This is a genomic window from Pseudomonas sp. MF6755 (assembly GCF_016405635.1).
In the GTDB taxonomy this organism is placed as follows: domain Bacteria; phylum Pseudomonadota; class Gammaproteobacteria; order Pseudomonadales; family Pseudomonadaceae; genus Aquipseudomonas; species Aquipseudomonas haemolytica.
The window spans coordinates 161910-204187 of the sequence record NZ_JAEKDA010000016.1 but is presented as its reverse complement, the minus strand read 5'-3'; the positions used below and the strand labels follow the sequence as shown (position 1 = coordinate 204187).

The following is a 42278-nucleotide window of genomic DNA, read 5'->3' as shown; positions in this document are numbered from 1 at the left end:
TTCTTTTCGGTCACTTGATTGACCGCTTGGATTTTGAATTCTTCGGGATAACGTGGGTTGCTCATGGCACCTCCTAATTGGCCTCAGTTTAAGGCAAAGAGGTGTCTACGAAACCCGAGGCGATTCATTGTGTGGAAACGAAATAGATTCTTCGTCCCCTCACGAGTGGTGTTAAGGGGCAGTAGATTGTTCCACAACGCCTCGAGAATTCGCTTATCTTCGCGAAGTTCGAATGCGAGGGACGTGTAGTAGGCCTGGAGTCCAGAGGAAAGCTTGTTCAAGCGCTCAAGGCTGCGCGAAAAAAGGAAAACCGTGAAGTTCACCTCGACAACAACTGCGCCCTTACCCTCGATCTCATGAACCAGTGTGTCAACGCCTTTTTTCTTATAGCCCAGCACAGGAATAAGGTGCGCAGTCGGGCCAAACACTTGATGGTTGATGATTGAGGAAGTGTTTTTGACTTCGTCCACCTTTACCACTTGGTCTGGATAGTGCAGCGTCAGAACCATGTAGTAAGGGTCAGTGATTTGGTTGGAGAGTCCACCCGGGTCACCGATCATATGGTTCATGATTGCAAGACTGGTGCGCTGGGGGAAGAACTTGACGCTCAACGCTTTTGCGTAATGAGACCCCTCATTGAATTTGATTGTTGACGGATCGTCGTAATTGATAGAGTCACCCGGGTAGTAGATCTGGTCCTTGAGTAACTTCGCTTCGTCATAGTGGGAGCGTGGAGCGTCCCATAGTTTGGTGATGATTCGCATGATCACCAGGTACGCGACTGCATCCAGCTGAAATAGATTCAACGATGCAGCCTTGAGTGCTTCTGTGATTCGATCAGCGCTTTCTTTCGTGGTGGCAATATCCGCGTCTTCAGGCCGCTCGTTACGGCATGGGAATTTAACAGTGACGATGACGCGCTGACGATTAAGCATTACGCCGCTGCGCTGCACTAACGGTGTGTCCACGCCACTGCTGATCAAGTTTGCGTGTTGGGTCGTCAGTGCCTGCAATATCGGCGTTGAATTAGGTTTGTTGTTGACGTATGCGTCAATGTACTCGCCTACATCAGGGCTGGCGAGCATGCCGATCTGGATGAAAGTGCCTGGTGGAAAGGCCATGCTCAACGCCGATTGCAATTTGTCCACGGTCGACGAACTTGCGCCCGTCAAGGCGTCGGAGACAAAACAAGCGCCGAGATAGTGTTCAGTACCATCTGAGCAGAAAAAAACCTTGGAGTCCGGGTCGACTGCTCTAACGGTGAGTTTTGCTTGAGGAAGGGTGACTCGGTCACCTTTGATCGTTGCTTTTGAGGCTGCCATAGCACTGTTCGCCTTGGAGTGTGGTTGAGTAGGCTTTGGAAGGCCTGTAGGGCAACCCGCAGGCAGAGCCAACTAAAAAGGCGCACTGGTTGCCAGTGCGCCTTCGGGGGTCTTACAAGGTAGCGGTGAAGATGTTGGTCAGTACGCCCGGGCCAACGCTTGCGGACAGGGCTACAGCAACGCCGGTAACCACGGACATAACCGACTGTTTCACGACGCCGATCGCCAGGCCGGTACCCAGTGCACCCAGAGCAAAAACTTTACCGAGGGAGCCGGTCATCCAGTCGTCAAGTTTGGTCACGATCGTGAAGAAGGTCGAGTCGGAGCCGGCGGTGACGTCCAGAGCCGCAGCCAGGCCCACAGCGGCCACAACCAGCATGGCTCCTTTGTTCATTTTGGCGAATGGCGCGGTCTGGTTGAGTTCGACCTTGTTGCTGGCTTGGACGTTCGCGGTAAAGCCGGTAGCGGTAGCGAGACCGATCGCCGCTACTGCCAATTTGCTTTTGAACTTGGCGAAAGGTGCAGCCACTTTGTTTGCGATTTGAGCAGTGTTTTGTACGTTCATGGTGAAGCTCCAGTTGTATCAGTTCAGGTTGATGTCGGTGGTTGTTGGGATTGCGGCAGTTGGGTCAGGAGCATAATCCGAGGGTTGTTTTTCCTCGGGTTGATGTGCCGGTACAGTGGCGTTCACAGGCGGTACGGCGGCGAGCTCACGGTGAGGCACAACCATTCCTTGTCCTGCGTATTCGGCTTTACCGAATGACCAAGTGCGCGGCTGTACTTCGGTGAACAGGTAGGACGGAAAATGGAGGTCGTCCTTGCTATCGATCCAGGGTGCGATCCAGATGCGCATGACTTGCGCCGGGACTCGTACTGGGCGGGCAAGATCTGCAACTTTGGGCCCTGGCATCCCGTTCGAAGCCTTCAGGCTTTGCTCAGAGCTCGCAGTCTTTCCCAGATCGTTACCGTATTTAACGTTCGGCACTTTTTGCCCGATAGGCATGTCACTTTCGGTCAGTGCCGGCATTTGGTTCGTCGACTTGTAAACAGCCATTGGCGATTTACAGATGATTCCTTGGGGCATACCCGGGCAGGAAAACTCATCGTCGCCGGCAGTGTTAAACCAAGAAGAACAACCGCTGAGCAATGCGATAGGGAGTAGCGCACCGATAATTGCAATTCGTTTCATAGGCATCACCTTGTTCATTTCAGTTCGAACCCTTTAACCAACATGATGGTTACCTTGCGGCCTGCATCAATTTCCACAACCGGAGTCATTTCACGAGCCATTTCCATATAGAACTTGGCAACTTCCTTTGCGGACGTGGAGAACCCTTTAGCTACACCTGTTTGCAAAATGCTCGACGCGTCAGCAGTTTGTGTTGAAACAGTCTGACCAGGATTCAGGTTAAGTTGTGGAACGCTTTGAGGCGTCAAGCCCTGTGCAATACCAGAGAGTCCACCGGCAACAATAGTCTTCGCGATCATTTGCCCTTGTTTGGAAACAAGTCGACCTCGCATACCCGCACGACCATCTTCACCGACGATGTAGCCCTCTAGTTTTGTGTCAATAATCTTGCCGTCTTTTCGTACGCACGAAATGCTTTCGGTTCGAATAATTGCACGCTCACTTGAGAGTGAACCGTAGCCGGATGCAAGTACAAAGCATTCTTTAATGTCAACCTTGTATTTGTTCGGAAGCATCGCGAGTGTTTTGACGCGCATCGTTGTTGGCACTGGATTCTTTTGCGTAGTGGCGCTGGTTGGAGCATCCATACCGTTCAGCAGGACAGCTTCAAAGAAGGAACCACTAGACAGAGCCGGTACCGGCTTTTCCTCACGTTTTGGAGCTTCACGCTTGTTATCGAGGTTTGCCCCTGTAATTCTCAACTTAGGGCCCGCCGGCTTAACTTCTGGCGCAGGTGCGGCAGTACCGGCGCCGGCCGTTGCGTCATAACCAGGTAGCGCATCATTGAGTGCTGGAGCTGAGCCAGAACGTGGGCCGTTCTTTTCCAACTCTTCTAAACGCGCATTAACCCGTTTCAGTTCCTGCAAGGCATCTTGGGTAACAGAGTCATTTTTATTGTTCTGCTTTTCTTCCAATTCGCGGAGCTTATCGGCGTTACGAGCGTCTTTTTCCTGTTGCAGCTGGGAGCTAACGGTTTTCAGCTCTTTACCTTGCGCTTCGATTTTTGCGAGTAACTGTTCAGGCGTGTTGTTGTTACCGACAGGCAACATCAAGTTGGTTTCGTTTAATGGCTCAGGCTTTTTGCGATCACTTTTCTTCCCGCCGCCAACCAAAATGGCACCGACCAACATCAACGCACACAGCAAACCACCAATTGCAATAACTTGGCGCCAACGCGGATTGAGGTCTTGCCACCATGTATTAAGATTGTCTTTCAGAGCCATGGTTAATCCCCAGTTGCCGATTTATCAGAAACGATGAAAACCTCTGTAGTTTTTCCGTTCCTTAAGGTGGCAGTTGGAAAGAACGAAACGGCTCGAACACCTTCGCTATAAAAAGTGCCTTCATCTAAGTCGACATCATTTGGCGTGGTGCCCAAAATCGTATAGCGATAGATGTCGTACTCTGGACCTGAATAACGGGCTTTGGGATATGCGATCACGTTACCGATATTGGCCGCAGCCGAAGGTAGTGCGCCTTCGCTGAAACCCTCTGGGGTTTTACCGAGTGCTACTTCTCGCAGGCAATAACGAATATGGTCAGTGTAAACATTGTTGTCGGGAGCACTTTCAGAATCGGATTTACCACCAGTTTCAGCTTGGGCCTTATCCAACTGTAGAACAATGGTCTGCGGCGGCATTTCTTTTGGTACGAGTGTCAGTGATATCACTGGGTCATTTGGGTTCGCTCCAGTGATGTAGGCCGCAACTGGTTTACCAGTCTTCATAGTTGCGTAAAGGGACTGGCCTATCGTTGAAAAATCAACATCCGCTTCCTGTTGGTCAATCGAGCGTGGTTCAGCGAAAGGCGTAGAAATCCGATTCGGCAAAAGGCTCGAGACATACACAATTTCATTTCGATCAGAGCCAACGCGAACTACCTGAGTGCGGGACTCTTCCTTATTACCTGGCATCAGCCCCAAGCCTGGCAATGGCTGGGCTTCTACAGGTTTGATGCGTTTCTCCGCCGATTTAGGTACCGGCGGCAGGTTGAAATTGGCCGTCCCATCAGCAACAGCAACAGTCGCTTGAAGGGAGACCAGCACAATGAGAGCAATGGCTGTGCGTTTCACTGAAGCGTCTCCTTGGTTGGTTCTGCTGGCTTAGGTGGGTGTGCCTGGATCCACTTTTTGGTTTTAGGATTTGAGCCGGGGTAGGTGTCGAAGGCCTCAATAACCGGTCTGCCGTCTCTGATTTTAATGACGTACTCAACGACGTTGACCTCAGGCTTGACTTGTCCTGTTGCACTCCGTGATTCCATCGTTCCGACGATGAAAACCTTCGAGGTTTCTTTTTCGTAGCTGGTCTTCGACGCGGACCAACTGATTGATCCGGCGTTCGTGTTGAACACAGGGTCGTTGGCGAGCATGAACATTTTTTTGCGAACTTCCGGATAGATCGCTGGATCTACGAAAGCGCTAACGGAGTCGGCAACGAACTTCACGTTTTTCGGTGTGACGTTACCCATCAGTACCGAGGCGTACAGTCCGAATGATTTCAGGTAGTCCTCGTCAGCGGTGTTCCAGCCAATCTTTACTTCCTTGTCCAGAGTCGGCGGAATCAGCCGTGTGGTCTCGTGTTGTCCCAGCTGGTTAATACCCAGTGCGCACACTGCAACGGCCAAAAAGGCATTTGCCGTTGCGTTCAATTTGGCGAACGACGAGAGCCCTTCCATCGTGCCGAGCAGACTTTTTAAATTCATTTTCTAAAACCCTTGAGCCGTAAAAGGATTCATAACGCGTACGCATAAACAGCGAACAAACTTCTTCAAAGAAAGAAGTCTCGCTTCGATGAGTCCTGGTAATGCTTGTTCAGTGGCATGACCCCGGCCCAATAGCAAAGGTGCTGCAAAATGCCATCGAGAGCGCCATTTTTGAAACGCTTGAAGCGCTTAACTGCGTACCAGCCTCCCACCAGCGACGCGATTGTCGCCCAGCCACCGATAGCGATACCTGCGCCTAAGCAGCCAATGAAAATTACCGCTTCGTCGATTTCCCAAAAAAGTAACTGCATCTGGCTATCGACGTAGCGCGGGATGTCGATCTCTTTCAAAGAGCGCCTCCCGCAGCTTTAACAACATCCACTTCCACCCGGCGGTTCATCGAGCTGTCAACGATGGAAACAGGTTCTCGCTTACCACGGCCGAAGACTTTGATGTTCTTTTTGCTGACACCGCGTTTGATCAAATAGCGGGCGACGGTGATAGCACGATTTTCAGAGAGCTTTTGGTTGTAGGCGTCACTCCCAACATCGTCCGCATGACCTACCAGCTTAATGACGCTGCCTTTTCGACGTGCATCCGCAATCGTGTTCTCGAGTGCTGTCCATTCAACCGGGCTGGTCTTGTCGAAACCAAAAAGGACAGTCGATCGCTCGTGGCGTGCTTCTTCGGCCGCTTCTGCGTCAATAGCGTCCAACCGTGCTTCTTCTGCTGGCATGAGGGCGCGAGTGCGCGATGGTTCGTTAACGATCCAGATGGTGGGCGTGCGTTTGACCTGGCTATCGCGGATAGCTTCACCGAGGACATGTGCCTGATGTGCAGGTTCTACCGCTACGCCCACCGATTCCGGAATCACCATTTGGCGCACGTCGACTGCGCCGGCGGTGCTTGCAACAAGGGCGAGCGAAGCAGCCATTAGGGCACGGGTTTTGGTGTTCATAGGAATACTCGTGGGATTATTGTGCGACGTAACACGTAGCGATAATACAGGTAGTAGCCTTTTTGTTGCAATAGGCTGGTTGTGCCGCCTAAAATATAGCGACGTGTTAAGTATTGCAAATTCCATTAGCGGAAATATCCTGATCCCCCCCTACCTTATTGGCTGCTGTGCGTCATACCCCTGCATTAGGTATTCACTCTTTGCAGCGTCGTAGGAGTTAAAAAATGCAACCCACTTCAGAAGCAGTATCCAACGCGGTTCAGGCAGGCAAGGAATGCAAGCCATCGGATGCAGGCGCACCAGCGGCGTCGATCGGTCTGGATGTGTGGAGCCAGGTACAGGAAACGCATCCCGACTTAACCAAGTCGTTCAGCAAGGGTGGCTTTCAGGGCACCGCAGTATCTCCGACCTATCAAGCCATGAGGGCTACCAAGATTTTCGGTCCACATGGACTGGGATGGGGGACAGAACTCATCAGTGAAAGCTACGTCGAAGGCGGCCCATTGGGCTTTGACAACGAGGGGCGCTTGCTCGGTCGTGAAATCATTCACAAGGTCTACCTCGAAGTTTGGTACATCTACGAGGGCAAACGCGGTTCCATCAAGCAGTTCGGCGCGACCACATTCCTTTCTCGGGATGCCTACGGGACCATTTCGAGTGATGAAGACCATGCAAAGAAAAGCATTACCGACGCAACGTCGAAATGCCTTTCGTTACTGGGGTTCAGTGCCGATGTCTACATGGGGAAATTCGATGACCATAAGTACGTAGAAGGTCTAAGAGCCAAAATGGAGACTGCCGGTAGTCCAGCTACCGGGATGACCTCTACTGTAGCCACCACCACGGGTGGAACACAGCAACAAAACGACACCGGATCGGCGACATCGGGTACGGAGTTGTCTTCCCGCTACTTGGGCTACAAAACCAAACTCCAGGAGTATCAGGACAAAGGCCAGAACATAGCTGACGTCGCAGCTGCGCGTGCGCAGATTGAGCAGGACACCCTGCTGACTCAGATGGAAATCAAAACGCTTTTGCAATCGCCTTTGCTGCGTATTGCGGATTCATCGACCGATACAGTTGAATCTGGCGCCGGTGCGACTGAACCGAGCATTTTTTTATAACCCCCACAACCCGGACGCCCTTTGGTGTTCGGGTTTTTTTATGCGCAGCTATAGGTCGTCCTCGATGAGCATGGAAAAGATTTTAAGATCGAAAATTGGAGGATCACTAGACACCCTGGCCCTGAGCTCAATGGGGGCCGGTGGGGTACTGACCTCTCCATATTTTGGATCGGTGCCCTCCAGCTTACCGCTCGCATTGGGGGCCGCTGGGGGGGCCTTTATTGGCAACAGATTATTCCAGTTCTGGAAGGATCAGCTGCTTCTTGATTCAAAAATCAACATCAGGTCGGCTACTGACCTGGTGCGTCCAGATGGAATGCTGGTGGGCTATACGACTGACACTGGTAACCCTGTCCATATTCCAGATGAAGATCTGATGCGACATGGGTTCATCCTTGGCCAGTCCGGGGTCGGCAAGACCGTCTTGGGCAAATTATTGATGTTCCAACAGATCCAGCGCGGTGGAGGATTAACGTTCATCGACGGCAAAATGAACGCTGATGATATTCAGACTATCTATCAGTACTGCTGCTGGGCCGGCCGTGAGCAAGACCTTCTGATCCTCAATCCGGGCAATCCGGATTTGAGCAACACCTACAATCCGATTCTTCGTGGCGATCCGGATGAAGTAGCAGCTCGAATTTTGTCGATCATCCCTTCAACTGAGAACAACCCGGGCGCAGACCACTATAAGCAGTCAGCAAACCAAGGGATCGCGACTTTGGTTGCGGCATTCCAAGCCGCAGGTCTTGCCTACAACTTCATCGATTTCACGATTCTGCTGATGAACCACAAAGCGATCGAGGAACTCGAGACCCGCTTGAAGAAAACCCAGCCTCACAATCCAGCCACAAAAAATCTTTCGCTGTTTCTTGAACAGTACAAGGTCGGCGGCGGCCCGGGTAAGCAGGGCCTTGAAAACATGGTCGACATCAAGCGAATGAAGGAAACATTCGGCGGGCTTGCCGGCAGGATGTACATGTTCGGTACCGGCAAGTTTGGTGAGGTACTCAATACCTACACCCCGGATATCGACCTCTTCGAAGCCATTCGTGCGAAAAAAATCATATACGTTGCCTTGCCGACCATGGGCAAAAACGAAGCGGCATCCAACTTCGGCAAGATGTTCCTCGGTGATTTCCGAACAGCGATTTCCTGGGTGCAGGCATTACCGGAAGAAGAGCGGCCGAATCCACCGCACCTCAACTTCATGGATGAGCTGGGCAGTTATGCCGTTCATTCGTTGGCTCGCCCTTTTGAGCAAGGACGATCCGCACAGATGGCCCTATTCCCCGCCGCCCAGACCTTAGCGAACCTTGATGTTGTGTCACCCGACTTCAAGGAGATGATCATCGGTAACACGTGGACCAAGATCTTTTTCAAGATCGGTACTCAGGCCACGGCCGTAGAGTGCGCTGATCTGATCGGCATGAAAATTGGGATTGCAAAATCACTCAGTGGCACGCAGAACGAAAGCAGCAGCACTCCCCTTCTTAACGTGGCTCCAGAAGGAGGTACTGGCGCCGCCGCCGGCATCTCAGAAGGTGAGCGCGAGCAAGAAGAATACAAAGTCAGTCCCGACGACCTGAAAGCACTCGGCAAGGGTGAGTGCATCATCCAGTACGGCGGCGACCAGATTTTTAACGTCCGTGTTCCGATGATCACCATCGACAAAAAACTCCAAAAAGAGATCGGGCGCATCCGCATAAATCACTTCCGGAAAGCGTCCGTCGAGGGCGCTGATTACTTCAAAAACAGCGATAAATACCTTGGTGGTAGTGGCAAGCCTACCGGTGCCCGCAAAGCTTTAAAGGAGCTAGCAGATGAATGACTTAAACCCAATGGCTGATGTGGCCCGCGGCGGGCACATGCTCGTCCTTGATGAGCGAAGCACAGGCCAGGAGCAACTGATCGACGGAATGCTGGGCAATCAGATCTCAGCTGGTGGCGCGGTGATTGTCCTTGGAGCCTCGATTGAAGAGTCAATACTCACGACTTTGATTAAGGCCTGCCAAGCGGCCGGGCGTGAAGACGACCTATTGGTGGTAAACCCAGGGAAGCCAGCTACCAGCCACACATATAACCCAGTCCTTCACAGTTCTCCTGAAAATATCGCAAGCCAGGTGATGAACTTCATTGCCCTTCAGGATGAATCTACAAATCAAAATGATGTCGGCACAGCCAGGCTGCTGGAGGCGATAATCGCTTGCCTACAGCTCGGCAATATCCCCTACTCCTTCCTCGATCTCGGCATGTTCGTTATGAAGCCTGACGCGATCGCGGCTTTGGCACGTTTCATCGGTGAATCTCACCCCAGATCTGGTGCTTTGCTTCTTCTGGAATCGGCTTTAGAGCCATTCCGAGACGCCGGTGGGAACATCTGCCCTTCCCTACTCAAAGCGCAGTACTCCGGCCTTGCCGGCAGTATGTGCATGCTGGGCACCGGCCGGCTCGGTGAGATCTTCAACAGTTACAAACCGGATCTTGTTCTGCATGAAGCTATCGCTTCCGGGAAAGTTGTTTATCTTGCAGCCCCCTACATCGGCCGGGGCGCTGCGGCCTCAAATCTACGTCGAATCGTGATCGCGAACTTGGCTGACGCTGTTGGGCGCCTTGTTGATAGTCAACAGTTGCCCTATGTGCCAGCTCTTGCAGTATTTACCGACGCAGGTGGATGCAACGACCCTTGCGTTGAGCGCCTGCTCGCGGCAGAAAACGAGCAGTTCTTAAGAATTGTGATCTCGGCCCCATCGCTGGAAGCCATTGGACAGGAATCGATTGACCTTCGAGAGGTTTGCCTTAGCCGAGCGCGGACCTTTGTATTCTTCAAGCCGATCACTGAGGCCACCGCTCAGTTGTACCTAAAGTTTCTGATTCAAGACGGCGGCCTCGGGAAGGGAGCTATGGCTGAGCAAATGTTGGCCTTCAATGCAACTCAGTACATTGCGGTTACAGATGGGTGCAACGTGCACTGGGGTGATGCGAGAGCAGCACACTCGGAAACTAATTGGCGATCGGCAGTGCTACCGCGGCCAGAGCGCTATTTTCACGAACCCCTGACTGGGGCTGATCAATTCACCCAGACCGTGCCAGTTTGAGGGCTCACCAATGAATGATTTAACCATGCAGCACAACGTGACTGAGGACGCTGGCCATGAGTACGGACATGAAGTTCATACTGGCGATAGTAGCGATATTTCTGATCCTGGGGATGTTCGTAACTGGCTTGAGAGCTTTGATAGCGCCAATATTTTCGAAGGTCTTGACGCCTTCGATTTTGGCGACGGCATCAACGATGCTCAAGTGGATTTTCTGGGTAGTGACGAAGCTGTGGTCGAGCCACGTCCTTTTGCTCAAGAACTTGCTATCTCCGCACTCGATAATCTACCGAACCTTGGATCGCAAAGACGATCAGTAAAAGAAGAAACCCTTCGTCGACTTGACGAGGAAGACTTTGAAGCGGGTGTTCCCCGTCTGGCCTTCCGGATCGTCAAGGCAAACGTAGAGGCGCTGTTTGCCAAAAAAATGAAGCCTGAAGACTATGTGAAGGCCGCTCAGTGGGTTTTCGGTCCAACGTTAGGGGACTGGTCATTCGACCGCTGCTGTGAAGTACTTGGGGCGCGTAAGGACGTGATCCGGTTGCGAATTCACTATGAGTTCTGGCGTCGCTGGTACATCTTCCCAGTTGAATTCCCGTTTCTGATTGATCCGGTGCCAGAGGCGGTTGCCGATGAGATTTACATCATGAGCGGTGATGAAGGCTACGATCTTGCTCGAGCCGCGTGGAATCAACCGGGCATCAGGTCGAAAGATCTCTTGCACCAAGCATCAAAGGGAGATGTCACGGAAAAACACCGGGTGGCGCTTGAGCGTCTTGCTGATCGCTACATGCTGTCGCAGCAGAATGACTGCTGGTATCTCACCGGCCGTAACCCGGCTCTTCGAGCGCTCGACATGGCAATTATTCCCAATCGGCCGTCGACCAATCAGGTGTCCTGGTCGAACATGTTCTGACGTCACTTTTGCCAAGCCCCTCAATGGGGCTTTGGCTTAGGCAATCCATTCCTTTTTTTGACAACACCACGCCAGCTTCTAACATTTTCATCATCAACGTGGATGAATCCATCATCTGGATAGACACCAACGCCGCCGCCCTGAAGGTAAAGTGCCAAGTTCTTCAGATACTCCACCGGCACACCCACAACATAAAAGTCACAAGCCCTCCCTCGCAGATGCGCTGAGTCGCGCACGCCGCCGGCGTCCTCGTTTGTTTTTTCGCTGCGATAGCCAGATGTAACGATGATGGGAAGGTGAATCCCATGCATCGAAAACCACCCTTGGATGCCACAAAGTATATCGAGGAGTGTCTGGCTCATCTGGACTGCGGTACCGGTGTGAACGTCTCGCAGAATGCGACAAATGCGCTCATAACCTGACCATTGTAGCCGGCCACTTTCGTGGTAGATCTCGTTGACCTCCTCCCATACCCCCTTACTAACTTCACGCTTCAGCCAAAGGCGTCTTGGCTGATCCCAGAACGTGCTGGTGCTGCTGCTGGCGCATGTGGGTTGTATGCCGGTGGCCATAAGGCCGAGTGAGAGGAGAAGCAGTTGTCTTCGGTTCACGGTGAGCGAGTTCGCGGCTGTAATGCGATCATGATATCAGCAGCATTACAGTATGTGTACGTGTTATGAATCATTGTCGACCCATAAAAAAGCCCGGCAATGAATGCCGGGCTGTGGTGGGGTTTTAGATGAGTCCTCGCATTGCTTTGAGTTGATCGTTTAAGTCACCAATCCTGTTTGGAGGATTGAAGATTCCTACCCTGGCTTCGAATGCTTCTAGAACGGGCTTCAATTTTTCTACTGCGGCATAACCAGGCTTGTCAGGATCCAGCGCCATGAGCACGTTTCTTTCAGCCATCATTTGAAACCAGTTCGGTTCCCAGTTTTCACACCCAGGAAGGCCGAAGATAGTTCGTTTTGAACCCATCTCAACTGCGGAGAGCAAGTCAATCGGACCTTCAATTATCATGTACTCCTCAGTGTGTTCACCTTCCCAAATCCATGGAGATTTACCACCGTAACGCATGGCTTTTTTCTCCCCCTCTCTGGGTTCACGCATAAGCCTGAATTCCGCGGCACAGTGTGACTGCGAGCGAAACCAGAGCGGTCGGAACGCACACGCTGGTGCTTTTTTATCTGGTTTCCAAAGTCCAGCCCTTTCCATCAGTTCCTTGCCGGCCACTTCCGTCAAAAATGCTTTTGCCTGAAAGGGGTCGTTGGGGATCGTGATCAGAATGCCGCGATCGCAAGCTTCCCGAGCTACACGCTCGGATATTCCACGGCCGCCTAGGTACGCCAATGCATCCTTGGAAGGATACGGTAAAGCCTCTGCAACCTTTTGAAGTACCGACGCCAAGGCGCTGTCGTCACGCTCAATAGCTGTTTCGGGTTTTGGTGGGACGTAATGCTTGAGCATATCCACGTCGGCCCTCATTAGCTCAAGGCCGGCTTCCCGGTGCGATATGCGCCAGTAAAAGGCTGCTGCTGCAACAACATCGCCATGCTCCCCACAACTGAAGCACTTCCAGCTATCGTCCTTTACGCAGACTTTAACCGAGTGAACAGATGCTGCTTGGCAGCTCGGTTCGTTTGGACAAACACCGTAACGTATGGCTCCACTCATTGGTTTGGGTTTTGCATCGAGCATGTGCTCGAAGAACCAGTTGAGCGGCACGTTATTGCGGACATACTTGAAGTCAACTTCGTAAACGTTGCCGTTGGCGTCGCGCTTGAAGTGGTCTTGAATACCTGCCATTGCTGGTTCTCCAGATGAAATCTTGATGCTTGGTTATGCTTTACGTTGGCCTGTAATTTCAGCTCGCAAGACCTTCAAGTGCTCATCGCCTTACCACCAATGACCTGGGACGCATCGCCTGACAGGTAAGCGGGTTCGGCCGTGCGCAACTGCTTTGCCGTTGTGCAATCAGTAAAAGAGCGGACATGGTTTTCTCACTTGCAGAACTGAGGTCTGCATCATAATAAATCAGAAGGTATTATGTGCACGTGATGTGAATTATTATTGCGTCACAGCCAGCTTTCTCAAGGTCGACGCCATGTTTTCAAACCTGCACCTCTACCGGATTACAGAGCCATGGTCTCTTTCACCAACGGATCTGGCCAAGAAGCTCCAAAACAAGGTGTTCAAACCCTGCACCGAAAAGATGATCACCTCCAGTGGATGGGTCGATCCCCGGCCGGGCAGTGGGTTGGTTTACGTCAATCAAAAACAGCTTCTCCTAAACGTCTGTTTTGAGGAACGCAAGGTTCCAGAACCCGTCCTGCAACGGCTGACCATTTCAAAGGCCGCCAAAGTGGAAAAGGAAAAGGGTTACAAGCCCAGCCGGGCACAGTTGAAAGATTTGAAAATGGAAGCACTTCTTGAGTTGCTTCCACGTGCATTCGAGCACCAGGTGACGATTCCTGTTTGGGTGAATACGTCCGCCGGGCTGATCGGGATCGACACCGGAACGCCGGCGAAAGCAGACGACGTAATGACCATTCTCCAAGAGGCGATAAACACTCCCGTCTCCCTCATTCGCACCAGCATGGATCCGGGGTCAGCTATGGCCTCGTGGTTGATGAATAACGAGGCGCCTGATGAGTTCACTGTCGATCGTGAGGTGTACCTGCAAGGTCTCGACATCGAGAAATCGAAGGTTCATTACGCTCAGCTGAGCCTCGAGCGTGATGAGGTGCGACAGCACATCATCGAGGGGCGCAGACCCACAAAGCTGGCAATGACCTGGGATGAACGAATTACGTTTTTTTTGACCGACAAATTTCAGGTCAAGAAAATCACGTTCCTGGACAGCGTCAAGGCCGAGATCCCCGACGAGGAAGACGATGAAGCGGCGTACGCAGGAATGTTCCATGTCTACACAGAGCAGCTGACAAAACTCGTTCCCTCATTGCTTGAGGCTTTGGGTGGAGAGGAACTGGGGGACGGATAGATAGGGGCTTCGATTGTAAGAGCATGATGCGCATCACCGGTTACTAGGCATACGCAAGGCTTAGCTCATATCCCGGGAGAATGACCATGAAACTCACCTTTGATACCGCTGTTATCAACCGCAATGTTCAGTCCATTAGCCTGAAGCTGAAGTTGAAGCTCCAGTCGATGAAGAAGCAAGCCAAGTTGATTGGCGAAGTTTTTTTTCTGCTGGGCAAAGCTTGCTATCTGAAAATGTTTCACGCTCAGATCGTGACAGCGACCGTCGTCGATGTTGATGGATTCATGAACGTTTACGAGCTGGAAGGTGTTCCAAGCGTAACCGCTGGCCTGGTCCGTTTGCACTACCGTCAGACCGTGAATGGCTATGTTAAAGCTCGCACAAGCGTGCTGGTCACCGATGCTCAATGGAATCTGCTTAGCCGACGTGCTGCTTTCGGCGCCGGCAGGCAAACACGCATGGCTTAACGATGCACAAAACCCGGACATATGTCCGGGTTTTTTTTTTGCTTTGAATTTTGCTAGCCGAAGAAGTTTAACGCGTTCATTGCAATGAAAGGGGTGACCACCGCCGATTCTACGATTATAGACGTTGCGATGTGCACCGCGAGCCCGCCGGCGCTGAGAATGAATAGGCCCATCGATTGAGTAAAAATCAGGTGTCGAAGGATGACCATTACCAGGACAACTCCTCCAAAAAAGAAGAACTTGCCTAGCAGCCAGGCGGTATTTGTGAGCGTTGCGGAAGGCACCAAGTTCTTCACCTCTACGGATGGCGCCAAGGCGAACTGGTAATAGACCAGCGCTATATCAATGCAGGCGATCACCACAACTGGTAGCAGGAGTATCAGTGCTGAGATCAGCGACCTGCTTTTTTTTGGTAGGTTATTACCTATGGACACGGCCCTATCCATCTCATCTCACCTCGTTCTCATCATCAATTTCCACGATTGGCTCTACGAATTCTTCCAACTCGTGAGCACCACCCCCACTCGCGTAGTAGTGATAATTATCGTCATCGTCATCGCCTTCACCCTCTCCATAAAGATCGCGGTGGGCTTCAGCGACAGCTTCTGTAGATGCCCGGCTGAGTTCACTTAGATCCTGATTTTGAAATCCTGATGCGATAAGCAGGATTTCAGCGTCAAAGCACGTCATGGTTGCGCAAATCGAATGAATTTTGCTGGCGAAACCGTAAGTCCATGCTTCGTATATTTGTGCATTCCAGGTGATTGATTTTGCAACCTCCTCTGCGATTTTTCCGGCATTAACCCATGCTTTGTCCCGGTAGACGTAGCCGTCTCGGGCAATGTCCATCAGTTCGCCTGAGGAGACGCCTTTGAGTTTTGCGCACGTCAACTCGCGCCATGTTCTCAGGTTAAGACCCAGCCCATGGAGCCATTCACGATCTTCTTGGGTTAATAGATCTCGCATTTTGGTCTCTTCCAAAACTTACCCCAATGGGGGTTTTGATGCAGAAATGCCCTACAAGGTAGGGCACGTGAAAGTTATTGCTGAACGGATCCTGGCGCATTTCGTTGTTCGATCTGGGCCAGTTTGTTCTCTGCCATTTTTGAGATCATTGGCTGACCGCGCAGCCGAATGGTGTCCAATGCCAGCATGGCGGAGATATTGCCCGTCACAGAGGTGTACGTCGCATCAGGCGAGCATCCGGTATCGAGAACGGACTCCGCCTCTGCGCTGGCCACCACGAACGTGGGAACTGATTCAACCTTGAATGCTTTGAACAGCTCCGGGTTGACCTCCCAAGGGACACCCGCTTTGTTTACCTCCAATGCGGCACGTTTAGTCTGCATCATGGATCCGTTGACGAAGCCTCGTACTACAAGCACTGCACCTGTTTCTTTAGCCTGGCGCGTGAGTTCGATGAGGATGTCCTTCGGCATCGAGAACGATACAAAGATAATAAAATCGCTTTGGCCAGGCTTCCCCTTCGATTCCTGCTTGGCGTTGTTGTAACGGGCTACAACATCGTCCAGCGACTCCGTTCTGGTGGGGGGCGGAGCGTTGATCACTGGCACATTCGACTTGAAGGTGCCAGCTTTCACTGGGTCAATCTTGCCGCCGAGGGTTGCGGCCCTGGCCGCAGACTGTTCGCCCATCAGCTTTTGAAGATCTGCATCGGACGGCATTGAGAGCGACTGGGCGTAAACGCCCAGGCTTATAACGCTAGTTGCCAAGAGTAACGCCGCCGCAGCAGTCGCGTTTACGGAAAATGCCATAGCCAAAGTCCTTGTAACCGGGAATTGGAAATTCAGTGTTGGATTCGGTCAAAATGGTGGAGCGCCCGATGGGGCCACAGCATTTGCCGGCGATCTTTGCCGTTTCAGGTTTTGGGTACAAACGGGTGAGTTTGTACTGGCGCTTGTCCATGATGATTTGTGGGTAGTAGCCGCACATTGCCCCGCTGCCCATTGCTGCCCACTGAGTCCCGGCGGCGTGCAACTTCGCGAGAATCCGAGTCGTCTGTAACCGGGCGGTCTGTTCCATGCTCAAATGCGCTTCGTTATGGCCGGTCAGTGGGTACATGTGACCATACGAGCCTGCGGCCCAGAAAATGGTCGACAGTGGGAACCCGGCTGCTGCGGCAACCGCGTCAGCTGACATTGCTCCGATCGCAACCATGCTGCCGAACGGGAATGCGTAGGGAGTGAGGATTCCTGCCAGCTCATCGTCGTTATGCGTTGGGTCAGCGAACGAGACCCAGGGCACATCCATCCCACGGCGATCCATGCAGGAATCATCCAAGATCGCGCCCATGACGTACATTGCAGGGTTGATGTAAAAGTTGACCTGCATAAACGAGTCTCGGGTACCCGCTTGGTCGTCGGAAATCTGGCCGAACGCGTCCTTGTTCACGCCAACGTTTACACGCACACCGCCGAGCAAAGGGAAACAGCCAGGGACGGTGGTTACGTCAGTCATCATGTCGAACTCCCAGAAGGAGGTCGGAATACCTACTTTGGGAGGATTGCCGCAATAGCAGAATGGGCTTGATCCCCCGCCGCTATCAAAATCCTCCTGCCCGTCAGAAACCAAGTTGGTTGATCCGAACAATTTGATCGGAAACATGCAGGACCAGCAAACGTCTGTAATGAGGTTCGGAAATTTGCCGGTGCATATCGCGTCAGCGTTGACGTTGGCTGAAGCAAAAAAACCGGTGATCAAGAACCCCATGGCCATCAAAAGTTTTTTCATAGCTTGAGTTCCTCGATCTGGAGCTGGCGCCCTTTCTGAGTTAATACAGCGGGTACACGCTCGATGCCGAACTTCCTGGTCAGGATTCCCTGCTGGTCGAAGTAGACTGGGCGACCCCACTCGCGGTTGAGCTTCAAAAAGGAACCAGCCACGAGAATTACCTTGTCGCGAGGGTGCTCTTCGGTTCGTTGCTTTGCATACGCCAACTGCTTAGGGTCGCGGCCGTCAATGAAAATGATGGCTTTACTGAGCGGGGTGTAATCGAGCGGATTGATTTTGGTGCCAGCTGGTACCAGCACATTTCCGAGATGATCTTTGACTGTGTCAGCGTAGGTGTACGTTGGGTCGTACATACGGATCTGCGGTTCAACCACCGGTTCGATGCCTGGCAAGGGTTTTGGATTTTCCAAACCGGCCAGTTGTGTGTCGCGGTAGTCATTCCAGTATTTCGTGAGCTCCCCTCTTTTCTCCATTTCTCCTAACCGACCTTTGATCATGTCGATTGCATCCTGCTCCTGAATATTCCAGGTGTTGCCATATTGGCCCAACTGTTCAGCGTGCAGGTTGATTGAAGTAAGGAAGAGTGTGGGGACGAAGGCGAATGCACAAAGGCGGCGTAGCTTCATCGCAACTCCAAAGGGACCGCCGTCAGGTGGTCCAAGGTGAGACTTTCTGTGACGAAATGCATCGTGGCCATCGAAATGGCCACGAGACGAAAGGTGTTTTTTATGCCCCGCCGTTCAGGAATGCTTCCAGGCGCTCGACAGTGCCCAGGCCAGGCATTTTGCGCCCGTCTTCGCTGATCATCGTTGGAGTACCGTTAATGCCGAGACTTTCAGCCAGGCTGATGTTCTTCTCGATCGGGTTTGCGCATTTCTGCGCCGCCGGCGTGACACCTTTCATCATGCTGTCCCAGGCAACTGCGCGTTCTGCTTCTGGCAGACACCAGATGGACTCGGCTTTGGCCTTGGCCGCAGGGTGCAAGGATTCGATCGGGAACATGAAGGTGTAGATGGTTACGTTGTCGAGTTGAGGGAAAACTTTGTTTTCGAGGTCGTGGCAGTAAGGGCAGTCGGGGTCTGTAAAGAGGTAGATTTTCCGCGAACCGTCACCTTTCACACGCGTGAACGCGTCGGCGAGGGGAAACTTGGACACATCGATTTTTTCTGCTGCTGCTCGTTTTGGCGCAGTCAGGTCTTGGCGTGTCTGCATGTCATACAGACTACCGAACATCAGGTAACGGCCTTCGGCGTCCGTGTAGGCGATGTTTTTGCCCATGGTGACTTCGAAAATACCGGCCAGCGGAGCTTTGACGACGCTGGTGAAATTCGTGGCCGGGTATTTTTGTCGCAGGCCATTGATCACTGCCAGGCTTTCGAGGTCGACTGGTGCCGCCGGCGCAACTGCGGCGGTAGGCGAAGGTGTGGCGACCTGTGGTGCAGTACTTGGGGCGGCTTGAGTAGCGCTGGCAGTACCGGTGGCAGGTGCCTGGATGTTGGTTTCGTCAGCGATTGCGGCCAGTGAACAACTGGCGAGGGCGATAGCGAGTGCAAGCTTCTTCATCGAATACCTCTGATTGATAAGTGATTACTTCAGGATTATGCGTACGTGTGATGCAATGCTACCAATTCCAACAACACAAGACTATACGCCGCTAGTATTTTTATCTTTTCCAGATTTTTTCGACAAAAAACCCCTGCACCAAAGGTGGCAGGGGTGGGTGTAGCGTTAAGCCTTTGGCGTACGAACGTTGGTGAGGTTCGATGATTCGACGGGGATACCGTAATTTGAAGCGTCAGAGTAGAGGCCACTTTTTGGGTCAATGAAGCTCAGATCATCGACGACCCAGCGTTCGCCTGGACCTTCCAACAGGCAGCATCGAGTGCCGGCGGGAACAGTTACTTTATGCTCTGTGCGGCCAATCTTGAAAACGGCGGCAAACGAATTGATTGTGTCGCCGAGCTTTGTGTACGGCGTTCGGTTGGATTTCATGTCAAAACTCTCCTGAAAATTGGTCTCCAAACACTCTTGCGAAAGCGTCTGGTTGCTCGAAGCGTTGTTGTCAGTAAACGAACAGGTTTCCGGCGGAGCCGTGGCCGTTGTTGAACTGGGTGCCGCGGGGTACCTCAAACCAGCTAAAGCCGCTCCATACCTCCAAACGTCCTTCGGACACCCGGGCTTTGAAATACCGTTCCCCCAGGGCACTAGGGTGAAAGGCATAGATGCCGGCGCCTTTTTCCAGATGCTTGCTGATCTTGTTTCGCATTTCAGAGGGGGTGTAAGGAGTCGCCATATAGGAATTCCGAATGGAAGGACTTTTGTGAGTCGTCAGGGCTGCCCTGACGAAGGCGTTGACTTGCAATCGGATATGAAGATCAGGCAGGTGTATTTTTGAGGCGAAAAAAAGCCCGGGCGGTGCCGGGCTGGTGGATCTTTAAAGTCATGCGGGCTGCTGATAACAACCAGTCACTTTTGCGCTACGGCGTTCCTGGTAGTAGTTGATGCGGTCGTTAAAGGAATGGTGCTTGAGTTCGGTTGAGCTGAAGCCGGAACACGTCCGCACGACCTCAAGGGTGTCACCGGTGGAAAGCTCCCACAAGAAGATCGTTGTTGCATTGGCATGAATGGCGGCCTTCCTTGTGATTTGAGCGTTATTCATCAGACGTGATGCCTCGATAATGGGGTGCATAGTGGCCACCTCACTCACCGAAAACGCTGTTGGTTGCCGCATGTGTAGCTTTCACAAAGGCAGGCGAACCCCCGAAACAAGTGATGCCGACCTTGCCGCTTGGACTGAACTGCCATTGACCGGTGTTGGAGGGGTTCAGTTTGAGTGCGAACTCAATTTGAAGATCCAGCTCACCAAAATGATTTTTGTAGATCGCTTCTGGTGTCATACCTGCGGAGAGATCCGTCCAGTATTCGCCGTTATGAACGCGGGCGGAGCGCCAGCCGCGGTTGTACATCTGTTCGACCAATCGTGTGAAGGCCGTCTTGTGAGGCGTCCTCCAGTCGATGAAGTCCTTTACCTGGTCAATCGGGGCGCCAAAATTGACGTTCTCACACAGATCCCCAATTTCATCGGCCGATAGCGGCAGGACGGCGCCGCTATCGGAGGCGATCTCGATGAACTCACTTAAGCCAGCTCGGTTATTGCTCAGCGCATGCTGATAGTGACGAAGAGCTGCGAGGATCGTTGCTTGTGCGCGGTTTTCGACTAGCAAAACAACCTGAGCTGGAACAATTTTCGGGTTAGTCATGTTGCATCTCCTGAAGGTAAGCAGGTCTTGCGTGGACCTGGTATTCGGAGATGTCATGCACACAAGCATAATTGGCAGGATGCGCACGTAAATCAGTGCCGTGCGCCCCTTTAGGTGGTCAGAAAAGGTTTCCCCCAAAACCCTTCCAAAGTAATTGAGCTACCAGTTTCACGCAGATCAATCCGGTCAATACTTCTACGCTGGTTGCGGCGGCCAGTTCGAGCATTTGTAATTGTTCACTCGGTGGTAATGGGAGCAGAAGCCCGGCAATCACTTTTGCGTAGTTTAGAAATGCTATTGCAAGAACCACCAGTAGTAAGGCTCGAAGTCTTCCGATCCTGATCTTATATCTGGCTGACGTTGGCAAAATCCCGAGGAAAGCACCAACCCAGCAATCGCTGAAAATTGCATGACCCACTGATCCGCTAATCAGGAGGCCAATACCCACGGTAAATCCGCAGTAGAGCACTACGAATGCGAGCATCGCTAAATAGGGTGACCCCCCTTGAGGCTCTGAAAATCTGTCCGAATAGAAAAGCTTCATTGCTGAACCTCTCGAGAAAAAAGCTGGTTGTTGGGAATCGCAGTACGTGTTTTTTTTCGAATTCTGCCGTTTCCAACCAGTTTTGAATACTGAGAGATTTTTTCAGGCGGCGTCGAGAATCTACAAACCTCGTGCGTTACTGGCTCCCATTCCCCGGACAACGGGATGATGCGTTGTGAATTGGTCAGTCAGAAAGTTGAAAAAATTTTATAGGAGCGTGTTGCATGTCCTTAAAATTCTGTGTTTAATAGGTCCCAAGCAGGCGGAAACGCCTCAAACTACCCAATCTCCTGAAAGGCTGGGAAATCAACCGAAAGGTTGAACTTGCGACCACAAGGCCCGCTACGTGTAGTGGGCCTTGTGGTTTCTGGCATTTGAGAAATCTGTTTTGACGTAGTGAATTCTGATATGCGTACCTGTTATGCTTCAATTTCCATGCGGCAGGAGGTTCATCATGACTTTGTCAGTTCGTTTGCACCCCGACCTTCCCGGTAGCCGCCTCTCTTCCCCGCCCTACCCCTGACATTTGTCAAATCCTTTACTGACGTTGCGCGGATCAGGTTGTCACTGCTCTGACTGTCAGTATTTCGTCATTCAATCCCGAAGAACTCACGCATGAAGCTAAGCAAAATTGCTGTTGGGCTATCGACCCTTGTAATGCTGTCCGCCGGCTCCGCACAGGCTCGCGGCCTGATGGATTTCATCAAGTTTCCCAATGCCCAGGAAGAAAAAAGCAGCTACCGATCCGGAACGATCAACCCGAGTGAAGCCCTTGCCCTCTACACCAGTCAGCAGAAGAAGGCCTCGTTCGATGGTTGCGTCGACCTTTTCCCGGCAGGCAGGCCGATCAACGTCGCAAGCGTACCGCCGGCCATGAAGCCAATGGCTCTGTGTTCTGATAGCTTTGCGGTTGTTTACTCGCAGGTGAGTCGAACACCCTTGGTTGTGGTCGAGCGGCTCGATGCTGCGAAGGTTCGAGATGCCAAGGGGGAGGAACGTACTAACCAGTTTTATCCCGATCCGCGTATTCCCAAGATCGGTCGGGCGGAATTGAGCGATTATCGTGGGACTGGCTTTGATCGAGGCCATCAAAGTCCGGCAGGAGATTCCCCGAACTCTCGCTCGATGGCGCAGTCCTTCGCGCTATCGAACATGGTGCCGCAGTCGTCACAAAACAACCGAGGTGCATGGAGCCGCGTTGAATCAGACGTGCGCAAGTTTGCCCAACGTGCCGGGGGCAGCGTCTATGTGTTCACGGGTCCGATTTTCGATCCTGGGCACTCCACCATTGGCGAGAACAAGGTTTGGGTACCGACGCGGTTGTTCAAACTGGTCTATGACGCTTCGTCCAAACGTGCCTGGGCGTACGTGCTTCCAAACGAAGAAACTCGCGTCGAGCGTCCGATGGATTACGCCGCGTTCGTTAAAACCACAGGATTGAACCTGTTGGGCGATCTTCCGGTCACCGGCACGGCCGGACGATCGTAATCAATCGCAGCGGAGCGACGCAATTGTTCCGCTGCGAGTCTGCTTTTCCTTTGTTTGGTGCTCTTCAGCTGTTGCGCCACATTTCCCATGAAGCGAATAACCGTTCAGCCGAAACGATATGAGCGAAGCCCATGCGATCGGCCACGAGCTCCGGCGATTCACCTTGTTCAAACAGTTCCGCGGCGAAAGAGTTACGCAAGGTTTGTGGGCTGGCGCGATGAGCATCGCCGCGTAAGGCTTTAACCCCTGATTCCTCGATCATTGCCTCAGTGATTCGTACCAGCGTGGATGGATGAATACTGGTGATGGTTTTGCCGTTTTTCACGATGGGCTTGATGTCCGAGGGGAATAACAGGTTCCCCTCGGTGGCCATCCGGGCTCTGTGATGTAACCAGGTCTTTAGCGCTTGCACTGCATACTCGAATGGCCTTGTCCTATGCGTAAATTGCGAGTTTTTGTCGCCGAGATTGATCCATTGTTCGTCGGCTAAGTAGATGCAATTAACAGTCAAGGGCACAATCTCCGCCACCTTGAGACCAGCCCCCACACATAATCCGACAATTGCCCTATCGCGAGCCTCACGCCACTGTTCACGCTCTTTCTCAGCGGTGATCGCGGAATTGAGGTGTTTGGCGAGCAGAGTGCGTTCCTCGGGCTTTAGAAAGCTGGTCGGCAGGTTTCCATCCGCTTCCTTCCATTTTGCTCCTTCTTCACGCATCGCCTGTGCGGCCGGATTCATGAAACCGACCTCGGCGGTGTTCTTTATCAGGTCTGCGAGAACCCGCTGAATCAGCTTCCGGTATCGGTCACGTTGTGGCCTATTTGTGGCGAGGTTTTCCAAGAATTCGCTGATGATTACGGAATCCACTTCGCTTAATTTAATGCTCTTTTGCTCAATCCAGTCGACAAAACGACCCCATTGAGCCCGGTAGACCTCGGCGGAAGAAATTCTGATATGGGCACGCGAGGTTCCGCGTCCTGGCTGCTGACTCATCCACTGCTCAAAGGTTGTCTTGGGATCAGAATCCCAAGCGATTGCGTCGGTTTTGAACAGGTCGTCGTGCGTACTCATGGTTGACTCCGCAGGTCCAGGCCTCAGCCAGTTCGTTGAATCTCTGACTGTTAATTGCATGTGGTAGGAAATGTGATTTTAGCGGAGGTCTGGCCGGCCTGCATGCCTGTTTTTCATGGAATACGTCGGTTTATTGCTGGCCTGCCACACATGGCCATGTCGACCTCGGGCCGAGCAAAAGACAAAGCACCCAACAAGAACGGTGACTGCCCGCTACACGTCTCTGTTGCGCATCCCTGTGTTGCACGTTCAACTATTTCAGGGGATTCACCATGACGAACTCAAACAACCGCTCCGGCTTCCTCAACATCGCCGGCGACGCATCTCACGTACTTCTGACCTTGTCGGAAGGTCTTACGGAATGCTGCCCTGTGCAGCTTGATTGCTCGGAGCCTTTGGACGAAGACCAGGTGCTTCAACTTTTCTGGGGACATCAAGGGCGCTGGGCCACCATCATCACGGGCAAAAACATCGACGAAGGCAATTGGGTCGGGGAAGCGTTCCACTGCAAAAACTGCTACGGCGAACCGGTGATGCTCGAGTTCCTCCAGATGAAGGTTCTCTCTCCAAAGAAACATCCGCCGGCGGCAATCGAAGATGCCTTACTTCAGGTACTCGCCAAGGCTGCTGACATCCCACAGCTGAGCGAGGTAAAAGACATTGTTGGGAAACTGTCGGCGGCGGTTGCACAAGGGCCTAATGCGGTGATGGAGTATTTGTTTCCATCCTCCTATAAGGCGCTGACGACACTCCATGCATTGAATCAGCAGTCAGCCGAAGATGAAGGGTATGACTGGGAAACACTCACCCCGGCGTTGGGAGCCATTTCTGAGAGCTTGACTGCCGGCTACGGTGCTCAACTGTCGGATCACGGCCGCGAGGATAACGAAGATCTCGGGTTGATTCCGTGGACAGCGGAAGTCTTAGACTTTCTCAAGGACTACATCAACCGCACGGACAATCTGGAATCTGAAGCTGAATTGGCCTGGCGACTGCTGACAATGTCCGTTCAACTGCACACTCGCACTCAACTCGAAACGTTTCTGGACACACTTCGCGCACGATTGCTCAATAACGACGATGATCTGAGGAACCTGTCGAGCATGTCGCTTGCAGATATTCTCGGGCAGATCACCAAGCCTGTAGCTGCGTAAGCTGCACAGATCCCTATCAACGCAACACCCGCCCTGACTCCGGTCAGGGTTTTTTTTTGGATTGTCCTGCGGCTGAATCTCTTCCTCTGCTATTCCCCGCGTGGGTTCAGTAATATGGCGGGCGATCACTTTGCGCCACTTGAGGAATTGAGATGGCCAAGACCATTAGATGATGCATTTTCTTATCAGGGATTAGGGAGGCAGTCCGCCATGACAGACGTTATCAGCTGTGAACGAGCCATCTGGGAAGCCTTCAACGAGGACCATCGTTTTGAAGCCCTCAGGAGCATTCGCCAACTTCACGCCGAACCGATGAGTGAGCTTCGTAGGGAGTTCAAGGGATTCCGGGAAGGCAGGCATGAGCTGACCCCTAACACTGTGCCGGTGCTGCGCTTCAAGCTACTGCGCATGTTGCAGCTCCAGCATGCGGTTACTTCAGCTTGTGAGGTGATTGACTCTGAGTTTGAAACTGTCAGAGCCCGAATCTTGAAAGATTTCGGAACTGAGTCCGAAGAGTCATACATGGCGCAAGTGAACACCTGGTTGCAGCTGATCGAAAGCGGATCGCCATCTGCATAATGATAAATTGTCCATCGCCCCCGATCGAATTTGGGGGCGCCTGGCGAGTCAGATCCATAGGATGTGCGCAAGCAAAAAAAACCGCTAGCCAAAAGGCCAGCGGTCGTGGTGATTAAAGCGAATGCGACGTCTGAAGGACGAAGCGTTTTTGTGGAACCATGATCGTTTCTTCAACGACGTTTAAGTCGAGCATTGCCATGAACGCCACACGAATGTCGTCGCAGGCACTGTCAAAAGCTTCGACGACACGCACGCGAGCCCTCAACTGCTCCATTGACCAGTTTTCAAAATCGCGTTCTTCGTCGATACCGGCGTTTGAAACACTCAGCTGGCGAGGCGGCGTGGCGTAGTTGACTCGTCCCTTATCTCCAGTGGCTCGACAAACACCACAAGCGTTGTCACCGTCTGTGTGGCCACATGACTGATAGTTGCGTCGAGAGCACGTTCGGCAATACGACTTGTAACCAGTTGATGTCCACTGGCAGCTCAACAGAACTAGGTAACCGCCTGAACGTCCATTGATCCCAATGGTGTATGCCCCGTCCATATCGGCCACAAAGTCTTGTATCAAAATGTCGAGCTCATCCCAAATATCCGTCTGGATGACGTCGTAAGCCTTCATGAGTTGCTCTGGGGTGAGCCCCAGCTTGTGCAGTTTGATGCTATGCGCATAGCTGGAGGACGCATTCCAGCTTCGCATGGTGTCGTAGCGGAAGTGGTCATTGAGAAATCTGACCATCGCCTCTTTATTGCGTCGATCGATTGCTTTTTGAAAAAACGACATGTGGGATCTCCCGTTATCTGTGTAATTGAGAGATGCGGAACACGGGAGATGAAAATAAAAAAACCCGGCGGGTAGCCGGGCTTGGGTGAAGGTTAAGAAATTTGCTTGGGCACTGAGGGTGCCAACAGCTTTTCAACGTACTGACGATCGCTCGCCACCATCCTGCCGGCGATTTCCTGAGTCAGCATGTCGAAGTCATCGCTGACTCGATTCTGGCTTCCTGCATTGCCGTTTGCTTGCTCCTGCCAGCAACACTCGAGAGCTTTGACAAGTGCACGTGCATCAGCGAGACGAATCCGCTGGACGATTGCCATCAAGACTTTGCCTACCTGGTACATCGGAGGGGGTTGATTGCTGGCACTGCCCTGGGTATTGGCTGTCTCTGCCACCGATTCCTCGTTTGCATCGCTGATCAGCCTTCTCAGTTTCGAGACGATCACGCTGTGGATGTCGTTGTAATCATCGCCTTCTGGTGGGCGCTCAGCGTCGTTGAGCCCGTCGTTGTGCGCTACGAGAGCCGCCAGTAAATCTTCAAGGTGGGTTACCGAAACGTAGCCATTGGGTTTGTTCATTTTTGGGACGTCCTGATTGATTGAACTTGCAATCAGGTAATGCTCCACAGGCGCTAACACGGTCCCGGCTGCTCCTCAGCTTTGCATGTGCATGTGGTTCATCTCGATGCGTAACGCAAACCTTTCAGGAGAAGTACCATGAAGTTTCTGGCCGCATTCAATCGCATGACCAATATCGTTGAATCCGAGCAATGCATTCTCACCGGCTACCGCCAAGACTTTTATCAGTTCGATCGCGATCACCTGGCTAACACTGGCACTGTGGGTGGTCGCTACATCTGGGTTCTCCGAGAAAACGGGACGCACCTCGCCTCCATTGGTTTGCACCCGCGTGCGACGGAGTTCGTTGAATGCGCACTCGACTCGTTCGAGCAAGTTCAATGCTATGAAATTACTTTGTTGGCCGATGGCGACGCGGAGATCTCATCCATCACCGTGCCGAAGGCCCGAGAACTGATCAAAACCTGTGCTTTCGAATTTGAAGGCCGGCACATCAAGCAGAAGGGCAGGCTGTTGGCAACCGTCGACATCCATCCGCTTTATAACCAAGGAACGTACGGTGGCAAAGTCTGCTTCACATTCGAGGACGCACCATCATCTGATACCGAACTGAGCTTCAAGCAAATGGCTTTGCACCTTTTCCAAGAACGTGTGGGCACTCTTTTCGCCTGCATGGACGAGGTGACATTCCAGACGCACAGCACTCAATAGTCCCCATTTAACGTTGTTCCGACCGCTGGCCATTAGGTCAGCGGTTTTTTTTGGGCGCCTATCGCACTTTTACAACAAACAATTACCTGGCGAATGCTGTCTATCCTGTAATCAACACAGAAGGGCCCCACCATGTGCTCCCATTACGAGGCACCAGAAAACGATCGCTTGCTGGCAGGTTTTGGGGTGGCACCCGAAACACAGATGCCCCTCGATTTATGGCCGCTGAAAGAGGGGCCTTTCATCCGAATGCGATCGGAGGAGGATTGCGACGATCAGACCTCCGATTTAGAAGTGCTCACCGGACAATTTGGCCTGTTGCCATTCTGGGCTAAAGATCGCAAGTTTGGGCGCCACAGCTACAACTGCCGGTCTGAAACGGGAAGCATCAAACCGACGTTCAAGTCAGCCTGGAAGAAAAGTCAAAAATGCATCATCCCGGTTGCCGCTTTCTATGAACCGGACTGGAGAAGTGGTAAGTCGATAGCTACCCGAATCACCCGTACCGATGGAGGGGTATTAGCGATCGCAGGTCTTTGGGAGAGATGGAAGGGTCCAACGGGGCAAATCGTCCATTCCTACACCATGCTGACAATTAACGCCGACTCACATCCCTTCATGAATGTCTTTCACAAACCGAGTGATGAAAAGCGCTCCATCGTCATTCTGCCTAACGGGTTGATTAAAGACTGGCTCAACTCAAGTGTCGAGCAAACAATGAGTTTTATGCAGCCCTACCCTCCTGAACGATTGGTCGTCGACAACCGGGTTTGAGTTTCGTAGGCCCAACACGAAAAAACCCACTCGGTCATGAGTGGGTCGGGTATTACGTTGTCTACATGAGACCACTATCGCCTGCGTATGGGCTGAAGCCGTGGCACGTGGGATTACGTCCCCTCCACCACGGAGGCATCCACATTCACAGGTTCGTTCTGTAGATCCCATTCGATTTCTCAGATTATCGGCCAGCGGCTCATCGCCATCATTCAACATGAGGCAAGAGAGCGGTTAAGGGAGTAACAGATAGTCGCCCTGGATGGCTGCGTTCGAAAATACAGCGTTGTTGGCAGAGCTTCGTGGCAAGCGGCGAGTGCCGTCGTCAACGAGCGACTCAAGAACCTCGGCCAGCTTACGGACATTGACCTTTTCGACAGTGTGGCGAGCAATCGACGTACCTTCATTCTGCAACTGCAATTTGAAACCTCGATCATCAGCGTCGTAACCGAGCACCACGAAACCACGGTGTTTGCAGGTATTGATCCGAACCTGAATCGCCGGTCGACGTCCATTCTGAACATCATCATCACAGTCGCGCATGAGAATGAAGTCGGGGTTGGCGCCGGCGTCCAGCAGCAGCTGCCACATGGTCCGCTGGTTGTCCGGGGTTCTGAGAACCTCAACAAGTTCAATCAGCCTCAACAGCCGTCTTGAGCGAATGGAATCGCGATCGATCGGGAGTTTGGTCTGGTCGAAACCATCCAGCATCTCTGGTTGGCTTGTAGCTTTTTTGATTGCGTGTTGCATCGTGACTCTCCTGAAAGTTGGGCCAGACGTTGCGAAGGCCTGGTAGGAGGGGATGCTGCACATGGATGTGTAGGGAGGATTTCGACCCATAAAAAAACCCGCCAAACGGCGGGTTTGATGAATCATTGATGGTGTCGGATCTTCACTCGAGGGCCCAAGAAGGCACCTCCTCGCACACGGTAAGACCATAATCGCCTGGTCGTTCGAAGATCTCGCCGTTTGCGTTAACAAGAGAGTCCTGCAAGTCCCTCATCTCTTCCCGGGTAGCTTCCGTGAAGGAGTCGGAAGCTTCGCTTCGCTGGACCTGCATGGCCACTACAAATTGCGAACTTGTATCTATAACAAAACGAGTCGTACGCTTGTTTTTTTCCCATGCAAATATGTGATTCCAGTCGCCAGTGCTGAACTCATACATTTGGTTTTCCTTTTATTGAGAGCGTGGAAATTCGGAAGCAAGCCTTGTAGAAAGAAATGCAACACACGAGCGCATAACCAGATTTAGGCCAAAAAAAACCCCACCGAGGTGGGGTTGGTGATGCGTTATCTTCGATTGTCACAGACGCTTCTCAATGCCCTGTCGACCAGGTCACCGTCAAAGCTGATGATCACTTCTACATTTCTGCAATTGGAACTTAAGCTGCCCAGGGTGCGGGCAGCGATGAGATAGCCGTTAGAGTCAGTCTGACTTGAGTCACCGAACAAGATCGAGTTGCTAACGACCGCGGCGAGCACAGCCCGGCCGCCGTCTTCTTCAGTCCAACTGGGCGACACAGTATTGCGCGGGATTACCTGGTTGTTGCAAACCCGAAAATGCTCGTACCGCTCAGAAGCATGTTCTATTGCCACCGAGTCACAATCACCTGCCTGTCCCACGTAAATCACCGAAAAGGTTTTACCATTCACGGGTACAACCGTCGACATTCGAGATGCAGCTACTTCCATAACAGCATCAGTGGCATCTGAGGCCTGACCCATCAAAGGAAAAAGACCACAAAGATATATGAGACCTGCCAATACATTGCGGTTTTTCATGAGGTACTCTCAGTTCAATAAGGGATTATGAAGCCAAAGCGAGACGCTGTGGGGAGCTGGCGTGAAGGATTACCTGTTTGCTTTCGGATTTAGCCAGTGTGTTGCCTTGAACGATCAGGATCTCTCCAATTTCAACCCTGTGCACCGCACAGTTTGCGGCAAGCTGAATGGCCGTCACCCGAGCGCAAATAGCGTCCAAATCACACCCATAAAATTTCCACTTGCACAACTCAGATGAACCGTGGGTTTCGAGTATTTGATTAGCCTTGGCCAACAGCAGAACGCCGCTGCCGCAGGCTGGATCGGCGAGTACTTTTAGACCTTGCCCCGCCGTATTCGGGTCAGGATTTAACTTGGCCATCATCAGCGCCAGGTTCCAAGGTGTGAAGTACTGCCCCAAAAGCTGTTTACCACCTTTGCTGCTCAACGCAGCGTAGACCGCCCCCAAGATGTCCATGAATGGCTCTTCTTTCGCGACCAGGTTGTCATAACAGCCGATGGATTCAATGATCCGTGCTCTCGCCTCAACGGGTGTTGGGTACCAGGGTACGAATCACCAAACCTCCATCACCGCGCTTAGGAAATAGCGAAACATTTCAGCCGGCGAGTATCGGTATCCATCTCCGAGCGTATCGACCAACGGCTTAGCATAAGACGGAACATTCTGAGAAAGCTTGTTAGCCATAAAGCGCACTCCAAAGTGATTGATCTGTATGGCCAGAGATGTTTCACACGGACTAGCAATGGATCGGGGATAGCTTGAGAGCAGACACAAAAAAACCGCCCTCAAGGAGGGCGGCTATCTAGGTTTGTGCGACGCCTTAGTCGGCACTATCTGGTTGAGCTGGCAGCTTATTGAAAGGAACCCAGATCCAAGCCTGAACAAATGCCCCTCCCTCGCACAGGTTGACCGAAGCCTTTTCATCAAACTCCTGGTCATCATTTGCAAGGTTATCGATTGCCCATTCTCGGTACCGCTTCTTCAAAGTCTCGGGTGAAACGATGTTGAGTTCTTCAGGGCAGACCGGACTTTCAACTGCATTTTGATGGCCTACTTCACTCGATGATGGCACGGCCGCAAGGTCGCAATAGGCGAGATCATTACCCTCCTCGTCGACCAGTGAGATCACGCACTCTCGCCAATCTTGAGGATCAGCGATGTAGATTCCATCCTGCGTGAGGTAAAGAAATCGACCTTCGGTGTGTGGCCGCATCAGCGCCATGCACCCGCCGCCTGTGTGGTACTCGACGAATCCATAAATCAGCGGGCTCACGAGAGTGCGGCCGTCGGGCGAAATGTAAGGGTTTCGGATTTCTGTGCCCTCGTGAATGAAAGCCAATAGTGCTGGATCGTAGGGGGCTGGCGAATCTTCTCCCGTTGCATCCATCAGAACCATGGGTGTATTGCCGGGTGCCTTGACCGAATCATTAGTGGACTGGGTCAAGCTTTGTTCATTGTTTTGCATCTGAATCTCCGATTTGTTGTCATGACAAAAGGGAGATGGCCAACACGACCCAACAAAAAGGCAGAAAGCAAAAAACCGCCCTAACTGGACGGTTTTTTGCGACGCTGGGTTAGCGCAGGCTGATCGGCCGATGAAGCCGTCATAAACTCAAGAACGAGACCGCAATACTCAGACAATTACCTCTTTTACTTTGTTGTTCTTCCGCTGATAACTGAATTTCTTAGTCATCAAAATAGCCGGTCGTTCAATAAACCAATAGGTCAGCACGCTGATCGAAGCGGTCACGATGATGACCGGGATTAGATAGATTGCATAAACCGTTAAGTCAGCGTGACTAAAGTCATACAAAGAAAACACACTGAACATGATGTAAATGACGATACCATGCAGCAAGTAGATGCTAAAGCTAACCTCCCCTAAAACCTTCAGTCCGCGGTGTTCGAGAAGTCCATGGAGGTTATTGCCTAGGACTAACAGCCCGAACGGCACCATAAGCAAAAATAACTGCACCTTGGTATAAGATTTAACAAACAGGCTTATGATGAGTAGCCCAGCCGCCAAAGCCGTCCAGCGCAAGTTCTTATAGTTGAAAGATTTACTTTTAAACCAGTCTTCAAGCAACGCCACGGTGATACCGGCTAAAAATATGCGCATGAAACGGCTGCTAACATGATCTTTAAATACGGGCCAAAGACAGGCGAGCAGTATCAAACCGACCAGTAACGCCTTGATGGGGACCTTCCTTTTCAGAACGCAGTACAGAAGTGGAAGGCACAGGTAGAAGACGGTCTCATAAAGGAGTGTCCACTGCACAGAGGCGTTGATACGAGCAGTGTCCTCGAATCCGTTTACGGGCTTGCCAACGAAAAGCAGCCAGTGGCCAATACCACGTAGAGTGTCGGCCACGGGCGCTAAAGTGCCGGCGGTTTGATAGAAGGAAATCGCAACAATGACCCCAACACTAAACAGGTACATGGGCCAGATGCGTAGCAGCCTGGAAACTAAAACCTGAGCCCAGTCCATAGCTCCATTCTGGACTTTACGGGTAAAAAGGTAGCCTGTGATCATGAAGAACAACGTTACTGCAACTGCCCCCATGTTGTTTATTAGACGGCTGTCTGTGGTCTGCCACATTCCCGTGGTATGCCAGTAATACACCACGATGAAATGGTGTACAGCAACAGCCGTCGCCAGTATTCCGCGCAACCCATCAAGTGACGAAACGCGATGAAGTGCTTCGCTCGAGAGGATGGGGAGGCGTCGGGTAGTCGTACACAAAAAATGATAAGGGCCGCTACGTATAGCCCTATTAGGAGTGCTGTTTGTGTCATGCAGGGTTGATCCAAGGAGTTGAATTTATGCCATTTTAACCTCTGCACAAGCCATAGGAACGAAAATAATATAAGGAAATCGTAGGAGCAGTGAAACACGCCTTTGCACCCAGGCGAATTAGATGATGGCTATAAAGGAATTGTCAGTAGTCAATGCCTGGCTTAATATCATTAGTCCAAAATTAGCTTTGAATGCATGAGGTAGGGCTAATTTACTGTTTGACGTGATGCGCGCCAGAGCTGGCGTATGAGGATTCTAAATGCAGAGAGAGGAAGCCAGAATGTAAAAAACGCGATCAACCTTGGGAGGATGACCGCGCCTAGATGAAGCAAGAATTACTAGTGTGGTGCTCGTAATTTCTGCCTTTTTTCGGCGCATGTCAACTCTCCCCAATTTTTCGACCTTATCGAGGCGTCTCGAGGGCAAAAACCACCGTTGATGAAAACCATGCTCGAAAAACTACGTCTGTTCGGAGAGCGCATTTATTCTGTGACTCCAGTAGGTTTTCTCATCTTTTCTGTGAATCCCAGGCTCGGTGCTCACAGATAAGATGATTTTTCACCCGCGTTTACTGAGCATCACGAATCATCTATTTTGTGAACCTACACGTAGGCCGAAACTTGCAGGCCCTTTCCATCATCCTCTTGAGTGACGCCACCCTCGTTTGAAATTGTGACTTCGACACCAGCCTCACGAAACATCTGAGCGACCTTTTCAGCGACCTCCCGATGGTTAAACGGGACCACGGTGAACCATGCTTTAGAAGCTGCACACCAACGGCATCCGTAGCCACCGAACCAGCCATTGGCACTCGTTGCTGAACCAGGTGGGTCGAACCCGATGATCTTGCTGATGCGTTCTGCGACAGCTTCGGGGAACAGCGCCAAGTTTTCCTTCATGTTGAATTCCTCGATCAAGCCGCTTGGTGGTTTTCTTCGCGGATGTTATGACCTTTCATCTGCTCCAGCTTTGCGATAAACCGTTCGCTGGCGGTGGTGCTCGCCAGCTCGGACACTCCTACGTATCGGTTCATCCCTCCGCAGTAATCACTTCGTCCGTCGCATGTTCGGTACAACACTCGCAATTCGCCGTTCATAACGTGAACGTTCAGGTACAGGTGATCGCCATGCAGCGTTACCTCCCCCATGACTCCGTCACCGCCTTTATTGGAGCTGATGCTATATGCATCCGGGGCCAGCTTGAGAGCTCCAGCGATTTCCGCCAGCAAACGCTTACCAGATCTATGCAATGTGTCTTTTTTGACGCGGGTTTCCAAAAGAGATTTCGGGAAGTTCAGCACAGTTGTTCTCCTCACGGTTGACGGTCACTTGCGGTGGCCTTGTTCGTGGTGATGCTGAACAGGAGGGAATATTCGATACTAGAAGAATCTTATTTTGGAAAACGGTCGAAAAAAATTGGTGAATTTTTCTGCATTTAGGTGGGGCTAAAGCCTGATTTTGCTAGACCCTGCCGATGCTGGCACCCTGCAATTAAAATGTCGTTGATTCGTTATGCAATCTGTCAGTATTATAAACGCATGTTATCGCGTAATTAATACCAGGATGAACCACCCATGCACGACAAGAAAAATCGCTTCAACCCCCGCCTCTCCCTGCTGGTCGCCGCCATTGGTCTGGGGCTCAGCGCACCAGCAGCCCACGCCGCGTACGGCGGCATTGATGTTTTTGCCCCCACGCTCGGCACCTCGATCAACGGGTACAAATTGCCTTTGGGGGGATCGGGTGATGGCGAGATGCTTGTGGGTACCCAAACCAACACCTCAACCGGCCTCACAAGTGCATTCCAGTGGACTTTGCTTGGTGGAAAGCAGTATCTGCCTGCCCTCAATGGCGGCATCAGCAGCCAAGCATTGGCTGCATCTAATGATGGCGGTGTCATCGTTGGAACCGCACTGGACGGCACCACAGGTAAACGGACGGCCGTTTTCTGGGACGGTACCGGCGTACACGCAATGAGCTTTCTCAATAATGGCGACTATGCAGACGCCAGTGCAGTTTCTGCGGACGGCAGCGTGATTGCTGGTACCGCCAATGACGGAGTGCTGAACAACGACACCGCGGTGATCTGGAATAGCGCGGGCGACATTACCAGCCTTGGCCATCTGGGTGACGGCGAGTTCAGCTTCGCCTTAGGCGTATCCTCCGATGGCCACGTTGTCGTTGGCTATGCTCAGAACGGTGCAGGAAATGGCGACATTGCGACCCGCTGGATCATTGGCGGCGGTGCGGAAAGCTTAGGGGTTCTCTCTGGTGGCATGTTTTCCCGCGCCCAAGCAGCAAGTGCTGACGGCACCTATATCGCCGGTGTCAGTGGTTCCACTATTTCGGCGAGCGAAGCCTTTCTCTGGACTCAAACAACCGGCATGAAAGGTCTGGGTCTTCTCACAGACGGCACCATTTCCGGCGCCTTCGGGATTTCTGCAAATGGTGCTGTGGTAGTGGGCGTCGCCGACACCACTGGTAATGTCCTTTCCGGCTTCCGCTGGACCACAGAGACCGGAATGCAATCGCTTGTACAATGGTTACAGGACAACGATCCGTCCTACACCCTTCTGCCAGGTAACTCACTCAATTACGCTACCGCGGTTTCGGCTGACGGTAATACTGTATTCGGTAAGGGCACTTTGAACGGTCGTGACCAGCCATTTGTTGCGCGTTCCTACGGGCCGATCGCGGTACCACCAGTGGTGAGCCCACCAGTCGTCACCCCGCCTGTTGTTACACCTCCTGTAGTGACTCCGCCGGTTGTCACCCCTCCGGTGGTAACTCCACCAGTAGTTACTCCGCCGGTGGTAACTCCCCCAGTAGTTACTCCGCCGGTGGTAACTCCACCAGTAGTTACTCCGCCGGTGGTAACTCCACCAGTAGTTACTCCGCCGGTGGTGACTCCACCAGTCGTTACTCCACCGGTTGTGACCCCGCCTGTAGTGACCCCGCCTACATCCGGTGCGGGCGGAACCACCCCGCCGACCTCCGGCGCCGGCGATGAAACGCCAACAGTCGGTGGGAACGAAACCGGTACCGGCACCACCCCAGTACCTCCGTTGGGCGTAATTGGCCTGTATGACCTTGGTGACTCGCTGACCAATGCCAGCTTGTACGCCGAAGCATTGCAAAACCAGTTGCAGGGCTTCGTGCAAGATCAACTGGGCTGCACTGCGTTCGACGCTAAAGGCATTTGCCTCAACGTCAGTGTGCAAATGACTCGACACAATGGAACAGTCGAAGGCGACAACACCTACGGCGGTGTCACGCTGGCATATCGCATATCGCCCGACCTCATCGCAGGTATCGGCTATCAAGGGCCGAGTACATCGCTGAAGATCCACGATGACCGTGTTAAAGGGGACACCAATACCTTTGGTGCTTTCGTCGAATACGGTAACCGCCTGAAACAGGGCGTCTTCGCACGCGGCGCCGTGGCACTTTCGGAAGGTGATGCGACCATCAAGCGCTCCTACCTGACTGGTGCCGGCACTTCCTCGTCCAAAGGTAAATCTGACATCAGCCAACGCGCTGTTTCAGGTCAAGCCGGCTACGTTTTCATCGTGAAGGACAATGCAGCTGTAATGCCGTTCATCGGTCTCGACTACCTGGACACAAAGCTGGATGGCTACACAGAAAACAGCGGCCCATACCCTGTCCAGTTCGACAGCCGTAAACAGAACAACATTTATGGCACCGCCGGCGTCACTGGCAGTTTGAACCTGGGTAACAAGGCAATCCTGTCGGCTAACCTCAAGCACGTCGAACGCCTGAATAATTCGAGCGACGATCTGAGCGGTCAGGTGTTGGGTGTGTCGACATTTGACCTGAAACAAGCCACCACCGAGCGCTGGGACGAAATTGGCCTCGGTGTGCAAATGGCAGGTCCGGTAAAGGCCTCTCGTGTCGGTGTTTCGTACGGCCACCGATTCAACAGCGGCAAGGCCGTTGCCAGCGACGTAGCCACTGTGTCTTTCTCCGTGGGGTTCTAAACCACCGGTTAGAAACTGAACGAAAAAGCGCTCCGCCTTGCGGGGCGTTTTTTTTACTCGAAAAATGAGTTTTGAAAAGGAATGGCCATAAAAAAAGCCACTGGAATCCAGTGGCTTGGGTGCAACGTTAGTTTGCGGTCGGCGCTGGATTCATCTCCAGTTCCCACCAGGCGATAAAATCACCTGCAATGCCAGGTTCGGTAGGAGGAAAATCAAGCAGGTCCTTGTTGAGATGTTCAACGGTGTGCGAGGGTTCACCGTCGCGAGTGCAATACAGCAGTTTGAATTTTTTGGGACGGTCGAGCTGGAAGCAAAACAACCGCTTTAGCGGGTCCTTGTAATACACGCGGCAATTACCTGAATCAACCATGCTGAACGTCAGGGCCACTTTAGGAATAGTGGGTTTAACGCAAAGCCGATCTCTGTTTTCCAACACCAGTGATCGCAGACCCTCGATGTCGATATTCAGTCGAACACCATCTGGAAATAGCTCGGCGGCAAACAGCTCCGAAAGATCACTTACCAATGAGTCAGCGACAAGGCAACAAGCCATTGAATCTTCAGCTCGTTCCTTAATCCACGTCTCACGCTCAGCATCGTCCTCGAAAGCATCGAAGTGGTCATCACTGTCCTCTTCCTGCGCCTCGGCCATCTTACGGGCGGTGAGAAGGCATGCTTCGTAGTGATCACCGGCAAGAACATACTGAGAGTAGTCACCTTGATCACTTTGCGGCCAGCGAAGGGTCACAGAAAACAGTTGTTGGGTATGTTCCGCGGGGATAGCTTGTTGAGTCATGTTATTCACCATTCAAATAGTTGAGTCGAGAGAGCAGCGATCGCAATCGAGAGACAATGTCAGTGCGCCAGCGCGGAATGCGTCCAAAAGATCTGGAACGTCGGAGAACAGCGGGGATGGTTCAGCAGAAGCCCCCCAGCCGTAGGCCCACGCAAGATCGCGAGCTTCCTGAAATTTCATTTCGGCAGATTCCTTTCCCCCGATTTCCCGGGACAAGAGGACACCCAGCGCCCAATCCGCACGTGCAGATAAGGCGAGTTGAAATACTGTGTTCATAAGGGAGGCTCCAAGTGCGTTTGCTTTACACTTGGGTGATGCTGCACAAGCGGCCATAATCAGATTCGCAAGCACATGTTTTCCTTGTGGGAAACAAAGCAATGCTAAAGAATCACGGATAATTGAATTGGGGAAAAAACAGCTATGTTGCTGACCATCGGGATGTTCGTCGCGGCATTTGCCGTTATCTGGCTAATGCTCGTTTTCCTGCTCCTCATACACGAATCTGGCCATCTGATTCCGATGCAGAAAATGGGCATCAAGCCCGATAAGCTGATCATCGGTGGAGTGAAGCTCTTTTCTTTCAAAAAGTCCGGAATCATTCACGAGGTAGGTCTGATCCCTCTCTGGGCATACGTGGTGAGCGGGGATTATGAAAAAGCGTCATCGCGCCAACGCGCAATCATTGCGGCCGGCGGCCCGCTCATCTCTGCGCTTACAGGCGTGCTGTTCTTTGGGATTTACTACCTGTTCCCAAATTGGCAAACATTGGTCGCTGCTCAAGGGTCGATCCTGCTCGCTGCCACGAATATCATCCCGCTGCCCCCTCTGGATGGCTGGACAATTGCGGAGCATTTTCTAAAGCAGCGCGGGTTCCACATCGATGACCGCAACCGTAAGGTGTTGATGGGTGTGGGGATTTTTACAATTATTCTGATCACCCTTGCGCTCTGAAAATTACATTCGTCTGTGCGTCCTCTCCTGTGGCAAGTAACCCATCAGGAGATCGATAGTGAACACCCCATCCGCAGCACAAACCATTCAGAAAACCCACCGACCAGGCTTCTTCGAAGAAGCCTTTCGCAATGCTGAATTACCTAAAACACTGCGCAACTTTGCCGAAGCCTTCTGCACGCGTTTCGAAGTCCATGGGATTTGCGATCCTTTGTACTGCGCAAATGTCGCCGCTTTCGAAACCGGGCTCGGTGATGGTTGCAGCAATTTCAACGCGGTCAAATGCCCCACTGAAGCGGACATCGCAAAGGTAGCCGATCGATTGCTGTTTGCTTATTCAACCTGCATTGCTAACGCCTCCACCGGCACTACGCAAGAGACCATCGCGGTGATGCTTCGCAAAGCACTGGCGGGTTCCAGCCTTGACGAATTATTGACGGCCACAAAGCCCTCTTCGCCTTCAAATTAACCGCCCCACACCACCGCCTGCACATCGCAGGCGGTTTTTTGTTGGCAAAAATTCAGTACTGCTCTGTTTTGATTCTGGCTGCGTATGTCATCGTGTTAATATTTGGAGACACACTCACAAGGAGTTGGCCATGCTCAACCCGCAGCACTCATCTACCTTAAACACGCAGCCCGCCGGTGTTTGCGATGACCGCGTAGCCTGGCTACCTAAGGTGGTTATCGATCTGTCGTACTGGCATGGCGGTCGCAAGCTGAAGGACGTTGAGCGCTTCGAATGGCCCGGTGAAATTGTGGAAGGGGCTGCCCTCGAACACGCCCATCAGAGTTGTACACATTTCGGTATTGAACCCACCTCGACTCTTGAAATGTGGGCGTTCCGTACTGATTGGATCATCGCCAACACGCGCTCAGACATTGATCAGCATTGGTCCTCCGTTGACCCACAGCCACGCGCACTACACAAGGTTTTGGTGAGTCATCGCCCTGTATGGTCATCGAAGCTAGGTTCACTTCCGGCATTGCAACAATGGCAAACGTTCGATGCTGTATTTCTCAAATTCACCACTGTAAAAAGCGCATTGCCTAGTGATGTAGATCTTTCGGAACACATCACCGCACTGCTTGTTGAACCCTCGCCGATCGCAGGTCTGCAAGAGCTGGCTGTTGTTGATGGGCGGATCGCCGACCTGAAAGTGATCCGCCGTGGCGGTAACGCCGCAGGCGGACAACTCGTTTTGGTGACAGGTTCTGTGCGTATTGCCATTGGCCCCCACTCAACTCCTGCACACGAGCTCGACGTGGTACAGACGGTGAACAGCGCCCTGGATGTTCAGTTGCTGCCTACCACCGAGCTCCTCGAGTTGGATGCAAGTGACACCATTTTGAGGCCGATGGCCTGGCAGATCGAAAATTCGTAGCAAATAATCGCAAAGAATCATAACACGTACCGATATTCTGATATGATCAGCGCGCCGTTGAACCACTCCGCTGCTCGAAGCCCGTAGTCAACATCTGGGCAAGTCATCGGTTATTTGTTGATGTTCGCCATCACCAAAAGCAAGTTCAACGCTTTTTGACTTTTGGAGAATTCCCGATGGACGCTATCACCGTGCCACAAACCGATGCAGTGAATCAGATGGACCTGGACTTTCGGCTGAACCTGTTCCCAGGCAGCATCAAGAAAGCAATGCAGTACGGGAATCAGGATGTCGTCAAGGAAGGTGAAGTACCGATTGATAAATTCGGTTCATCGGACCTTTGGAACATAGACCCTCGGGTCATTGAAGTAATTCCCGGGTACAACACCCGCGTGAAGAACGCTAGATACAAAGAAAAAGTCCTTCTCCTCAAAACCAACATGATGGAAGTTGGCTTCAAGAAAGACAGTCCTCTCAGCGTAATCGTCGTGTTGGATGAAGAAGGTAAGCAACGAATCAAGTTGAAGCGTGGCCACAGACGCCTAGAGGCTGTATTGGGCGCCATGGCCGAAGGGAAACCCTTCGACACTGTTCCGTGTGTCATCGTTAAAGACGATATCGACGAAGAAAGCCTTACCGCGGACCTGGTTCTCAGCAACAACGGTGATCCACTTGATCCGTACGCCACCGCTATCGTGTGCAAACGCATGACTCGCTGGCACCCAGACAATCACGCAAAAATTGCTGCGAAACTCGGCCTCTGGCCATCCCAAGTCACCGATTATCTGCTGTTGATCAACGGCCCGGTCGAAATCTCGAACTACGTTCGCGATGAAGTCATTGCCTTTACGCTGGCAGTCGAGCTCCTGAAGGAACACGGCCCGAAAGCTCTGGCAATCATCGAGCAATCTTTGGCTCGATCGAAAGCCGCTGGCAAAACGAAGCTGATGCCACGTTTTGTTCCGGGGAAGGTTATCAAGAAGGCTGTTACTGCTGCTGCGCCGGCGATGAAAGCGGCGATCGATGAGATCAAAAAGGACAAGGCATTCAGCCAACTGTCTCCAGAGAACCAACAGAAGCTGGAAGAAATCTTGGAGCAATTCAAGAAAGCGGAAGAAGCCGAAGCCAAGTTGAACGCCGAAAACCCTTTGGAAGAACCCGAGCTCAACCTCAATCAAGCAGAGGTATAAATGCTGCTCCAGCCCCTACAGTTTTTACTGTAGGGGCTTTTTCATTTCCGCTTGGAAAGCCAAGTGGAAAGCCTGGCCAACCAGGTAGCCCGCACCTGGACGCGCATATCCTTTCCGCCGGTCTTCCATTCCAAAGTGACCAAGCCACCTATGCCCGAGCACAGAAACGAAAACCGAGTGAAGGCGCGGCACTGATCACACGCAGCAAGGCCATCGAGCCGGTAAGTGTCTGCCGTCATCATGCTGACCTCGCCTCGCTGATTCCGAGACCGCAGAATGCGAGTGCAACTGGCACAATCAATTTGCAGATGGTCCAGGCGGGTGCCATCGGAAAACCGAATGGGCAACACTTTGTCCATGGGCTTTTCGGATTTCCACTGGGCTAACGCCTTCAACATTTCTACGTCATGCACTACTGCTCTCCAAACTGTGCACTCTGTTCCACCCGTCATTGACCGCCTGAAGATAGACCAGCACCCAACCGGGCGCACGTCGCGCTCCTCTCTCCCATTGCCCGATCGCTGCGTAAGCTCGATCCAGTTCTACTGCAAGTTGATGCTGGGTCCACTTCAGGATCTGCGTGCGGATGCGACGAATGTCGCCGGCCGTAATCTCCACCGAAGTGCAAACGACCTGCCGCGATAGTAAGGCGCCAGCTAGCGTTAGCATCGCGGCTGGCGCCTCTCCACGCTCCCACTTGGCGATTTGGGCGCTGGAAACTAGCAGGACCTGGGCAAGCTGTAACTGGGTCAGTCCAGCACCTCGGCGCAACTGAGCCAGTGGGCCCTCGCTTGCAGCAGTGAAGACAATCGCGTGTTCTTTGGCCATATCATCGCGGTAGCACCGAGCCGCCCTCATGGCACGTTGAGAGCCGCCATAGGCTTGGTCCCGAAAATGGCGATCGGCTACGTACCG

The 42278-nt window shown here is 52.3% G+C and carries 51 protein-coding genes; 16 read left to right on the top strand and 35 right to left on the bottom strand.

Translation table 11 applies throughout. The annotated features are described in order from the left end of the window. Positions 1 to 83: 83 nt before the first annotated feature. The 8 genes from JFT66_RS22150 to JFT66_RS22115 all read right to left on the bottom strand — a co-directional run bounded on the left by JFT66_RS22150 (position 84) and on the right by JFT66_RS22115 (position 6169). Positions 84 to 1322: a conjugal transfer protein TraC gene (locus JFT66_RS22150; RefSeq protein WP_198860151.1), complete on the bottom strand. Its 1239-nt coding sequence runs from the start codon at positions 1320 to 1322 to the stop codon at positions 84 to 86. 112 nt (positions 1323 to 1434) lie between these two features. Beyond that, complete coding sequence (gene traA, locus JFT66_RS29885) at positions 1435 to 1887, bottom strand: TraA family conjugative transfer protein (protein ID WP_233097168.1); 453 nt, start codon at positions 1885 to 1887, stop codon at positions 1435 to 1437. 18 nt (positions 1888 to 1905) lie between these two features. After that, entirely contained in the window at positions 1906 to 2511 is a 606-nt protein-coding gene (gene traV / locus JFT66_RS22140) for a type IV conjugative transfer system lipoprotein TraV (protein ID WP_108184867.1), read from the bottom strand. 14 nt (positions 2512 to 2525) lie between these two features. After that, complete coding sequence (locus tag JFT66_RS22135; protein ID WP_198822938.1) at positions 2526 to 3734, bottom strand: TraB/VirB10 family protein; 1209 nt, start codon at positions 3732 to 3734, stop codon at positions 2526 to 2528. A 2-nt stretch (positions 3735 to 3736) separates the two neighbouring features. Further along, positions 3737 to 4582, bottom strand: a complete 846-nt coding sequence (locus tag JFT66_RS22130; protein ID WP_108184676.1) for a TraK domain-containing protein — start codon at positions 4580 to 4582, stop codon at positions 3737 to 3739. Beyond that, positions 4579 to 5211 carry a TraE/TraK family type IV conjugative transfer system protein gene (locus tag JFT66_RS22125; RefSeq protein WP_108184675.1) on the bottom strand — a complete coding sequence of 211 codons (633 nt, stop codon included), beginning with the start codon at positions 5209 to 5211 and terminating at the stop codon, positions 4579 to 4581. The genes JFT66_RS22130 and JFT66_RS22125 overlap by 4 nt, the downstream gene beginning before the upstream one ends. Before the next feature lie 65 nt (positions 5212 to 5276). Then, positions 5277 to 5561, bottom strand: coding sequence for a type IV conjugative transfer system protein TraL (traL, locus tag JFT66_RS22120; protein WP_046489683.1), 285 nt, complete (start codon positions 5559 to 5561; stop codon positions 5277 to 5279). Beyond that, entirely contained in the window at positions 5558 to 6169 is a 612-nt protein-coding gene (locus JFT66_RS22115) for an OmpA family protein (RefSeq protein ID WP_108184674.1), read from the bottom strand. The genes traL and JFT66_RS22115 overlap by 4 nt, the downstream gene beginning before the upstream one ends. 224 nt (positions 6170 to 6393) lie before the next feature. Between JFT66_RS22115 and JFT66_RS22110 the strand changes: the two genes are divergently transcribed. The 4 genes from JFT66_RS22110 (at position 6394) to JFT66_RS22095 (ending at position 11307) form a co-directional block, all read left to right on the top strand. Continuing rightward, positions 6394 to 7293, top strand: a complete 900-nt coding sequence (locus JFT66_RS22110; protein ID WP_108184673.1) for a hypothetical protein — start codon at positions 6394 to 6396, stop codon at positions 7291 to 7293. A gap of 64 nt (positions 7294 to 7357) precedes the next feature. Further along, positions 7358 to 9124, top strand: a complete 1767-nt coding sequence (locus JFT66_RS22105) for a type IV secretory system conjugative DNA transfer family protein (protein WP_108184672.1) — start codon at positions 7358 to 7360, stop codon at positions 9122 to 9124. Further along, the gene (locus JFT66_RS22100; protein ID WP_108184671.1) at positions 9117 to 10391 is read left to right on the top strand and encodes a hypothetical protein; all 1275 of its coding nucleotides are present in this window, start codon (positions 9117 to 9119) and stop codon (positions 10389 to 10391) included. The genes JFT66_RS22105 and JFT66_RS22100 overlap by 8 nt, the downstream gene beginning before the upstream one ends. 10 nt (positions 10392 to 10401) lie before the next feature. Next, positions 10402 to 11307: a hypothetical protein gene (locus JFT66_RS22095; RefSeq protein WP_108184670.1), complete on the top strand. Its 906-nt coding sequence runs from the start codon at positions 10402 to 10404 to the stop codon at positions 11305 to 11307. A 20-nt stretch (positions 11308 to 11327) separates the two neighbouring features. Here the strand turns inward: JFT66_RS22095 and JFT66_RS22090 are convergent, their stop codons facing one another. Further along, entirely contained in the window at positions 11328 to 11879 is a 552-nt protein-coding gene (locus JFT66_RS22090) for a YcbK family protein (RefSeq protein WP_233097171.1), read from the bottom strand. A 163-nt stretch (positions 11880 to 12042) separates the two neighbouring features. Further along, positions 12043 to 13113, bottom strand: a complete 1071-nt coding sequence (locus tag JFT66_RS22085) for a toprim domain-containing protein (protein WP_108184668.1) — start codon at positions 13111 to 13113, stop codon at positions 12043 to 12045. Between the two features lie 298 nt (positions 13114 to 13411). On the opposite strand from JFT66_RS22085, the gene JFT66_RS22080 reads away from it, so the two are divergent. Together JFT66_RS22080 and JFT66_RS22075 are read left to right on the top strand one after the other, a co-directional pair. Then, positions 13412 to 14308, top strand: a complete 897-nt coding sequence (locus JFT66_RS22080) for a recombination-associated protein RdgC (RefSeq protein WP_108184667.1) — start codon at positions 13412 to 13414, stop codon at positions 14306 to 14308. A gap of 86 nt (positions 14309 to 14394) precedes the next feature. Then, complete coding sequence (locus JFT66_RS22075) at positions 14395 to 14775, top strand: hypothetical protein (RefSeq protein ID WP_108184666.1); 381 nt, start codon at positions 14395 to 14397, stop codon at positions 14773 to 14775. A 53-nt stretch (positions 14776 to 14828) separates the two neighbouring features. On the opposite strand, the gene JFT66_RS22070 is transcribed toward JFT66_RS22075, so the two are convergent. The 11 genes from JFT66_RS22070 to JFT66_RS22020 form a co-directional block, all read right to left on the bottom strand. Then, positions 14829 to 15209, bottom strand: coding sequence for a hypothetical protein (locus tag JFT66_RS22070; RefSeq protein WP_198822939.1), 381 nt, complete (start codon positions 15207 to 15209; stop codon positions 14829 to 14831). A 13-nt stretch (positions 15210 to 15222) separates the two neighbouring features. Further along, the gene (locus JFT66_RS22065) at positions 15223 to 15741 is read right to left on the bottom strand and encodes a hypothetical protein (RefSeq protein ID WP_108184664.1); all 519 of its coding nucleotides are present in this window, start codon (positions 15739 to 15741) and stop codon (positions 15223 to 15225) included. A 74-nt stretch (positions 15742 to 15815) separates the two neighbouring features. Next, on the bottom strand, positions 15816 to 16550 hold the full coding sequence (gene trbC / locus JFT66_RS22060) for a type-F conjugative transfer system pilin assembly protein TrbC (protein WP_233097167.1): 735 nt from the start codon (positions 16548 to 16550) through the stop codon (positions 15816 to 15818). Beyond that, the gene (locus JFT66_RS22055; protein WP_108184663.1) at positions 16498 to 17526 is read right to left on the bottom strand and encodes a TraU family protein; all 1029 of its coding nucleotides are present in this window, start codon (positions 17524 to 17526) and stop codon (positions 16498 to 16500) included. Before JFT66_RS22055 ends, trbC begins: the two co-directional genes overlap by 53 nt. Then, positions 17523 to 18152 carry a type-F conjugative transfer system protein TraW gene (gene traW, locus JFT66_RS22050; protein WP_108184662.1) on the bottom strand — a complete coding sequence of 210 codons (630 nt, stop codon included), beginning with the start codon at positions 18150 to 18152 and terminating at the stop codon, positions 17523 to 17525. The genes JFT66_RS22055 and traW overlap by 4 nt, the downstream gene beginning before the upstream one ends. A gap of 100 nt (positions 18153 to 18252) precedes the next feature. Then, positions 18253 to 19089, bottom strand: coding sequence for a DsbC family protein (locus JFT66_RS22045; protein WP_108184865.1), 837 nt, complete (start codon positions 19087 to 19089; stop codon positions 18253 to 18255). Between the two features lie 165 nt (positions 19090 to 19254). After that, a complete protein-coding gene (locus JFT66_RS22040; RefSeq protein ID WP_198860150.1) occupies positions 19255 to 19518 on the bottom strand; it encodes a hypothetical protein in 264 nt (87 codons plus the stop codon). Between the two features lie 70 nt (positions 19519 to 19588). Then, complete coding sequence (locus JFT66_RS22035) at positions 19589 to 19819, bottom strand: hypothetical protein (protein WP_198860149.1); 231 nt, start codon at positions 19817 to 19819, stop codon at positions 19589 to 19591. Positions 19820 to 19966: 147 nt separating this feature from the next. Then, positions 19967 to 20215 (bottom strand): hypothetical protein, encoded by a 249-nt coding sequence (locus JFT66_RS22030; RefSeq protein ID WP_108184862.1) that lies wholly within the window; start codon positions 20213 to 20215, stop codon positions 19967 to 19969. Between the two features lie 10 nt (positions 20216 to 20225). Next, a complete protein-coding gene (locus JFT66_RS22025; protein WP_198860148.1) occupies positions 20226 to 20786 on the bottom strand; it encodes a hypothetical protein in 561 nt (186 codons plus the stop codon). Positions 20787 to 20904: 118 nt separating this feature from the next. After that, positions 20905 to 21330: a hypothetical protein gene (locus tag JFT66_RS22020; RefSeq protein WP_198860147.1), complete on the bottom strand. Its 426-nt coding sequence runs from the start codon at positions 21328 to 21330 to the stop codon at positions 20905 to 20907. Between the two features lie 615 nt (positions 21331 to 21945). On the opposite strand from JFT66_RS22020, the gene JFT66_RS22015 reads away from it, so the two are divergent. Beyond that, on the top strand, positions 21946 to 22818 hold the full coding sequence (locus tag JFT66_RS22015) for a DNA/RNA non-specific endonuclease (RefSeq protein ID WP_198860146.1): 873 nt from the start codon (positions 21946 to 21948) through the stop codon (positions 22816 to 22818). A 64-nt stretch (positions 22819 to 22882) separates the two neighbouring features. Here JFT66_RS22015 and JFT66_RS22010 read toward each other — a convergent pair whose 3' ends face one another. After that, the gene (locus tag JFT66_RS22010) at positions 22883 to 23890 is read right to left on the bottom strand and encodes a tyrosine-type recombinase/integrase (protein ID WP_198860145.1); all 1008 of its coding nucleotides are present in this window, start codon (positions 23888 to 23890) and stop codon (positions 22883 to 22885) included. Positions 23891 to 24162: 272 nt separating this feature from the next. Between JFT66_RS22010 and JFT66_RS22005 the strand changes: the two genes are divergently transcribed. Beyond that, positions 24163 to 25044, top strand: a complete 882-nt coding sequence (locus JFT66_RS22005; protein ID WP_198860144.1) for a hypothetical protein — start codon at positions 24163 to 24165, stop codon at positions 25042 to 25044. A gap of 210 nt (positions 25045 to 25254) precedes the next feature. Continuing rightward, entirely contained in the window at positions 25255 to 25623 is a 369-nt protein-coding gene (locus JFT66_RS22000; protein WP_198860143.1) for a hypothetical protein, read from the top strand. Between the two features lie 112 nt (positions 25624 to 25735). Here JFT66_RS22000 and JFT66_RS21995 read toward each other — a convergent pair whose 3' ends face one another. Continuing rightward, on the bottom strand, positions 25736 to 26407 hold the full coding sequence (locus tag JFT66_RS21995; RefSeq protein ID WP_198860142.1) for a hypothetical protein: 672 nt from the start codon (positions 26405 to 26407) through the stop codon (positions 25736 to 25738). Between the two features lie 92 nt (positions 26408 to 26499). Further along, a complete protein-coding gene (locus tag JFT66_RS21990; protein WP_198860141.1) occupies positions 26500 to 26979 on the bottom strand; it encodes a hypothetical protein in 480 nt (159 codons plus the stop codon). 138 nt (positions 26980 to 27117) lie between these two features. Between JFT66_RS21990 and JFT66_RS21985 the strand changes: the two genes are divergently transcribed. Beyond that, positions 27118 to 27690 carry a hypothetical protein gene (locus JFT66_RS21985; protein WP_198860140.1) on the top strand — a complete coding sequence of 191 codons (573 nt, stop codon included), beginning with the start codon at positions 27118 to 27120 and terminating at the stop codon, positions 27688 to 27690. Positions 27691 to 27822: 132 nt separating this feature from the next. Further along, positions 27823 to 28464: an SOS response-associated peptidase gene (locus JFT66_RS21980; RefSeq protein ID WP_198860139.1), complete on the top strand. Its 642-nt coding sequence runs from the start codon at positions 27823 to 27825 to the stop codon at positions 28462 to 28464. 234 nt (positions 28465 to 28698) lie between these two features. Here the strand turns inward: JFT66_RS21980 and JFT66_RS21975 are convergent, their stop codons facing one another. The 8 genes from JFT66_RS21975 to JFT66_RS21940 all read right to left on the bottom strand — a co-directional run bounded on the left by JFT66_RS21975 (position 28699) and on the right by JFT66_RS21940 (position 34344). Continuing rightward, positions 28699 to 29214 carry a hypothetical protein gene (locus tag JFT66_RS21975; protein WP_198860138.1) on the bottom strand — a complete coding sequence of 172 codons (516 nt, stop codon included), beginning with the start codon at positions 29212 to 29214 and terminating at the stop codon, positions 28699 to 28701. 142 nt (positions 29215 to 29356) lie between these two features. Continuing rightward, the gene (locus JFT66_RS21970; protein WP_198860137.1) at positions 29357 to 29629 is read right to left on the bottom strand and encodes a hypothetical protein; all 273 of its coding nucleotides are present in this window, start codon (positions 29627 to 29629) and stop codon (positions 29357 to 29359) included. Positions 29630 to 29754: 125 nt separating this feature from the next. Further along, positions 29755 to 30246: a hypothetical protein gene (locus JFT66_RS21965; protein ID WP_198860136.1), complete on the bottom strand. Its 492-nt coding sequence runs from the start codon at positions 30244 to 30246 to the stop codon at positions 29755 to 29757. Positions 30247 to 30271: 25 nt separating this feature from the next. Further along, entirely contained in the window at positions 30272 to 30703 is a 432-nt protein-coding gene (locus JFT66_RS21960) for an N-6 DNA methylase (RefSeq protein WP_233097166.1), read from the bottom strand. Positions 30704 to 31067: 364 nt separating this feature from the next. After that, positions 31068 to 31712 (bottom strand): hypothetical protein, encoded by a 645-nt coding sequence (locus JFT66_RS21955; RefSeq protein WP_198860135.1) that lies wholly within the window; start codon positions 31710 to 31712, stop codon positions 31068 to 31070. Between the two features lie 168 nt (positions 31713 to 31880). Next, entirely contained in the window at positions 31881 to 32990 is a 1110-nt protein-coding gene (locus JFT66_RS21950; protein ID WP_198860134.1) for an acyltransferase family protein, read from the bottom strand. A gap of 656 nt (positions 32991 to 33646) precedes the next feature. Next, positions 33647 to 33943, bottom strand: a complete 297-nt coding sequence (locus JFT66_RS21945; RefSeq protein WP_198860133.1) for a hypothetical protein — start codon at positions 33941 to 33943, stop codon at positions 33647 to 33649. Between the two features lie 14 nt (positions 33944 to 33957). Continuing rightward, the gene (locus tag JFT66_RS21940; protein WP_198860132.1) at positions 33958 to 34344 is read right to left on the bottom strand and encodes a hypothetical protein; all 387 of its coding nucleotides are present in this window, start codon (positions 34342 to 34344) and stop codon (positions 33958 to 33960) included. A 273-nt stretch (positions 34345 to 34617) separates the two neighbouring features. On the opposite strand from JFT66_RS21940, the gene JFT66_RS21935 reads away from it, so the two are divergent. Then, the gene (locus JFT66_RS21935) at positions 34618 to 37041 is read left to right on the top strand and encodes an autotransporter domain-containing protein (protein WP_198860131.1); all 2424 of its coding nucleotides are present in this window, start codon (positions 34618 to 34620) and stop codon (positions 37039 to 37041) included. Between the two features lie 127 nt (positions 37042 to 37168). Here the strand turns inward: JFT66_RS21935 and JFT66_RS21930 are convergent, their stop codons facing one another. Further along, positions 37169 to 37837 carry a hypothetical protein gene (locus JFT66_RS21930; RefSeq protein ID WP_198860130.1) on the bottom strand — a complete coding sequence of 223 codons (669 nt, stop codon included), beginning with the start codon at positions 37835 to 37837 and terminating at the stop codon, positions 37169 to 37171. 12 nt (positions 37838 to 37849) lie between these two features. Next, complete coding sequence (locus JFT66_RS21925) at positions 37850 to 38113, bottom strand: hypothetical protein (protein WP_198860129.1); 264 nt, start codon at positions 38111 to 38113, stop codon at positions 37850 to 37852. A gap of 144 nt (positions 38114 to 38257) precedes the next feature. Here JFT66_RS21925 and JFT66_RS21920 point away from each other — a divergent pair, with 144 nt between their 5' ends. From JFT66_RS21920 to JFT66_RS21905, 4 genes are all read left to right on the top strand, one after another. Next, the gene (locus tag JFT66_RS21920) at positions 38258 to 38788 is read left to right on the top strand and encodes a site-2 protease family protein (protein ID WP_198860128.1); all 531 of its coding nucleotides are present in this window, start codon (positions 38258 to 38260) and stop codon (positions 38786 to 38788) included. Between the two features lie 58 nt (positions 38789 to 38846). Next, entirely contained in the window at positions 38847 to 39257 is a 411-nt protein-coding gene (locus JFT66_RS21915; RefSeq protein ID WP_198860127.1) for a hypothetical protein, read from the top strand. A gap of 130 nt (positions 39258 to 39387) precedes the next feature. Next, positions 39388 to 40173 carry a hypothetical protein gene (locus JFT66_RS21910; protein ID WP_198860126.1) on the top strand — a complete coding sequence of 262 codons (786 nt, stop codon included), beginning with the start codon at positions 39388 to 39390 and terminating at the stop codon, positions 40171 to 40173. Between the two features lie 176 nt (positions 40174 to 40349). After that, complete coding sequence (locus JFT66_RS21905) at positions 40350 to 41363, top strand: ParB/RepB/Spo0J family partition protein (RefSeq protein ID WP_198860125.1); 1014 nt, start codon at positions 40350 to 40352, stop codon at positions 41361 to 41363. Positions 41364 to 41768: 405 nt separating this feature from the next. On the opposite strand, the gene JFT66_RS21900 is transcribed toward JFT66_RS21905, so the two are convergent. Continuing rightward, the gene (locus JFT66_RS21900; RefSeq protein ID WP_233097169.1) at positions 41769 to 42191 is read right to left on the bottom strand and encodes a helix-turn-helix domain-containing protein; all 423 of its coding nucleotides are present in this window, start codon (positions 42189 to 42191) and stop codon (positions 41769 to 41771) included. Positions 42192 to 42278 lie beyond the last annotated feature (87 nt).

Bases quoted from the DNA above. Each gene is read 5' to 3' on its own strand.
- JFT66_RS22150 (WP_198860151.1), bottom strand. From the start codon at position 1,322: ATGGCAGCCTCAAAAGCAACGATCAAAGGTGACCGAGTCACCCTTCCT.
- traA (WP_233097168.1), bottom strand. From the start codon at position 1,887: ATGAACGTACAAAACACTGCTCAAATCGCAAACAAAGTGGCTGCACCT.
- traV (WP_108184867.1), bottom strand. From the start codon at position 2,511: ATGAAACGAATTGCAATTATCGGTGCGCTACTCCCTATCGCATTGCTC.
- JFT66_RS22135 (WP_198822938.1), bottom strand. From the start codon at position 3,734: ATGGCTCTGAAAGACAATCTTAATACATGGTGGCAAGACCTCAATCCG.
- JFT66_RS22125 (WP_108184675.1), bottom strand. From the start codon at position 5,211: ATGAATTTAAAAAGTCTGCTCGGCACGATGGAAGGGCTCTCGTCGTTC.
- JFT66_RS22115 (WP_108184674.1), bottom strand. From the start codon at position 6,169: ATGAACACCAAAACCCGTGCCCTAATGGCTGCTTCGCTCGCCCTTGTT.
- JFT66_RS22110 (WP_108184673.1), top strand. From the start codon at position 6,394: ATGCAACCCACTTCAGAAGCAGTATCCAACGCGGTTCAGGCAGGCAAG.
- JFT66_RS22105 (WP_108184672.1), top strand. From the start codon at position 7,358: ATGAGCATGGAAAAGATTTTAAGATCGAAAATTGGAGGATCACTAGAC.
- JFT66_RS22100 (WP_108184671.1), top strand. From the start codon at position 9,117: ATGAATGACTTAAACCCAATGGCTGATGTGGCCCGCGGCGGGCACATG.
- JFT66_RS22095 (WP_108184670.1), top strand. From the start codon at position 10,402: ATGAATGATTTAACCATGCAGCACAACGTGACTGAGGACGCTGGCCAT.
- JFT66_RS22090 (WP_233097171.1), bottom strand. From the start codon at position 11,879: ATGGCCACCGGCATACAACCCACATGCGCCAGCAGCAGCACCAGCACG.
- JFT66_RS22085 (WP_108184668.1), bottom strand. From the start codon at position 13,113: ATGGCAGGTATTCAAGACCACTTCAAGCGCGACGCCAACGGCAACGTT.
- JFT66_RS22080 (WP_108184667.1), top strand. From the start codon at position 13,412: ATGTTTTCAAACCTGCACCTCTACCGGATTACAGAGCCATGGTCTCTT.
- JFT66_RS22075 (WP_108184666.1), top strand. From the start codon at position 14,395: ATGAAACTCACCTTTGATACCGCTGTTATCAACCGCAATGTTCAGTCC.
- JFT66_RS22065 (WP_108184664.1), bottom strand. From the start codon at position 15,741: ATGCGAGATCTATTAACCCAAGAAGATCGTGAATGGCTCCATGGGCTG.
- trbC (WP_233097167.1), bottom strand. From the start codon at position 16,550: ATGGCATTTTCCGTAAACGCGACTGCTGCGGCGGCGTTACTCTTGGCA.
- JFT66_RS22055 (WP_108184663.1), bottom strand. From the start codon at position 17,526: ATGAAAAAACTTTTGATGGCCATGGGGTTCTTGATCACCGGTTTTTTT.
- traW (WP_108184662.1), bottom strand. From the start codon at position 18,152: ATGAAGCTACGCCGCCTTTGTGCATTCGCCTTCGTCCCCACACTCTTC.
- JFT66_RS22045 (WP_108184865.1), bottom strand. From the start codon at position 19,089: ATGAAGAAGCTTGCACTCGCTATCGCCCTCGCCAGTTGTTCACTGGCC.
- JFT66_RS22040 (WP_198860150.1), bottom strand. From the start codon at position 19,518: ATGAAATCCAACCGAACGCCGTACACAAAGCTCGGCGACACAATCAAT.
- JFT66_RS22035 (WP_198860149.1), bottom strand. From the start codon at position 19,819: ATGGCGACTCCTTACACCCCCTCTGAAATGCGAAACAAGATCAGCAAG.
- JFT66_RS22030 (WP_108184862.1), bottom strand. From the start codon at position 20,215: ATGCACCCCATTATCGAGGCATCACGTCTGATGAATAACGCTCAAATC.
- JFT66_RS22025 (WP_198860148.1), bottom strand. From the start codon at position 20,786: ATGACTAACCCGAAAATTGTTCCAGCTCAGGTTGTTTTGCTAGTCGAA.
- JFT66_RS22020 (WP_198860147.1), bottom strand. From the start codon at position 21,330: ATGAAGCTTTTCTATTCGGACAGATTTTCAGAGCCTCAAGGGGGGTCA.
- JFT66_RS22015 (WP_198860146.1), top strand. From the start codon at position 21,946: ATGAAGCTAAGCAAAATTGCTGTTGGGCTATCGACCCTTGTAATGCTG.
- JFT66_RS22010 (WP_198860145.1), bottom strand. From the start codon at position 23,890: ATGAGTACGCACGACGACCTGTTCAAAACCGACGCAATCGCTTGGGAT.
- JFT66_RS22005 (WP_198860144.1), top strand. From the start codon at position 24,163: ATGACGAACTCAAACAACCGCTCCGGCTTCCTCAACATCGCCGGCGAC.
- JFT66_RS22000 (WP_198860143.1), top strand. From the start codon at position 25,255: ATGACAGACGTTATCAGCTGTGAACGAGCCATCTGGGAAGCCTTCAAC.
- JFT66_RS21995 (WP_198860142.1), bottom strand. From the start codon at position 26,407: ATGTCGTTTTTTCAAAAAGCAATCGATCGACGCAATAAAGAGGCGATG.
- JFT66_RS21990 (WP_198860141.1), bottom strand. From the start codon at position 26,979: ATGAACAAACCCAATGGCTACGTTTCGGTAACCCACCTTGAAGATTTA.
- JFT66_RS21985 (WP_198860140.1), top strand. From the start codon at position 27,118: ATGAAGTTTCTGGCCGCATTCAATCGCATGACCAATATCGTTGAATCC.
- JFT66_RS21980 (WP_198860139.1), top strand. From the start codon at position 27,823: ATGTGCTCCCATTACGAGGCACCAGAAAACGATCGCTTGCTGGCAGGT.
- JFT66_RS21975 (WP_198860138.1), bottom strand. From the start codon at position 29,214: ATGCAACACGCAATCAAAAAAGCTACAAGCCAACCAGAGATGCTGGAT.
- JFT66_RS21970 (WP_198860137.1), bottom strand. From the start codon at position 29,629: ATGTATGAGTTCAGCACTGGCGACTGGAATCACATATTTGCATGGGAA.
- JFT66_RS21965 (WP_198860136.1), bottom strand. From the start codon at position 30,246: ATGAAAAACCGCAATGTATTGGCAGGTCTCATATATCTTTGTGGTCTT.
- JFT66_RS21960 (WP_233097166.1), bottom strand. From the start codon at position 30,703: ATGGACATCTTGGGGGCGGTCTACGCTGCGTTGAGCAGCAAAGGTGGT.
- JFT66_RS21955 (WP_198860135.1), bottom strand. From the start codon at position 31,712: ATGCAAAACAATGAACAAAGCTTGACCCAGTCCACTAATGATTCGGTC.
- JFT66_RS21945 (WP_198860133.1), bottom strand. From the start codon at position 33,943: ATGAAGGAAAACTTGGCGCTGTTCCCCGAAGCTGTCGCAGAACGCATC.
- JFT66_RS21935 (WP_198860131.1), top strand. From the start codon at position 34,618: ATGCACGACAAGAAAAATCGCTTCAACCCCCGCCTCTCCCTGCTGGTC.
- JFT66_RS21930 (WP_198860130.1), bottom strand. From the start codon at position 37,837: ATGACTCAACAAGCTATCCCCGCGGAACATACCCAACAACTGTTTTCT.
- JFT66_RS21925 (WP_198860129.1), bottom strand. From the start codon at position 38,113: ATGAACACAGTATTTCAACTCGCCTTATCTGCACGTGCGGATTGGGCG.
- JFT66_RS21920 (WP_198860128.1), top strand. From the start codon at position 38,258: ATGTTGCTGACCATCGGGATGTTCGTCGCGGCATTTGCCGTTATCTGG.
- JFT66_RS21910 (WP_198860126.1), top strand. From the start codon at position 39,388: ATGCTCAACCCGCAGCACTCATCTACCTTAAACACGCAGCCCGCCGGT.
- JFT66_RS21905 (WP_198860125.1), top strand. From the start codon at position 40,350: ATGGACGCTATCACCGTGCCACAAACCGATGCAGTGAATCAGATGGAC.
- JFT66_RS21900 (WP_233097169.1), bottom strand. From the start codon at position 42,191: ATGGCCAAAGAACACGCGATTGTCTTCACTGCTGCAAGCGAGGGCCCA.